Genomic DNA, 57,180 nt, shown 5'->3' with positions numbered 1-57,180 from the left:
GTCGCGCGTGCTGCCCGACGAAGCGCCGCCCGACGCGCCCGAATTCACGCTGCTGCCGCGCGGCGACGACGCGGTGCCGATGCTCGCGGTCGGCTCGGGCGGACAAAGCGTCGACTGGATCGCGCGGCACTCGATCGGCTGGATGACGTACCACCGCGATCCGGACACGCAGCGCGCCCGTTATTCGATGTGGCGCGCGGCGGTCGACCGGCTCGCATCGCCGGCCTTTCGCGCGTTCGGCGTGTCGATGCGGCTCGACCTCGCCGCGCATCCCGATGCGCCGGCCACCGCGCTGTCGCTCGGTTATGCCACCGGGCGCCGCGCATTGGTCGACATCCTGCGGGATATGCGCACGGCAGGCACGCATCACGTCACGCTGAATCCGGGATCGGACCGGCCCGTGCGCGAGGTCATCGAAGAACTCGCCGAGCATGTGTTGCCGGTTTTTCATGACGGGCAGGCGTGATTATTCAGGAATACGAAACCATCAAATACGACGTGCGTGTCGCGATGATCGTCGTTTGTTCACGATCGGGCGAACGCTCGCGTAACGACGCGCCATTCGCGTTCAAAAACCGTTCCCGGTTCACATCTGCACGCCGGGGCACCAACAAGCACGCGTTACAGGACGCTTACGATTCGATAAAAAGGACGTGTCCGCATATCGGACTGTCTACAGGCACGAACAAGCCGCAAACGCCCGCGCCGCCTCGCGTATGCCCGATTCGAATATTCGTCGATGGAACTATTCGGTTCCGATCGCGATCATGTTAACTTCCGTCCATCGTTCAGCTCCGCGGGCCGCGCGCCGATGCGCGCCCGCATGCCTACCCATGCGACATTTCCTCCTCGGCTGGCTACTCGCCGCCGTCGTCTCGGCCGCGCATGCGGCCGCTCCCGCACCGGCCGCCGCGTCGGCCGCTTCCGGCACCGCGCCCGCGCTGACGCCGCAACAGGCCCGGCAGGCACTCGACGTGCTCGAAAACCCGCGCGATCGCGCCCAGGTCGAAACGACGCTGCGTGCGATCGCGGCCGTCGGCGCATTGAGCGCGCCCGCGCCCGCGGTCACGGCAAGCGAAGCGGCTGCGGCCAGCGGCGCGTCGGCTGCCTCCGCGCCTGCCGCGCTCACGTCGAACGGGCTCGCGTCGATGCTCGTCCGCCAGGGCGCGCGCTGGACCACCGAAATCGGCAGCGCGCTGAAGGAATCGCTGCGCTCGCTGCTCGATGTCGGCTCGGTCGGAAGCTGGTGGCATGACAAGCTGGTGCGCGCCGACGAGCGCGCCGATCTCGCGCACGCGATCTGGCTCATCGTCGCCGTGCTCGTGCCCGCGTTCCTGTTCGAATGGTTCGCGAAGCGGTTGCTGCGGCGCGCGCTGGCCGCGCTGGCCGCATGGCGCGCCGACTCGGCGCGCAGCACCGCGCCCGATGCCGTCACATCCGACGACGACAACGCGCCGCCGCAGGAATCATCTGCTCCGCCCGACGCCGCCCACGCTCCCGACACCGCACCCACATCATCGCAAGGCCGCGGCGACGCGCAGCGCCACACCACGCTGCTGCACCGGATGCCGCGCGCGCTCGTCAGCCTCGCGCTGCGCGCGGTGCCGCTGCTCGTGTTCGTCGGCGTCGCGAGCCTGACGATGTCGATGATCGGCGACGCAGGCACGCCAATCGAATCCGCGCTCGAATCGCTGATCGACATCTACGCGATCGGCCGGCTCGTCACGATCGTCAGCCGGCTGTTCTTCCAGCCCGATGCGCGGCAATTGCGGCTGCTGCACATCAGCGATGCATGGGCCGACTTCGCGCAACGCTCGATCGCGCGGATCGTGATCGTGATCGGCGTGTGCACGGCCGCGGTCGAGATCGCCGCGAACATCGGCCTCAGCGAGGCCGGTCACGTCGCGCTGCTGAAAGCGGTCGCGCTCGTCGGGCACGTGATGATCGCGGCGCTGATCCTGCGGTGCCGCCGGCCGGTCGCTGCGCGGATCCGTGCAGCCGGCGCGGACCGGCCGACCTTCGCGGTAATCGGCAACGCGCTCGCGGACGCCTGGGCGCCCGTGTCGGTATTCATCGTGATGGCGCTGTGGTTCGTGTGGGCGCTCGATGTCCATAACGGCTACCGCGTGCTGATCACGCTCGGCGGCCGTTCGATCGCCGCGATGATCGGCATGCGGATCGTGTCGATCGTCGTGTTCGGCGCGCTCGCGCGGCTGTTCCAGCGCCGCGACGAAGACCGCACGCTCGTCCGTCTGCATGCGTACCGCTACTACCCGCTACTGCGCCGTATCGTATCGGGCGCGATCGGCATCGTGACCGTCGTGCTGTTGTTGCAGATCTGGGGCGTGCCGATCTTCAGCGCGTTCGAGACCGGCACGATCGGCCACCGGCTCGCGTCGGCGCTGGTGACGATCGCGATCGCGGCCATCGTCGCGCTCGTCGTATGGGAAGCCGCGAACATCGCGATCGAGCGCCGCCTGCAGCGCTGGACCCGCGAAGGCAATCTCGTGCGCGCGGCGCGGCTGCGCACGCTGCTGCCGATGCTGCGCTCGCTGCTGTTCGTGATGATCGCGCTGGTCGTCGTGCTGACGGGCCTCAGCGAACTCGGCGTAAACGTCGGCCCGCTGCTGGCCGGCGCCAGCATCTTCGGCGTCGCGCTCGGCTTCGGCTCGCAGAAGCTCGTACAGGATTTCATCACCGGGATCTTCCTGCTGATGGAAAACGCAATGCAGGTCGGCGACTGGGTCACGCTCGCCGGCGTGTCGGGCACGGTCGAATACCTGTCGATCCGCACCGTGCGGCTGCGTGCAGGCGACGGGTCGCTGTACACGATTCCGTTCAGTTCGGTGACGACCGTCAACAATACGAATCGCGGGCTCGGCAACGCGGCCGTCAAGGTCAGCATCGCGTACGGCGAGGACATCGATCGCGCGATCGCGACGCTCAAGGAGATCGGCACCGCATTGCGCGACGATCCGCAGTACCACGACGGCATCCTGTCCGACTTCAGCTACTGGGGCATCGACCAGGTCGACGGCGCGGCCGTTGCGCTCGCGGGGCAGATGCAGTGCACGGACTCGACGCGCTGGAGCGTGCAGCGTGAATTCAACCGGCGGATCGCGGAGACGTTCCGCGAACGCGGCATCCGGATCGCCAATCCGCAACGCAGCCTCGTCGCGTACGCGGATGGATCGCGGCCGGAAGGCAACGGCGAAAGCGAGGACGAAGGCGAAAGCGGCAGCAACACCCGCAACGGCAATGCCGCCGCAACGGCGGCCCGGCCGCCGTCGGCCGGCGAACCGGAGCGCAAGCCGGGCTGACCGGCTGCGGCTAACGGCGCGCCGCGCTCAACGCGCGGCGGGCTTCTTCACGCGCCGCGTGCTTGCCGCCGCGGGCGTCGACGCACCCGGCTTCGCCGTGCGTTTCGCCGCAGCACGCTGCCCCCGCTTCGTACCGGCTTCAGCAGCGGCACACGCGTCGCGCTGCGCATGCCATTGTTCGAGCAGCACGCGCGTCTGGTCGGCCATCGTCTCGATCAGCAGCACCGCGCGCTCGCCGTCGAACGCTTCCCATTCGAGCAGTTGAAGCGCCGACCGCTGCGCGATGTGGAATACCGTGATCTGCCCGAACAGGCTCAGCGCGCGCAACCGCGTGACGGGATCGTCGGCCGGCCGCCCCGAGATGCGGCCGATCAGTTCGGCGCTCACGTCGTTGAGCGGCTTGCGCATGCGCTTCATCAGGATTTCGCTCGCACTCGCCGGCTCCTGGCCGCCCTGCTCGCGTGCGAAGAACATCCGCTGGTTCATCGTCTTCGGCGCCGTGAACATCCGGTCCGACAGCGCGCGCAGCAGCGCGATGAACGCGTCGATCAGCACGTCGACGTCAGCGTGCGCATCGAGCATCGCCCACGCATGGCCGACCGCCGGCGCGAACACCGCCCAGCCGTGCTCGGCGATCGTCTCCACGCACGCGCGGTAAACGCCTTCCTTGTTCTCGAAATAGTACTGGAGCGCCGGCGCGTTCACGCCGGCCATCGCGGCGATCTCGCGCGTCGACGCACCCGCGAACCCGCGTTCGCCGAACAGCTCGATCGCCGCCTCGATGATCCGCTGGCGCGTCTCGTCGCCGCGCGCGTAGCCGCCCGCCGACGTGCGGCGCAGCTTCTTCGCTTCGTTCATGCCTTCCTCGTCACTCGATCGACCGACATTCTACTTGACACAATTTTAGCAACTGGAATAATTCTTCCACCTGGAATAAATTGGATGCCCGCATGTCGACGTTGCAAGATCCGCCACAGAAAGTAAATCGTCAGGAAGCCGGAACAACGCCGCGCAACGGAACCCACGGATCGAAGCGACGCATCCTGCTCGTCGTCGCCGTGCTCGCGGCCTTCGGAGCCGCCGTCTGGCTCGGCCGCTGGTGGACGGTCGGCCGCTTCATCGAAAGCACCAACGACGCGTATTTGCAGGCGGACAGCATGACTGCCGCGCCGAAGGTCGCCGGTTACGTCACCGACGTCTACGTGCGCGACAACCAGGCCGTGAAGGCCGGCGATCCGCTCGTGCGGCTCGACGTCCGCCAGTACCAGGTTGCGCTCGCGCAATCGCTCGCGACCGTCGACGCGCGCCGCGCCGATATCGCGCGCGCCGAAGCCGACATCAGCCAGCAGCACGCGAATCTCGAACAGGCCGACGCGCAGGCGAAGGTGTCGCAGATCAACGCGCGGCACGCGAGCGACGAATACGCGCGCTATGCGCCGCTCGCGGCGACCGGTGCCGAAACGCACGAACGCGTCGCCGACCTGAAGAGCACGCGCGACCAGGCAGCCGCGACGCTCGCCGCGAACAACGCGTCGAGCGCAGCCGCCCGCACGCAGATCGCGTCGTTCACCGCGCAGCTCCGGCAGGCGCGCGCGCAGCTCGAGGCCGCGCAGGCCAGTGCCGCGCAAGCGCAGCTCGACCTCGACAACACGATCGTGCGCAGCACGCTCGACGGCCGCGTCGGCGATCGCACGGTGCGCGTCGGCCAGTACGTGCAGCCCGGCACGCGCCTGCTGACCGTCGTGCCGGTCGACGCGATCTATCTCGTCGCGAACTTCAAGGAAACGCAGATCGGCCAGATGCGCATCGGCCAGCCCGTCGCACTGCACGTCGACGCGCTGCCGGACGGCGCGCTGTCCGGCGTCGTCGACAGCTTCGCGCCCGGCACCGGCGCGCAGTTCGCGCTGCTGCCGCCCGAGAACGCGACCGGCAACTTCACGAAGATCGTCCAGCGCGTGCCGGTGCGCATCCGCCTCGCCGCGGATGCCCGCGCGCAGCGCATGCTGCTGCCGGGGCTGTCGGTGACGGTCGACGTCGATACGCGTTCGGCCCGCGACGAGAAGCGCCATGGCTGACACGCCCGCGACGACACCCGCGCCGCCGCACGAAGGCCGCGCGAGCGTGACCGACTGGATCGCGGTCGCGGCCGGCGCGCTCGGCGCACTGATGGCGACGCTCGACATCTCGATCACGAACTCCGCGCTGCCGCAGATCCAGGGCGAAATCGGCGCGACCGGCACCGAAGGCACGTGGATCTCGACCGGCTACCTGATGTCGGAAATCGTGATGATCCCGCTTGCCGCGTGGCTCACGCGCGTGTTCGGGCTGCGCAATTTCCTGCTGACGAACTCCGCGCTCTTCATCGCGTTCTCGATGATGTGCGGCTGGTCGCATTCGCTGCCGATGATGATCGCGGGCCGGATCGGCCAGGGCTTCACGGGCGGCGCGCTGATCCCGACCGCGCAGACCATCATCCGCACGCGGCTGCCGCTGTCGCAGCTACCGGTCGGGATGACGTTGTTCGGCCTGATCGTGCTGCTCGGGCCGCTGTTCGGCCCCGTGCTCGGCGGCTGGCTCGCGGAGAACGTGAACTGGAGCTGGTGCTTCTTCCTGAACCTGCCCGTGTGCCTGCTGCTGATGGCGCTGCTGTGGTTCGGGCTGCCGTCGGACCGCCCGCAATGGACTACGTTCTTCAACGCGGACTGGCTCGGGATCGCCGGTCTCGCGATCGGGCTGAGCTCGCTCACCGTCGTGCTCGAGGAGGGCCAGCGCGAACGCTGGTTCGAATCGCAGATGATCGTCACGCTGAGCGCCGTGTCGCTCGCCGGAATGATCCTGATCGCGCTGTCGCAGCGCTTCGCGAAGCGGCCGATCATGCGGCTGTCGCTGATGCGCAACCCGCGCTACGCGAGCGTGATCGTGATCGTGTCCGCGGTCGGCGCCGGGCTGTACGGCGTGTCCTACCTGCTGCCGCAGTTCCTCGCGATCGTCGCCGGCTACAACGCGGAACAGGCCGGCGCGATCATGCTGCTGTCGGGCCTGCCGGCCTTTCTCGTGATGCCGATCCTGCCGCGCCTGCTCGGCAAGGTCGATTTCCGCATCCTCGTGATCTCGGGGCTGCTGCTGTTCTGCCTGAGCTGCATGCTCGACATCGGCCTGACCGCGCAGAGCGTCGGCCACGACTTCGTGTGGTCGCAACTGATCCGCGGCGTCGCGCAGATGCTTGCGATGATGCCGCTCAACCAGGCGTCGATGGCTGCCGTCGCGCGCGAGGACTCGGGCGACGCGGCCGGGCTCTACAACATGGCGCGCAATCTCGGCGGCTCGATCGGGCTCGCGATCATCGGCACCGTGATCGACCGGCGCACGACCTTCCATACGGCCGCGCTCCGCGAATCGGTGAGCGCGAACTCGCTGATCGGGCAGGACCGGTTGTCGGCCTACGCGGCCAACTGGTTCGCGCACACCGGCGATCTCGCGTATTCGAACATGCGTGCGCTCGGACAGCTTGCGCAGCAGATCCAGATCCAGGCGGTCGTGATGACCTATTCCGAAACCTTTTATCTGCTGGGCCTCGCGCTGCTCGCGTGCGTGCCGCTCGCGCTGCTGCTGAGAACGCCGCGCGGCCCGCAGCCGATGTCGTCCGGCCATTGAACCGTCTTACGCGATGAAATCCTTCTCCCCGCTCCGCCGCCCTGCACTCACGCTGTGCGCGGCCGCGTGCCTGCTCGCCGGCTGCACGGTCGGCCCCGACTACCACGGCGCGCCCGCCGCGCCGGATGCGCCGACCTTCGTGCGCGCGCCGGCATCCGGCGTCGACACCACCGCGCCCGCACCGAGCGCGTGGTGGCACGCGCTGAACGATCGCCAGCTCGACGACCTGATCACCGCCGCGCTCGTGCACAACCCCGATCTGCACGCTGCACAGGCACGCTTGCGCGCAGCGCGTGCGCAGCTCTCGCAACAGCGCGCGGCCCAATTGCCGAAATCGTCGGCCACCGTTGCGGCCATCCGCATGCGCGAACCGGACGTCAGCGCGCTCGGCTCGCTGCTGCCGTCGAACGGCTCGAACCAGTCAAGCGGCGCATCGCCGTCGCTTGGCGGCTCCGGGCCGCTGCAACTCTATTCGGCCGGCTTCGACGCGACCTGGGAAATCGACCTGTTCGGCGGCACACGCCGTGCGGTTGAAGCCGCGTCCGCGCAGGCCGAGGCCGTCGATGCGGATCTGTCGGACACACAGGTGTCGATCGCCGCCGAAGTCGCGACCGCCTACGTCGACCTGCGCGACCAGCAGCAGCGGCTGGCGCTGTCGCAGCGCACGGCCGAACTGCAGCAGAAGATGCTCGAACTCACGCAGCAGCGCCGCGCACGCGGCGTCGCGGCCGATGTGGACATCGAACGCCTGACGACGCTGGTCGAGAACACGCGTGCATCGCTGATCCCGCTCGACGCGCAGGTGACGGAATCGCTCGACCGGCTCGCGATCCTGACGGGCCGCGCGCCGGGCGCGCTCGACGCCGCGCTATCGACACCGGACACCCCGCTGCCGACGCTGCCCGGCAGCGTCGCAATCGGCGATCCGGCCGCACTGCTGAAGCAGCGCCCCGACATTCGCGCGGCCGAGCGCCGGCTCGCGTCGAGCCATGCGCAGATCGGCGAGCATGTCGCCGACTATTTCCCGAAGGTGACGCTGCTCGGCGATCTCGGCTTCAGTGCGACGGACCCCGGCCATCTGTTGCGCAAGCAGAACTTCACGTGGGTCGGTGCGCCGTACCTGCAATGGAACATTCTCGACTTCGGACGCACACGCGGCGCGGTGCTCGCGGCCGAAGCGTCGCGCGACGAAGCGGAAGCGAATTACCGGAAGGCGGTGCTCGGCGCGTTGCAGGATGCGAACACCGCACTGCAGCGCTATGGGCACCAGCGCGAACACGTCGTTGCGCTCACCAAGGTGCAAACGTCGGCCGTGCATTCCCGATCGCTGATGGACGAACGCTATCGCGCGGGCGTCGCGTCGATGATCGACCTGCTCGACACGCAACGCGAAGCGCTGTCCGCGCAGCAGAACGTGATTGCCGGGCAAGCCGAGCTGATCAAGGATTACGTGTCGCTGCAGAAGAGCCTCGGGCTCGGATGGCAGGCGGGCGCGGGTTGACGGCGCCTGCGGGATACATGCACGACTGCGGCATCATTCGAAACGCAATGACTCATTGCACGCGCAACAATATTCGTTCCCTCCTTCCGCATCGACCGGGCCCGCCCCGGACCGACGCCGCGGCTATCGGAAACATATCCAATATCAATTAGCCATTCGTCTGACGATATCTTCTAATTCAGTCGGCTTCCCCACCACCGATCGGATTCAAGGAGTTCCATCGTCATGCCCTCATCCTCCCATCGCGTGCTGAGGCACGCAGTCGCCGCGATCTGCGTTGCACTCTCCGCCTCTCCCCATGCCGCCGAACTCACCCGGGACACCGGCGCGCCTGTCGGCGACAACCAGAATTCGCAGACGGCAGGCCCTGCCGGCCCCGTGCTCCTGCAGGACTCCGCGCTCATCGAGAAACTGCAGCGCTTCGATCGCGAGCGCATTCCCGAACGTGTCGTGCATGCGCGCGGCACCGGCGCATTCGGCGAGTTCGTGCCGAGCGCCGACATCTCGGACCTGACAAAAGCGAAGGTCTTCATGCCGGGCACCCGCACGCCGGTGTTCGTGCGGTTCTCCACCGTGATGGGCTACCGCGGCTCGCCTGAACAGGCGCGCGATCCGCGCGGCTTCGCGGTGAAGTTCTATACGCAACAGGGCAACTGGGACATGGTCGGCATCAACTGGCCCGTGTTCTTCATTCGCGACGGCATCAAGTTCCCCGACTTCGTGCACGCGAACAAGCCGAGCGCCGTGACCGGCGTGCAGGACCCGAACCTCGCATTCGACTTCTTCGCGAACACGCCCGAAGCGACGAACATGCTGACGATGCTGTACACGAATGCCGGCATGCCCGATTCGTATCGCCACATGGACGGCTTTGCCGTGCATGCATTCAAGTTCGTCAATGCGCACGGCGACGTGCACTACGTGAAGTTCCACTGGAAAAGCCAGCAAGGCGTGCACGGCCTGCGTCCGCAGGACATCGCCGCGTCGATTGGGCGCGACTGGAACATGATGACGAACGACCTGTACGGTGCGCTGAAGCAAGGCGACTACCCGAAGTGGGATCTGTACGTGCAGGTGCTCACGCCGAAGGACCTGAACCGTTTCGACTTCGATGCGCTGGACGACACGAAGGTCTGGACCGGTGTCCCTGAACGCAAGATCGGCACGATGACGTTGAATCGCGTGCCCGACAACTACTTCCAGTCGACCGAGGAATCGGCGTTCGCGCCATCGCGGCTCGTGCCGGGCATCGAACCGTCCGAAGACCGGATGCTGCAGGATCGCCTGTTCGCGTATGCCGACACGCAGTTGTACCGGCTCGGCTCGAACTACATGGACCTGCCGATCAACCGGCCCGTCGTGCCGGTGGTCAACAACAACCAGGACGGCAAGATGAACGCCGGCGACCGCAAGGGCGAGGTGAACTACGAGCCGTCGACACTGCACGAGCTTGCGCAGGATCCGCAGTACAAGTCCGTCCGCACGACGCTCGCCGGAACGACGCAACAGGAAGCGATCCGCAAGAAGCTGCTGTTCCGTCAGGCGGGCGAGTACTACCGCGGTCTGTCGCAGCAGGACAGGGATGACCTGATCACCGCGCTGTCCGGCGATCTCGGCAAGGTGACAAATGCGCACAACCAGTACGCGATGCTGTCGTACTTCTACAAGGCCGACGCCGACTACGGCACGCGTCTCGCGCAAGCCGTCCACGCGAACGTTCAGCAGGTGCAGTCGCTCGCCGCGAAGCTGAGCGAGAACTGATCCCGCGACTCCGGTCGCCGTCGACGTGCGGGGTTGCGCCGCGCACGTCGACCTTATCTCTTCATCAGGACATCCTCATGCGATCAGAACGCCTGACACGCACGATCCGTGCGACCGCAACGGCCCTGGCGCTGGCCGCGATCGCCGGCTGCGCCAATCTTCCCGATCAACCGGCGTATTCCAAAGCCGATCCCGCCGCCCTGCGCCGCTATGACGGCGACTGGTTCGACGCTGCCCGCGTCGGACGCGTCGACATCCTGCGTGCATTGCACAATGCCGGCTACCCCGTCGACGCCACCGACAGCCACAGTTATACGGCCGTGATACTTGCGTCCTACGACGGCCAGCCCGCCGCACTCGACTACCTGCTGTCGGCCGGCGCAAACGCGTGTGCCGTCGATCGCCACGGCAACACGGCGCTGATGGGCGCCCTCTTCAAGAACGAACCCGACATCGCGCGGCGCCTGATCGACACGCGTTGCCCGATCGACCAGACGAACGGCGCAGGCGAAACCGCGCTGGGGTTCGCGACGCTGTTCAATCGCTTCGACCTGATCCCGCTGCTCGTCGCGCATGGCGCGAATCCTAACCATGTCGATCGGCGCGGCCAGTCGCTGCTGCGGCTCGCGCTGACGCACGACAACACGGAAGCCGCGGATGCGCTGCGGCGCGCCGGTGCCGGACAGTAGCGCGGCCCCGATCGAACCGTCCGAACAATGCCTGCGCACCGTGCTGTCGTGCCGCCGGTTTCATCGCACGGGGACAGGAAAATGCTGAATCGTTTCGCCTATGTATGGCGAGAGCGCGACTGACGCGGAGAATTCATAGCGAACGCGATAATCCGCACCAAAACAGCAGGACCACTACGAAATCACGGTGGAGCGCGAGACAGGGAAGCAATCTCGCGTACCGTCCGTGAACACCTGCGGCTTCAGAAAAACTCGTCGAGCAGCCGATGGAAGGCGATCCGCCCCGGATCGGGTGCTCGACCCCGTACCGCGCGATGCCGCAAAAGAATGGCTGGGACGTGCTCGCCGAGCGTCGGCAGCGCAGCCGTACGCCCGTCGTCGTCGTCACCGCGTTCGACCGCGACCTCGACGGGCTGCAGGCATCGCGCTCCGGCGCGGACGACTGCGTGCATGGCCGATGCGAGTGCGATGGAACGCACGGTCGACAGCCACATCAGCAGGCTGCGCAAGAAGCTCGAACCGGCCGGCGCGCCGGGCATGCCCGAAGTGATGCGCGGTGTCGGCTAGCGGCTGCGTGGCGCGCAGTGACCGTGCCGGCGAAGATGTCGAGCACTTCCTCGATAACGCTCGACCCATTACAGAACGAATCGGAAATGATTGTCGAATCGCCTCTGGCATTACCTGCGAAGGCGATCTCGAAAATTACAAAATACTGCCGATCTTTTCAAAATCATTGCGCGTTATTCGATTTAATTTTGTTTCATATAATCAAAAAAAGTTTGACACTCCGCTTTCGTTCTTGATACCGTCCGATTCAAGCAATCGGACGAATTGTTCACCACGCAATCGATTCCGCTCTACGTTTTTTCGCTTCCGCCGCACCGAAGTGCCCGCCGCCGGCCGTGTCGTTCGCGCACCGGCGCATGCAATATCCCGATGCATCTCATTGGACGACTGCCATCCGGCAGCGGGCCGAAGGATCGAATGAAATGAGCAGGACACCGAAGCTGTTGCTCTAGCAATCCTGCCCGCGTCATGTCCGCGCGGCTGCCCCGCATCGCGGTGCAGCCCTTCCGCTACCGCGTTTTCCGTATTTCGCCCCCGGAAAGAAACCACCTTTCCGGATCGGGCGAAAGGCCCTGCCGCGTCCGCGCCAACCGTGCGAGCGCGACAGAAAGCGGCGGTGCACGACCCGCACCGCCGTCGACCGTTGTTGTTCGTGCCGTTCGATGTTCAACCGGAGGGGTAATTCAAATGAATCAGGTTGCAGACAAGAAACAAAAGCACATTCGCATCGTCAAGCTCGCATGCGCCGCCGCGGCCGCTTCGTTCGGCATGGCGACCGCCCACGCCGCGCCGGCAGCCGGCTGGACGGAAACGCGCACCAAAGGGTTCCTGCCGCTCGTGCAGCAGAGCGAAGCCGGCGTGGCCGGCGCGCCTGCCGCGAGCACGGCCGCCGCAGCAGCCGCGGCCATCGACATGGCGCCCGGCGAATCGGTGGACATCGTGCTCGGGCTGAACCTGCGCAACGAGGCGCAACTCGACAAGTACCTGCGCGACCTGCATACGCCCGGCTCGCCGCACTACCGGCAGTTCCTCACGCCCGCGCAGTTCGCCGCGCAATATGCGCCGACCGACCAGCAGGTCGCGTCCGTCGTCGCGCACCTGCGCAAGGAAGGTTTCGTGAACATCGTGGTCGCGCCGAACCGGCTGCTGGTGTCCGCGTCCGGCACCGCGGCGACCATCAAGTCCGCGTTCCGCACGACGCTCAAGCGCTTCACGCGCAACGGGCGCAGCGTCTACGCGAATACCGACGCAGCGCAAGTGCCGAACGCGATCGGCAGCATCGTGGGCGCCGTGCTCGGCCTGCAGAACGTCGAGCTGATGCATACCGGCGCGGGCAGCAAGCCGCAAGGCAACACCAGCAACCTGACGATCCCGGCCGGCGCGTCGGCGGTGCCGCACAACCCGACCGAATTCTCGTCGCTCTACGGCGGCGACGGCACGCCAACGGCCTCGCAAACCACGGTCGGCATCATCTCCGAAGGCGACCTATCACAGACGGTGAGCGACCTCAATACGTTCGCCGCGAACAACGGCCTCGGCACGATCAGCAGCAGCATCGTGCAGACGGGCCCGGCCGGCAGTTCGTATACCGATACGTCCGGCACCGTCGAGTGGAACCTCGACAGCCAGTCGATCGTCGGCGCCGCCGGCGGCAGCGTGAAGCAGGTCGTGTTCTACGCGGCGCCGTCGATGACGCTCACGGCGATCACGGCCGCGTACAACAAGGTGGTGACGGACAACGTCGCGAAGGTGATCAACGTGTCGCTCGGCGTGTGCGAATCGTCCGCATACAGCACCGGCTCGCAGGCGACCGACGACACCATCTTTAAGCAGGCGGTTGCGCAGGGGCAAACCTTCTCCGTGTCAGCCGGTGACCATGGCGCGTACGAATGCGCGAGCGGCTCGCCGTCGCGCTCGACCTACACGGTGAGCGAACCGGCGACGTCGCCGTACGTGATCGCCGTGGGCGGCACGACGCTGTTCACCAATACGTCGACCAACGCGTACAACAGCGAGATCGTCTGGAACGATCCGAGCTGGCAGCCGGGCACCGTGTGGTCGACGGGCGGCGGATACAGCAAGTACGAGGCCGCGCCGTCGTGGCAATCGTCGAGCCTCACCGGGTCGACCAAGCGCGCGCTGCCGGACGTCGGTTTCGACGCCGACCTGCGCACCGGCGCGATTCTGGTGGTGAACGGCCAGACGTCCGACACGCTGTGGGGCTCGGGCTACCTGAACAACGAAGGCGGCACGAGCCTCGCCGCGCCGATCTTCACGGGCATCTGGGCGCGGCTGCAGTCGGCGAACAACAATGCGCTCGGGTTCCCCGCGTCGAGCATCTACAAGTACTTCCCGACCAACGCGGCGCTGCTGCACGACGTCACGTCCGGCAACAACGGCAGCGGCACCTACGGCTACAAGGCGAAGGCCGGCTGGGACGCGACGACGGGCTTCGGCAGCGTGAACATCTCGAAGCTGAACGCGTTCATCCAGAGCACGTCGGATTTCGCGCGCTGATGGATCGATGACCGACGCGGTTCCGGGTGCGCCGTATCGCGCGCCCGGAACCGCATGCAACTGCGTAAAAAACCCGCGAAGCCTCGCGGGTTTTCTGCGAAACATCCCGATCTTGCCGCGATACTCAATCGGCCCAGTTCCGGACGTAGTCCGGCACGGGCGCGCTGCCGCTCCCGTCGGCATGAACCGGCGTACCACGCATCGTCTTCAGGGGCAAAATTCCCGCCCACACGGCGAGCGCGAGATCTTCCTCCTTGTCGGACGGCAACGAATCGCTGACCTTCACGGCCGCTTCCGCAAGGGAAATCCGCAGCACGCTGGTTGCGTTGAGTTCCTTCGAATTGCCCGGTCGCGCTTCATGCTTGCGGCCCGCGGCGATCTTGTCCATGAAGGCATCCAGCGCCGCGAGTTTTTCCGCACTACCCTCCACCGTGTCGAACTGCCCGTAGATCACCGCCGATCGATAATTCATCGAATGACTGAAGGCCGACTTGGCCAGCACGAGCCCATCCAGCAGCGTAATCGCCACGGACGCCTGCGCGCCCGCAGACAACGCCTTGATCATCCGGCTCCCGTTGGATCCATGAATATAGAGGTCATCGCCCCTTCTCCAGTGCGCGGTCGGGATGCAGTGCGTGTCGTGTCCGTCGCCGAATGCAATGTGACAGACGTACGCATCGTCCACGATGCGGTGGAGCATCGTTCGATCGTGATTCGCCAGTTCGGGCAGGCGGCGAATGGTGGTACGGGATGCGGGAGAGATGAGGGTATGGTCTTTCATGTCTGGTTTTCCTGTTCGTGCGCCATCTGGCGCGCATCGAGCGGTCCGCGTTTCGGCAACACGCGGAATTCGATCGAAAACATCTATGCACTGCGAAATGAATCGAATCGGAATCGTGCGGCATCCACGCCCGAACGACGGGTCGATCGACTTATCGACAGTCGCGCGCCGAATCGATCAAAATACGCGGTTGCAACGATCGTCCGACGTACCGGCAATCCGCTGCGAATCGCCCGGCACGGGACTGCGCCGCGAGAACGCGAACAATACGATGTGCGTTGATTCTTAAAAAGAACCAGCCCAAGGAAAAATTCTGGAACCAGCCTATGGATCTCGCGCTGCTCATCTCGTCGCTTTCCAGACAGGACGGCACGACAAGACACAGCCAGCAGGAAGCCCTGTACCGGAGCCTGCGCAACATGCTGCTGGACGGGCAGATTCCGCCCCGCACGCGGCTCGTGTCGACGCGCGTGCTCGCGGCGGAGCTGGGCATCGCGCGCAACTCCGCGGTCTATGCGTACGAGCGTCTTGCCGAGGACGGCTTCGTGGCGGCCACGCGCAACGGCACGATCACGCTGTGGGACGGATGCGGCCGTTTGAGCGCCGGGAATGACGACAGCCCGGCCCTGGTTCACCTGGCCGAGCGTGTGCACGGCCTGGAGAACGCCCGTCCCGAGCCCGAGCGCATGCTGCCGTTCGTCCCCGGCCTTCCTTCGCTCGACGAATTCCCGGTCGCCCAGTGGCGCCGTTGCATCGAGCGCGCATGGAAAGCCGTCAAGCCCGCCCAGCTCGCGTACGGCCCGGTCGAAGGGCTGCCCGAATTACGGCGCGCCGTAGCCGCCTACATCCGGGTTTCGCGAGGCGTGCGCTGCGAAGCTGGCCAGGTATTCATCACCGACGGCACGCAGGGCAGCCTCGAGCTGTGCGCGCGCATGCTCGCGAATCCCGGCGAATTCGGCTGGCTCGAAAACCCCTGCTATAACGGCGCCAGGACGGCATTCCGCTCGACCGGCCTGAATATCGTGCCGATCGAGGTCGACCACGAAGGCATGGCGCCGACCGACGAACAGTGGCGCGCCCAACCGCCCCGGCTGATCTATACGACGCCGTCGCACCAATACCCGCTCGGCGCGCTGATGAGCCCACGGCGACGCGCGGCGCTCGTCGAGCATGCGCGTGCATGCGGTGCGTGGATCATCGAGGACGACTACGACAGCGAGTTCCGCCATGGCGGCCAGCCGCTCCCCGCGATCCAGGGCCTCGATGCCGACGCGCCGGTCTGCTATCTCGGCACGTTCAGCAAGACGATGTTTCCCGCGCTCCGGCTCGGCTTCATGGTGGTGCCGCCGGTGCTGGTCGACCGCTTCACCAGGACGCTGCGCGAACTCGTCCATCGCGGCCATTCGGCCGATCAACTGGCGATGGCCGAATTCATCGACACCGGCCTCTTTGCGCGGCACCTGCGCCGCATGCGGGCGCTGTACGCCGCGCGGCGCAGCAGCCTCGAAGCGGCACTCGCCCGCCACCTCGGCACCGCGTTGAGCGTTCGTGAAAGCCCGGGCGGCATGCATCTGTCAGCGGATCTCGCGCTGCCGCTGCACGACACCGAAGTCGCGCACGCGGCGGCCGCGCATGGCCTGTTGCTTCAGCCGCTGAGCAGCTACGGCGTCGGCGACGGCCGCCGGTACAACGGCTTCGTGCTTGGATATTCCGGGCTGACCGACGCGACGATCGAGACAGCGACGCTGCAGCTCGCGGACGTCATCGAAAAACTCAGCTGCTCGCTGTGCTGAGCGCAGCACGACGCATCGTCGCTCACAGTTGCGACTCGATCGGAAACAGCCCGAGAAACCAGACTTCCATCCGACGCGCGGCCGACACTTCCGGTTCGTGATCGAGCTCGACGACCTTCCCGTCCGAATCGGTCTGAACCCACTTGAGCTGCCCTTTCCCCGCCGGATCGGTCCTCGGCTCGACGCGCCACGCGATCCGGTCGAGTCGCGATTCCAGGTCGTTTGCAACCTGCGACGCAATCGCCGGGCTCTCGCAGTAAACGCCGATCTCCGTATTGAGGTTCAGCGAGCGCGGATCGAGATTCATCGACCCGATGAAAATGCTCTTGTGGTCGAACACGTAGGTCTTCGCATGCAGCGACGCTCGCGACGACCCGATGATGACCTGCTTCGAAATGCTCTTGTCGCCCGACGGCCGCCGCTCGTAAAGCCGCACGCCGGCCGCCACGAGATCGCTTCGGTAGCGCCGGTAGCCGGCATGCACGGCCGCCACGTCGGTCGACGCGAGCGAATTGGTCAGCACCGTCACGCGCACGCCGCGCGCCGAGAGCGCGCGCAGCCGATCGACGACGGCCTTGCCCGGCACGAAATACGGCGACACGATCAGCAGGTCATGTTCGGGCTGCAATGCGAGCGCGCGCAACTGCGGCATCAGATGCCCGTCGCTGTCCTTCGGCGAATGCGCGATCTTCGACGGATCGTCGTACAGCACCGTCGCGCGCCCCCACGACAGTTCCGTGCCCTGCCCATGAACGATCCGGTCGAGCCGTTGCCTCGCTTCGAGCACGTACGGATTGTCCTCCATCGCCCTCAGGTAGTCGCGCAACCGTTCGCGCTCGCGGTCCAGCCCGCCCGGCGCCGCGTCGTGCCCGACCAGCGCGTCGATCGGATACGCATACGGGGAATTCCAGAACGTATCGAATTCCGTCGAGATGTCCTTCACGACCGGACCATGGACGACGACATCGAGATCGCCGAACTCCAGCATCGACGATGCGCCGAAGTATTCGTCGCCGATATTGCGGCCGCCGACGATCGCCGCCTGGTTGTCCGCGATCATCGCCTTGTTGTGCATGCGCCGGTTGACGCGCGAGAACTCGAACACCGTGCCGATCTTCTTGAACGTACGCGTGGCAACCGGGTTGAACAGCCGGATCTCGATGTTCGGGTGCGAGCTGATCTCGAGCAGCTTGCGGTCGTCCGCGTTCGTGCCGAGATCGTCGAGCAGCGCGCGAACGCGTACGCCACGATCGGCCGCTCGAATGATCGCGTCGGCCAGTTCGTGCCCGGTCAGGTCGTCGTGCCAGATGTAGTACTGGAGGTCCAGCGACCGGTCCGCGCGGTCCGCAAGCAGCACGCGCGCATCCAGCGCATCGACCGGATCCGTCAGCAGATGAAACGCGTCCTGCCCCGGATGCATGCCGGCCTGCTGGCGGAACGCAACGCCCAGCCGCGTGTTTTCCGTATCGGCGAACGCATGCGTCGGCGCGCGGTCGGCCTGCGGCGGCAGGCTGGCGCACGCGACGAGCGCCAGCAACGAAAGAATCGCACCCCACGAACGCAGCATGATCATGATTACCGTCGCCACTCCCGAGCGAAGCATGTTTATTCCGGCCGCCGGATGGATCGCGGGGCTCGACGGCTGCCCGGGCGCCCGACAGGCATCGCGCGCGGACCGTGCCGCGCCACAGCATACTTCGATTGCCATCGGGACGGCACACTCCCATGTTTTCCCGGTGGTGGTGTTCTGAAGATGCGCGACATGCCGCCGACGCAGTGTTCGCGATAACGCCACGCCCGCAGGCAGCGCGCTGCTCAAGTTGCCGAAGCCGGCACGTACGACGCCCCGGACGGCGCGTAATCGGATGAAGACCAAGCGTCCGGCACCGAACAGACATGCGGCGCGAATAGCCGCATTGGTGAGAAGCGAGCCGGCCCTGTCAGTCAGACCAACACTGCCGCCACACGTCTACTCCCCGCCGAATCCTCCAGGAGATCCCTCATGAAAACATCCGCGTCCTTAATGCTCGCGTTCCTTCTAAGTGCCACGTTAGTCGGAATCGCCCCGGTCGCAGCCGACGACAACCTTCCTCCGATACGGCACACCGATCAGGTTACCTATATGTCGGGCGGCATCGGACTCGATCAATCGGTCGCCATCAAGGGTGCCATGCGCGACTACGCACTCGTGCTCACCTTCGTCCGCCGGGCCCGAAGCGAGAACGAATACTTGTCCGACGTACTTGTGACTATCACGGACATGAAAGGCAATACGGTCCTGGAAACGCCGTCGGACGGCCCGTTCATGCTGGCCAATCTGAAGAATGGACGTTATGCGATCAACGCGAGCTACAACGGCCAATCGGAGCGATACATCGTGGAAGTTTCGGCATCCCGGCACGCGCGTCATACGTTCATTTGGTTCATGTAGCCATGAGCCCCCGCCCCTCTGCGCACAGGCGGCTTTCGGCGCAACGACCTCTCGATCCGGCAGGACGCCGTCAGTCCGCCCGGTACGGCGTCCGGCTGCAGTACCGGTAAAGCGACAATCCCCACTGCGATTGCGGCATCAGCAGCCAATGCGCGTTGTCGAAGCCTGCATCGTCGGCTTCACATCACGTCACGCCCCCCGGGGATGTTCCAGTCGATTCGTTATCCTGATCCGCGTCGATCCGACAGACCCATGTCCGATCCGGCGCACACTTTGTACGCTTTCGTACCGCGTCGGCAGTCCGTTGCCAGTATCGTGAAAGCATGCCGGAATCCGTCACGACGAAACATCAGACTGTGGCACCACGAGCATGAACGGGATCGGTACGAATCGCTCGGCATCCACGGGCGAGCGACTGGACGCCACCGCACGGCACGCGGTTCAGCCGGATCATCGACATGCCGCGCATCGATCTGACGAGAACATCATGCTACGAAGCATCAAGGAATTGCACGGAAGCGCGGTCCGCGCGAAGGACGGCGACATCGGACATATCATTCAAGCCTACTTCGACGACGACAACTGGTGCATCCGTTACCTCGTCGTCGAGACGGGCGACTGGCTGCACGAGAGGCGGGTGCTCATCTCGCCCTACTCCGTCAAGCACACCGACTCCCGATCCAGCACGCTGCATATCGACCTGACGCGCCATCAAGTAGGAGACAGCCCGAATCTGGACACACGCAAGCCACTATCCCGTCAACACGAGGTCGAATACCTGCGGTACTACCATTACCCGCCCTACTGGGGTGGCCCGAACCTGTGGGGCATGAACGCATACCCTGCGTTCCATTCTGCCGCCCTGTCGCAAGATTTCGAGGCTGGAAGTCCGCTGCCCACTCGCGCAACGCCGGCCGACGCGGGGGCCGACGCGCCCGCAGACACACCGACGGATACGCATCTGCGCGGCACCGGCCGGGTCAAGGGTTATCGGCTCGAAACCACGGCCGGACGCATCGGCCGCGTGTCCGACTTCATCTACGACGATGAAGCCTGGGTGATCCGCTACCTCGCAATCAGTACGCGGAACTGGTGGTTGACCAACAAGGAAGTCCTGATCGCGACGCACTGGCTCGACCGGGTGGACTGGGCCACGGAAACGGCATCAACCGCGCTCAACCGCGAATCGATTCGCCATAGCCCCGAATACGACGATTCGCAGCCCGTCTATCGAAGCGACGAGATTGTGCTGCATCAGTTCTACGGCAAGCACGGCTACTGGTTGAATGCCGAATCGTCCACGGCCCGCGGTACGCTTTGATGCCGCGGCCTCTGGCTGCGTGAAACCCTGCGACGCTCAAGCTTGTCCGTCCTGAACGCTTTATCGGTTCGTACCAGAGAAGATCCATGTCTGCTTTCATGCCCGTGATCTCGGCCACGCAATTCATCGAACTGGTCAATCAGCGTCTGCCCTCGCATCACGTATTCAAGGCCGGAATGCACGTGTTTCTCGTGAGGCCGGCATCCGCCGACGCCGATGCGACCGAGTTCGACTATTCACCGAGGACGCGCCGGGCGAGCGGCGTGGTCATCTATGTCGTCGATCATGTGAAATCCCAATTCCTGGTCGAGCCGGACCTGAGGCTGGCAGGGCCCGGATAGCGCCGTTCGATGCGGCCGCCGGTCGAAGCCGACCCAGATTCCATCTCGTCCGTCGACCTGCCTCCGAGCGCTTCCATCAACTTCACCGCGTCGACCATCCTCTCCGCCTGCCCGCTCAATACCGACAGCGGAACCGCCGGCGCCGCTTGCGTCAGTACGGCCACAATCTGAAGCCGGAACAGACAGTGCAGTTGAAGGAGTCGCTGGCCGCCAATCAGTCGCTGTTATACGTCTACGTGCTATGCGACGAGTTCAAACGGCTCTGGTTCCACCGAAAGCCGGCCTGGGCGGGCAAGGCTTGGGGGCAATGGTTCGAACAGGCTCAGCAAAGCGGGATCGCCGCCTTGCAAAAGTTCGCCGAGCGCTTGCAGGGCTACTGGCACGGAATCGTGACCCGCTGCCGCCATCCGCTCAATACCAGCGTTGTCGAAGGCATCAACAACACCATCAAAGTCATTAAGCGTAGGGCCTACGGGTACCGCGACGAGGAGTACTTCTTCCTAAAGATCCGCGCCGCCGTCCCCGGAATTTCGCGTTGAACCAACAAAAAAACCCGCGAAGCCTTGCGGCTATCGCGGGTTTGCGGCATTCCATGGAACACCGTGGAAGCGAATCTGGTGGGCCCGGCGGGGTTCGAACCCGCGACCAATCGATTATGAGTCGACTGCTCTAACCGCTGAGCTACAAGCCCTGATGAGATTTGACGCGTGCTACACGCAGCCCCGGCAAGGAAGCCGGGCCGGCATTGTAACAACAAAGGAGACAAACGCTACCGGCATCACGCAGATGCCGGCGGCGTTCGCAGGAGAAACGCTGGAAATCAGTTCCCTTCGAGGAACGACTTCAGCTTGTCGGAACGGCTCGGGTGACGCAGCTTGCGCAGCGCCTTGGCCTCGATCTGACGGATCCGCTCGCGCGTGACGTCGAACTGCTTGCCGACTTCCTCGAGCGTGTGGTCCGTGCTCATCTCGATGCCGAAGCGCATCCGCAGCACCTTCGCCTCGCGCGGCGTCAGCGAATCGAGCACGTCCTTCACGACGTCGCGCATGCTTGCATGCAGCGCGGCATCCGCCGGCGCGACCGTGTTGGTGTCCTCGATGAAGTCGCCGAGATGGGAATCGTCGTCGTCACCGATCGGCGTTTCCATCGAGATCGGCTCCTTCGCGATCTTCATGATCTTGCGGATCTTGTCTTCCGGCATTTCCATCTTCTCGGCGAGCGTTGCCGGATCCGGCTCGAGACCGGTTTCCTGCAGGATCTGCCGCGAGATGCGGTTCATCTTGTTGATCGTCTCGATCATGTGAACCGGAATACGGATCGTGCGCGCCTGGTCCGCGATCGAACGCGTGATGGCCTGACGGATCCACCACGTCGCATAGGTCGAGAACTTGTAGCCGCGACGGTATTCGAACTTGTCCACCGCCTTCATCAGGCCGATGTTGCCTTCCTGGATCAGGTCGAGGAACTGCAGGCCGCGGTTCGTGTACTTCTTCGCGATCGAGATCACGAGACGCAGGTTGGCCTCGGTCATTTCGCGCTTCGCCTGGCGTGCCTTCAGTTCGCCGGCCGCCATCTGGCGGTTGGTTTCCTTCAGGTCCTTCAGCGGCAGCACGACGCGCGCCTGCAGGTCGAGCAGGCGCTGCTGCTGTTCGCGAATCGCCGGGATGTTGCGCGACAGGACCGCGCTGTACGAATGGCCTTCGGCCGTGATCTTCTCGGCCCAGTCGAGATCCGTCTCGCTGCCCGGGAAGCGCGCGATGAATTCCGAACGCGGCATGCCGCACTTGTCGACGACGATGTGCAGGATCTGGCGCTCGACCTGACGCACTTCGTCCACTTGCGCACGCAGCGTGTCGCACAGGCGCTCGACGGTACGCGCGGTGAAGCGGATCGTCATCAGCTCGGTCTGGATCGTTTCCTGCGCCTTCAGGTAGGACTTCGACTTGTAGCCTTCCTTCTCGAACGCGCGGCGCATCTTGTCGAACCACTCGCTGATCTGCGAGAACTTGTCGAGCGATGCGCGCTTGAGGGCTTCGAGCTGGGCGGCGTTGGCCGTCGCCTGCGCGGCGCCGTCATCGTCCTCCTCTTCCTCTTCTTCCTCTTCCTCTTCGGCTTCCTCGTCCTCGTTCTCGATGGCTTCCGCTTCCTTCGCGGAGAAGCCGTCGGTATCGGCGGAGTCCGAAGCATTCGGATCGAGCAGGCCGTCGACGAGCTCGTCGACGCGGATCTCTTCGTTCGCGACGCGCTCGGCCATCGCGAGGATGTCGGCGATCGTCGTCGGGCACGCGGAAATCGCCATCACCATGTGGCGCAGGCCGTCCTCGATCCGCTTCGCGATCTCGATTTCGCCTTCGCGCGTGAGCAGCTCGACCGTGCCCATTTCGCGCATGTACATCCGGACCGGATCGGTCGTGCGGCCGAACTCCGAATCGACGGTGGACAGCGCGACTTCCGCTTCCTCTTCGACTTCATCGTCCGACGACGCGGCCGGCGCGTTGTCGTTCAGGAGCAGCGTTTCCGCGTCCGGCGCCTGCTCGTAGACCGCCACGCCCATGTCGTTGAACGTGCCGATGATGCCTTCGAGGGCTTCGGTCTCGGTGAAGTTGTCCGGCAGGTGATCGTTGATTTCGGCGTACGTAAGGAAGCCGCGCTCCTTGCCGAGCTTGATCAGCGCGCGCAGCTTCACGCGGCGCTCTTCGAGCTCCTCGGCCGTGCCCGGCGTGCTCGTCGCGAACGCTTCCTTCAGCAGCGCCTTTTCCTTGGCGCGACGATCGCGCACCTTGGATTTGCCCGGTGCAGCCGCGGCTGCGGGCTGCTCGTCGCTCTGATTTGCGTCGTCGTCGACGGATACTTCGTTCAGCTTTTTGGTCATGGAGTTCGCCGTACCGGCTATATCGACTCGCGGCTGCTGGACGACAGCCGGTTGAACCGTGGGTGCATGAGTAGTACGTACTGCCGTTTCGTCCGCGGCGGCAGTCGTGTCCCTTGCGCTTTTCGCACTTGCCCGCTTCGCCGCCGGCTTGGCCGGCCCGGAGTCGGGTCTGGCGGCAGCCCGTGTTCTGGCTGCCGGCGCCGGCGCAGCCTGAGCAGTGCCGGCCGCGGTTTTCTTTCCCGCAGGGGCTGACGATGCTGAAGACGTTGTCCTGGTGGAAGAAGCAGACTTGGCCGCTGTGACCTTCTTGGTCGGCTCCGTCGAGCCCTTGCCTGTTGCTTTCTTTCCGCCTGTCGTCTTTGCCATCGCGATTCTCGCCTCTGCTTGGAAAACAAACCGCTGGAAACCTTATATTATAGCACGCTGGGGAACCCTCTCTAAGCGCCCCGGCCGCCTACAGCCCGAGCCGACGCTTCATGTCGGTTCGCTGCTGGTTCAATTCCGTCAATTCGGCCAATTCCCCGGGTGTGAAGGTGGATTGCCGCGCCAGCCGATCGAGCCGGTCGCAGCAGGCGTCATAGCGCATCTTGAGCACCGCCGCCTGCAGCTCCTCCCCCGCGATCCGTTCCTGTTCACGCTGCCGCTCGGGCACCGTCTCGTCTTCCGGATTCTGTAACAGCAAATCGCGGACGTTTTCATCATAGTCCAGAATTTCGCGGAAGATTTCCTCGTAAGTCGCCCCGTTCGAGGACGTCCTCAGGACATCCGACAGCAGCCGGAACTCCGCGCCGTCGCCCAGCGCACGCGCATGGTCGACGACTTCGGCGAACAGCTCGCCGATGCGCGGCAACGCGCGCAGGGTCGCAATCTGTTCGTCGTCGAGCTGCGACGCGATACGCGGATGCATCACCAGCGTGCGCAACGCACGCTTTTCGCTGTCCGTCACGCGGCGCCGCTCGCTGCGCGCGGGCGCCTGGCGCGGCGGCGCCGCGATCCGCGCGTCGACGTCGGACAACCCCGCGACCTCTTCGAACGGGATATCGAGGCGGTCCGCGAACATGTGCATGATCTGCGCGCGCAACGCGTTCGCAGGCAGCGCCTGCAGCAGCGGCTTCGCATCGAACAGCGCCTTCGCGCGGCCTTCCGGCTGATCGAGCGCCTTGCCGGCAATTGCTTCGTTGAGCAGAAATTGCGACAGCGGCATCGCGCGCTCGACCTGCTCGGAAAACGCATCCGCGCCGAACTCGCGCACATAGCTGTCCGGATCGTGCTCGGCCGGCAGAAAAAGGAACCGGATCGTGCGGTTGTCCGCCGCATGCGGCAGGCACGCCTCGAGCGCGCGCCGGGCCGCACGCCGCCCGGCCGAGTCGCCGTCGAAACTGAAAATGACCGTGTCGGTCTGGCGCAGCAGCTTCTGCACGTGAATCGGCGTGCACGCGGTGCCGAGCGTCGCGACCGCGTTCGGGAAACCGAGCTGCGCGAGCGCGACGACGTCCATGTAGCCTTCGACGACCAGCACGTACTTGCGCTCGCGAATCGCGAGCCGCGCCTCGAACAGCCCGTACAGCTCGCTGCCCTTGTTGAACAGCGGCGTTTCGGGCGAGTTCAGGTATTTCGGCTCGCCGCTGCCGAGCACGCGGCCGCCGAAGCCGATCACCTGCCCCTTCACGTTGCGGATCGGGAACATGATCCGCTCACGGAACCGGTCGTAGCGGCGCGCGACGCCCTGCGCATCGGTTTTCTCGCTGACGATCACGAGCCCCGACTCGACGAGCGACTCGTCGCGATAGTCGGGGAACGCGGTTTCGAGGTTCTGCCAGCCGTCCGGCGCATAACCGAGACCGAAGCGCGCGGCGATCTCGCCGGTCAGGCCCCGGTTCTTCAGGTACTGGATCGCGACAGTCGCGCCGCGCAACTGCTTGCGGTAGTAATCGCACGCGGCAGTCATCGCATCGGACAGCGCGGTCGCGACGGATTTCGACACCGGCGCCGGATAATCGCCGCCACTGCCCGTGCCTCCACCGCCGCCGCGCATCGACGGCTCGTGCGGCACGGTCAGCCCGACGGACTGCGCGAGCTCCTGCACGGCTTCCGGGAACGTGAGCCCCGCATGCTCCATCAGGAAGCCGATCGCCGTGCCGTGCGCGCCGCAGCCGAAGCAGTGATAGAACTGCTTGGTCGGGCTGACGGTAAACGACGGGCTCTTCTCGTTATGGAACGGGCACAGCCCCATGAAGTTGGCGCCGCCCTTCTTGAGCTGCACGTACCGACCCACCACGTCGACGATATCGACGCGGTTCAGCAAGTCCTGCAGGAACGAATGCGGAATCACCGTGGGATCGAGCGAAAAAAGACCATACGACGCCCGGCGCACGCAACGCCGCGCGCGCCGGGAACGGGTTTTACTTCGTGAGCGCGGCCTTGACCTGCGCGGAAACGGCCGTCATGTCGGCACGGCCGGCGAGCTTGCCCTTCAGCACACCCATTACCTTGCCCATGTCCTGCGGGCCGGCTGCGCCGGTTTGCGCGACCGCCGCCTGGACTTCGGCCGCCACTTCGGCATCCGACAGTTGCGCGGGCATGTAGCCGCCCAGCACGGTCAGCTCGGCCTGCTCCTTCGCGACGAGGTCGTCGCGGCCGGCGGCCTGGAACTGGCTGATCGAATCCTTGCGCTGCTTGATCATCTTGTCGATCACGGCCGTGATGCCCGCGTCGTCGAGCGCGACCCGATCATCGACCTCGCGCTGCTTGATCGCGGCCATCAGCAGGCGAATCGTCGCCAGGCGCTCGCTTTCCTTCGCGCGCATCGCAGCCTTCATGTCTTCGCTGATCTGCTCTTTCAAACTCATCTTTCACCCGGGATGGAAACGTGAATCCGACGCCCGCGAACGGGCGTCAACACAAAAACCCGCTTGGGACAGTGTCTCAAGCGGGTTGCTCGAATCCGGCATCGGCGACTCGCCGCCTGATCGGCTGCGCGATCACCCGATCGCACGGAGTCGCCGGTGCGCCGCTCAGCGAACCGCGCGGCGCCCAATCGTTCAGTACAGCTTCTTCGGCAACGTCTGGCTGCGGATACGCTTGTAATGACGCTTCACCGCAGCAGCCTTCTTGCGCTTGCGCTCCGCGGTCGGCTTCTCGTAAAACTCGCGCGCACGAAGTTCGGTCAACAGACCATTCTTCTCGATCGTGCGCTTGAAGCGACGCATTGCAACTTCGAACGGCTCGTTCTCTTTAACGCGAATGATCGTCATGATCCGACACGAATAAAGGTTTGCAGGGAAAGACTACCGAGTATAGCAGAGCGATTGTTCAAAGGCACGGGGCCTGGTCCCGCTAAAACGGGGCTTGCCCGGCCCGTCAGGCGCCGCGCGCATACTCCGCCGCGGCCTGCCCGGCCGCCGTGCCGGACGCCCACGCCCACTGGAAGTTGTAGCCGCCGAGCCAGCCCGTCACGTCCACGGCCTCGCCGACGAAGAACAGCCCCGGCACGCGCGCGCTCATCATCGTCGCCGACGACAGCTCCCGCGTATCGATCCCGCCCTTCGTCACCTCGGCCTTCTTGTAGCCTTCGGTGCCGTTCGGCGTCAGCGTCCAGCCGGCGAGCGCGTCGCCGATCTGGCGCAGCGTCTTGTCGGGCAGGTCCGCAAGCCGTGCGTCGGCCGCGACACTGTGTGTGTCGAGCCATGCGTGCGCGAGGCGCGACGGCACCCAGTCCGCGAGCAGCGAACCGATCTGGCGCTTCGACGTGCGCTTCGCGTCGAGCAGGTCGGCCACCGTGTCGCGCTGCGGCAGCAGGTCGACGCGGATCGGGTCGCCGGGCTGCCAGTAGCTCGAGATCTGCAGGATGCCGGGCCCCGACAGGCCGCGATGGGTCAGCAGCAGGTCCTCGACGAATTCGCCACCGCGCTTCTTGTCGCCGGTCGATACGCGCACTTCGAGCGACACGCCGGAGAGCGCCGCGAACGGCTCCCAGTCGTGCTGCGCGAACGTGAGCGGCACGAGCGCGGGCCGCGTATCGATGAGCTTGTGGCCGAACTGCTTCGCGAGCCGGTAGCCGAAATCGGTCGCGCCGATCTTCGGGATCGACAGGCCGCCCGTCGCGACAATCAGTGCGCGCGCACCGATCGATCCGGCCTGCTGCGTGTCGAGCGTGAAGCCGTCGGCCGGTGCGTGGCGCACCGCGTCGACGACGACGGGCCGGCGCCACGCGATGCCGCCCGCGTCGCATTCGTGCTTCAGCACGTCGATGATCGTGTCGCTGCCGTGGTCGCAAAAGAGCTGGCCCTTGTGCTTTTCGTGCCAGGTCACATGATGGCGCCTGAGCAGCCCGAGGAAGTCGCGCGGCGTATAGCGCGCCAGCGCCGAACGCGCGAAATGCGAATTCGCCGACAGGTAGTTGTCGGGGCCTGCGTACAGGTTCGTGAAGTTGCAGCGGCCGCCGCCCGAGATGCGGATTTTCTCGGCGAGCCGCGGTGCGTGATCGATCAGCACGACGCGGCGGCCAAGCTGCCCGGCGACCGCGGCGCTCATCATCCCGGCGGCGCCCGCGCCGATCACGGCGATGTCAAAAGTTTCCATGGCGCGGATTGTACCTGCCCGGCATCGGGCCCGGGCCGCCGCCAGCGGCGTCCGGCCCTCGCCTGCTATACTTTCGGGTTACGTTTACCTTCCTTCGGCGCGCCCCGCCCGCACCCATGCTCGTTCTCGGCATCGAAAGCTCCTGTGACGAAACCGGCCTCGCGCTCTACGACACGCAGCGCGGCCTGCTCGCGCACGCGCTCCATTCGCAGATCGCGATGCACCGCGAATACGGCGGCGTCGTGCCCGAGCTCGCGTCGCGCGACCACATCCGCCGCGCGCTGCCGCTGCTCGAGGAAGTGATGGCGCAAAGCGGCACGCGCCGCGACGACATCGACGCGATCGCGTTCACGCAAGGCCCCGGCCTCGCCGGCGCGCTGCTGGTCGGCGCGAGCATCGCGAATGCGCTCGCACTCGCATGGAACAAGCCGACCGTCGGCATCCATCACCTCGAAGGCCACCTGCTGTCGCCGCTGCTCGTCGCCGAGCCGCCGCCGTTCCCGTTCGTCGCGCTGCTGGTTTCCGGCGGCCACACGCAACTGATGCGCGTGACCGACGTCGGCGTGTACGAGACGCTCGGCGAAACGCTCGACGACGCGGCCGGCGAAGCGTTCGACAAGACCGCGAAGCTGATCGGCCTCGGCTACCCGGGCGGCCCGGAAGTGTCGAAGCTCGCCGAAACGGGCACGCCGGGCGCGGTCGTGCTGCCGCGTCCGATGCTGCATTCCGGCGACCTCGACTTCAGCTTCAGCGGCCTGAAGACGGCCGTGCTCACACAGATGAAGAAGTTCGAGGCGGCGAAGCTGACGGGCGACGCGCTCGAACGCGCGAAAGCCGACCTCGCGCGCGGTTTCGTCGACGCGGCCGTCGACGTGCTCGTCGCGAAGTCGCTCGCCGCGCTGAAGAAGACGAAGCTCAAGCGCCTGGTGGTCGCGGGCGGCGTCGGCGCGAACCGCCAGTTGCGCGAGGCGCTGTCGGCCGCCGCGGCCAAGCGCGGCTTCGACGTGCACTACCCCGATCTCGCGCTCTGCACCGATAACGGCGCGATGATCGCACTCGCGGGCGCGCTGCGGCTCGGCCGCTGGCCCGAGCAGGCGAACGCCGACTATGCATTCACGGTGAAGCCGCGCTGGGATCTCGCGTCGCTCGCACGCTGAACCACGACGTCCCAGACAAGAAAACCAAAAGGCCGCTCAAAACGAGCGGCCTTTTTCATCGGCGCGGCAAAACGACGCAGCGTTATGCCGCTTGCCGCTTGTCGCGCTCGATCAGCGCATACGCGCTGTGATTGTGGATCGACTCGAAGTTCTCGGCTTCGAGCACATACGCGACCACGCGCTCGTCCGCATCGAGACGCTGCGCGACGTCGCGCACGAGATCCTCGACGAACTTCGGGTTCTCGTACGCACGCTCGGTGACGAACTTCTCGTCCGGGCGCTTCAGCAGGCCCCACAATTCGCACGACGCCTCTTCCTCCGCGATGCGGATCAACGCCTCGACCGGCAGGTCGGCCGCGAGCTCCGCATCGATCGTCACGTGCGAGCGCTGGTTGTGCGCGCCGTACTGCGAGATCTTCTTCGAGCACGGGCACAGGCTCGTCACGGGCACGAGCACTTTCAGGAACAGGCGCGTGTCGCCGTTGCGGCTTTCGCCTGCAAGCGTCACTTCGTAGTCGAGCAGGCTCTGCACGCCGGACACCGGCGCCGTCTTGTTCACGAAGTACGGGAACGTGACCTCGATGCGGCCGGCCTCGGCTTCGAGCTTCTCGAGCATCGACGCGAGCATCGCGCGGAAACGCTCGACCGTCAGCGGCGCGCGGTTCTCTTCGAGCAGCGCGACGAAGCGCGACATATGCGTGCCCTTCTGGTCGGCCGGCAGGTGCACGTCGAGATTCCAGACACCGACGCTCGGCTGCACGTCGCCGCTTTCGGTACGCACCGTCAACGGATGCCGGACCGCCTTCACGCCCACGCGCTGAATCGGGATCTGACGGGTATCCACCGTGCTCTGCACGTCGGGCATCACGAAGGCGGGATTCATCTGGTTCATCTTGTTCAATCCTTGTAAGCCGCGCGTTCGACGACGCGCACGCCGCGTCATGCGGCAGCCGGAAAAGCAACATGGGCCCGCAGGCCCATGTTTTCCGCATCAATGAAGACCGGTTGCGCCAGTCGCACCAGCGCCGCCCGCGGGCGGCGCCAGCTTATGCGACGCGCTTCGCCTGACCGGCGACATCGGCCGCCGGGTTCAGGAAGCGTTCGCGAATCGATTTCGCGATGCCCGCGCCGTCGAGGCCGCATTGCGACAGCAGCTTTGCGTGGTCGCCGTGATCGACGAACTGGTCAGGGAGGCCCAATTGTAGTACGGGTCGGATAACCCCACTCTCCATCAGGGCTTCCACGCAGGCCGAGCCCGCGCCGCCCATCACGCAGCCTTCCTCGATCGTGACGAGGTAGTCGTGCGTCTCGGCGAGTTCGCGCACGAGCGCGGCGTCGACCGGCTTCACGAAGCGCATGTTCGCGACGGTTGCGTCGAGCTCCTCGGCCGCGGCGAGCGACGGTGCGACCATCGTGCCGAATGCGAGGATCGCGACACGCTTGCCTTCCGGCTGCGCCGTGTGGCGACGCACTTCACCCTTGCCGAGCGGGATCTCGGTGAATTCCTTCACCGTCGGCACGCCCGTGCCCGCGCCGCGCGGATAGCGCACTGCGGTCGGGTTCGGCTGCTGCAGCGCGGTGTGCAGCATCTGGCGGCATTCGTTCTCGTCGGATGCGGCCATGATCGTCATGTTCGGGATGCAGCGCATGAACGCGAGATCGTATGCACCCGCGTGCGTCGCGCCGTCCGCGCCGACGAGGCCCGCGCGGTCGATCGCGAACACGACCGGCAGGTTCTGCAGCGCGACGTCGTGGATCAGCTGATCGTAAGCACGCTGCAGGAACGTCGAGTAGATCGCGACGACCGGCTTGAGCCCTTCGGTCGCGAGACCGCCCGCGAACGTCACCGCGTGCTGCTCGGCGATGCCGACGTCGTAGTAGCGATCCTTGAAACGCTTCTCGAACTCGACCATGCCCGAGCCTTCGCGCATCGCGGGCGTGATGCCGACGACGCGCGTATCGCGCTCGGCTTCATCGCACAGCCACTCGCCGAACACCTGCGTGTACGTCTTCTTCGCGGGCGTGGTCGACGGCTTGATGCCTTCGGCCGGATTGAACTTGCCGGGGCCGTGATAGAGCACGGGATCGGCTTCGGCGAGCTTGTAGCCCTGGCCTTTCTTCGTCACCACGTGCAGGAACTGCGGGCCGCGCAGTTCGCGGATGTTCTGCAGCGTCGGGATCAGCGAGTCGAGATCGTGACCGTCGATCGGGCCGATGTAGTTGAAGCCGAACTCCTCGAACAGCGTGGCCGGCACGACCATGCCCTTCGCGTGCTCCTCGAGCTTGCGTGCGAGTTCGAGCACCGGCGGCGCAACGCTCAGCACGCGCTCGACGCCCGCGCGCGCAGCCGCGTAGAAGCGGCCCGACATCAGGCGGGCGAGATGGCGATTCAGCGCGCCGACCGGCGGCGAGATCGACATGTCGTTGTCGTTCAGGATCACGAGCAGCTTCGCATCTTCCGACACGCCCGCGTTGTTCATCGCCTCGAACGCCATGCCGGCCGTCATCGCGCCGTCGCCGATCACGGCGATCGAGAAGCGGTCGTCGCCGTTCAGCTGGCTGCCGATCGCCATGCCGAGCGCGGCCGAGATCGACGTGCTCGAGTGCGCGGTGCCGAACGTGTCGTATTCGGATTCGCTGCGGCGCGGGAAGCCCGAGATGCCGTCGTACTGGCGCAGCGAATGCATCTGGTCGCGGCGGCCCGTGAGGATCTTGTGCGGGTAGGTCTGGTGGCCCACGTCCCAGACGATGCGATCGTTCGGCGTGTTGAACACGTAGTGCAACGCGATCGTCAGCTCCACCGTCCCGAGGTTGGACGACAAATGGCCGCCCGTCTTCGACACGCTGTCGAGCACGAACGCGCGCAGTTCATCCGCGAGCGGTTGCAGTTGGCGACGATCGAGGCGGCGCAGATCCGCCGGGTCGTCGATGGTTTTCAGCAAGTCGTACATCGTCGTTCCATTGTAGGAAATCAAACGCGCCCGCATTCTATTGCACGCATCGTAGCGTGTGCGCGGCGGCGGGCTTTCGCGTCAGCTGACCCGGTTCACTACCAGGTCGGCAAGTTCGGCGAGACGCTGTGCGCGCGCGCCGAACGGTTTCAGCGCGTCGTGCGCTTCGGCGCGCAGTTGCGCTGCGAGCTCGCGCGACGCCTCGAGGCCGAGGATCGAAACGTAGGTCGGCTTGTCGTTCGCCGCGTCCTTGCCGGCCGTCTTGCCGAGCGTCGCCGAATCGGTCGTGACGTCGAGAATATCGTCGACGACCTGGAAGGCCAGGCCCACGGCCGCCGCGTAGACATCGAGCGCGGCCATCGTTTCCGCAGACGGCGTCTCGCCGGCCAGCGCGCCCATCCGCACTGCCGCGCGCAACAGCGCGCCCGTCTTCATCCGGTGCATCGTCTCGAGCTGCTCGCGCGTCAGCTTGAGGCCGACGCTCGCCAGGTCGATCGCCTGCCCGCCGGCCATACCGAGCGAGCCGCTCGCAAGCGCAAGCTCGCGCACGAGCGCGGCCTGCTGCACCGGCGACAGCGCAGCGGCGTCGGTCAGCGCGACGAACGCCTGCGACTGCAGCGCATCGCCGACGAGCAGTGCCGTCGGCTCGTCGTACTGCACGTGCACGGTCGGCTTGCCGCGTCGCAGCGCGTCGTCGTCCATGCACGGCATGTCGTCGTGCACGAGCGAGTAGACGTGGATCATCTCCAGCGCCGCCGCCGCCGCATTGCGCGCCGCTTCCGTCGCGCCGGTCAGCTCGCCTGCTGCATGGCACAGCAGCGGGCGAACGCGCTTGCCGCCGCCGAGGACCGCATAGCGCATCGCCTCGTGGAGTTGCGCGGGCATCGCGGTTTCAGCGGGCAGATAGTGACCGAGTGCGTCCTCGACACGGTCAAGCACGGACCGCATCCATTGTTCGAATGTCATAGATCGTCGTCTTCGCCGTCCGTGGCGGCCGTTCCGGACGAAAGCGGCTTCAGCGTCGCGCCGTCGAGCACGCGAACCTGCTGCTCCACTTTCTCGAGCTGCTGTTGGCAAAATGCAACGAGGGTCGCACCGCGGCGGTACGCCGCCAGTGAATCCTCGAGGCTCAACGCGCCGCCTTCCATCCGGGCAACCAGCGTCTCGAGTTCCGCGAGCGCCATCTCATAATTGTCCGGCAACGGTTCGGTGCCATTGCCGGGCGGCGTGGCGCCTGGGGATGCGGTTTTCGCCATGGACGAGGGTGTCAAATTTCAAAACAAGTCGGACATTCTACGGCAAAAGAGAATTCTCCGATCTGCCGACTTGGGCACCTGGCACATATTCCGGCCCCATCTCCGGCACACAGTGTGCGCCTGGCGATTGTCTCCCGACAAAAAATTGACACAAATCAGGCACTTAATCCTGGCCTTGCGAGGCGAACCGGGTATAATTCCCCGTTTCCCTAAATCGATTTTTCGATGGTTGGGTTGTTCACTGCTTTCACGCTAACACCGGGAGTGGGAATGTCCAATCTGAGCGATGCGCTTCAGTTGAAGTCGGCTCACAGCCAGCTTCCAGTCACTGCATATTTCGATGAGGCGCTACTCGAGCGCGAGATCGAAACCCTCTTCAAGAAAGGACCTCGTTACGTCGGGCACGAGTTGATGGTGCCCGAGGCGGGGGATTATTTTGCGCTGCCGTCCGAGAAGGAAGGCCGCGTGCTGGTCCGCAACCAGACGAACCGGATCGAACTGCTGTCGAACGTCTGCCGCCACCGGCAGGCGATCATGCTCAACGGGCGCGGCCACGCGCAGAACATCGTGTGCCCGCTGCACCGCTGGACGTACGACCTGGAAGGCGAGCTGCTCGGCGCGCCGCACTTCCCCGACAAGCCGTGCCTGAACCTCGGCAAGAGCCCGCTGCAGAACTGGCAGGGGCTGCTGTTCGAGGCCGAAGGCCGGAATGTCGCGCGCGATCTCGCCAACCTCGGCACGAAACATCACTTCGACTTCTCCGAGTACCACTTCGATCATGTCGAAGTGCACGAGTGCGATTACAACTGGAAGACCTTCATCGAGGTCTACCTCGAGGATTACCACGTCGTCCCGTTCCACCCGGGCCTCGGCAGCTTCGTGTCGTGCGACGACCTCAAGTGGGAATTCGGCGACTGGTACAGCGTGCAGACGGTCGGCGTGCACAACGCACTCGCGAAACCGGGCAGCGCGACTTACCAGAAATGGCACGAGCAGGTGCTGAAGTTCCGCAACGGCGTGCCGCCGGAGTTCGGCGCGATCTGGATGGTCTACTACCCGGGCCTGATGATCGAGTGGTATCCGCACGTGCTCGTCGTGTCGTGGCTGATCCCGCGCGGCCCGCAGAAGACGACCAACATCGTCGAGTTCTATTACCCCGAGGAAATCGCGCTGTTCGAACGCGAATTCGTCGAGGCCGAGCGCGCCGCCTATATGGAAACGGCCGTCGAGGACGACGAAATCGCGATGCGGATGGACGCAGGCCGCCATGCGCTGATGGCACGCGGCGAGTCGCAGGTCGGCCCGTACCAGAGCCCGATGGAAGACGGCATGCAGCACTTCCACGAGTTCCTGCGCCGCCACCTCGGCGACATCTGATGGCCGGTGCGGCGCTTTGACGCCGTACCGCATCCGGCAGACGAAAAGACGGGCTTCGGCCCGTCTTTTTTTGTTTAGACTTGGAATATCAGGCCATTCGCACTCCAGGGAGCCGTCATGCCGCACACTCATTACACCACGCTCATCTCCGCCGCCAATCTCGCCGAGCGCCTGGCCGCGGCGCCCGGCAGCGTCGTGCTGTTCGACTGCCGCTTCGACCTCGCCGATCCGGGCGCGGGCGAAGCCGCGTATGCAGCCGGCCACATCCCCGGCGCGCAGTATCTTCATCTCGACCGCGACCTGTCGGGCCGCAAGACGGGCACCAACGGCCGCCATCCGCTGCCGACCCGCGATGCATTCGCCACGCTGCTCGCGAGCCGCGGTCTCAAGCAGGGCCAGCAGGTCGTCGCATACGACGCGCAAGGCGGCGCCTATGCGGCGCGCCTGTGGTGGCTGCTGCGCTGGCTCGGCCACGATTCGGTCGCCGTGCTCGACGGCGGCCTGCAGGCATGGGAAGCGGCCGGCCAGCCGCTGACGGCCGACGTGCCGCAACCGGCCGCCGGCGATTTCCGCGCGGGAGCGCCTCTTGAATCGACGGTCGACGCAGCAGCCGTGCTTGCGAACGTGACGTCGCACACGCGCGTCGTGATCGACGCACGCGCACCGGACCGCTATCGCGGCGAAAACGAAACGATCGATCGTGTGGGCGGCCACATCCCCGGCGCGCGCAACCGGTTCTTCAAGGACAACCTCAACGCCGACGGCCGCTTCAAGACTGGTCACGAACTGCGCGAGACGTTTGCCACGCTGCTGGCGGGCACCGAACCGAATCTCGCGATCCTGCAGTGCGGCTCCGGCGTCACCGCCTGCCACAACGCGCTTGCGCTGGAGATCGCAGGGCTGCACGGCGCATCGCTGTATCCGGGCTCGTGGAGCGAATGGAGCGCCGATCCGTCGCGGCCGATCGCGACCGGCCCGAACCCGTAATCCGGCGCGCGGCGCACCGGTGAAGCGAAGCGGCGGCCATTCGGCCGCCGCGTTCCGTTTACATCACGCCGTACTTGTGGAACCACGCGATCGCGCGCTTCCAGCCGTCCTCGGCATCACCCTTTACATAGCTCGGCCGGTAGTCAGCGAAGAACGCGTGGCCGGCATCCGGATACACGACGATCTCCGATTCGCGCGCGAGCTTCGAGTCGCTCGTCTGGATCGCCTTGCGCATGTCCGCGAGCGAGGCCTGCGTGATGTTCGCATCCTTCTCGCCATACAGCCCGAGCACGGGCACCTTCAGCGACGCCGCATGATCGACCGGATTGAACGGCGTCATCTCGTCGGTCTTGCCTTCGACGAACCCGTACCACGCAACGGCCGCACGCACGTGCGGATTATGTTCGGCATACAGCCACGCCTGGCGGCCGCCCCAGCAGAACCCCGTCACGCCGAGACGCGCCAGGTCGCCACCGTTCTTGCCGGCCCATGCGACCGTCGCATCGAGATCCTCGGTGACCTGCCGGTCCGGCACCTTGCTGACGATGTTGTCGACGAGCGCCTGGATCGTCGGATACTTCGCCGCGTTGCCCTGCCGCGCGAACAGGTCGGGCGCAATCGCGAGGTAGCCGAGCTTCGCGAAGCGGCGGCAGACGTCGGCGATATGCGCGTGCACACCGAAGATCTCGTGGATCACGATGATGACCGGCAGGTTCGTCTTGCCGGCCGGCTGCGCGCGATAGGCCGGCACGCTCGCGTCGCCGGAGCGGATCTCGACGGTGTCGACGTCCAGCCCGGCGCTGTCGGTCGTGACCGTCTGCGCCGAAACGGGCAGCACGGCCGCAGCGAAGGTGCCGCCCAGCGCGGCCTGCATGAACTTGCGGCGCGAGAACGGGACGTGGGGGACCAGGCTGTCTACTTCGGGTTTCAACATGAATGCACTCCTCGATAGAGCGCCGCCGTCACGATCGTGGATACGGCATGACGGGGCATCGCGCCGGCGCACGGCGCGGATGTCGCGGCGGTTGGCACCCCGCCGCAAACGGAAACCCGGACAAGATGCCCAATAATCCGTTGTCGCGTCAACTGTCAGATGTGTAAGACTCGATTACGACTCATCGATTCGAGCGCATCGGTCGTGGCGTCGAAGCCCGCTGACGCCCCCGCCGAATCGCGGCGCTGCTCGCATCTATCGATCGCCGTTGCACGACCGGATGCTTGCGGATTGAAAAAACGCGTGTGCGACATCGCCCGGCCAGAACACGCGCAGCCGCCTCGCTGCCCGCAAACACAACGGGCGGAGAACACGTGCGACGCACGCACTCCCCGCCCGCTCCCCGCTCGAGCGCGAGGTGTCAGTGCAGCTTGACGCGCGGCAACGTCGTGCGCCGCAGCCAGTGCGCGACCGTGTCGAGCATCATCCGCGGATAGCCGTGCAGCGCCGCGATGTGCAGCCGGTACAGCGACATGTACATGAAGCGCGCAAACAGCCCTTCGATCAGCATGTTGCCGCCGATCAGCCCGCCCATCAGGTTGCCGACCGCACTGAAATGGCCGAGCGACACGAGCGAACCGAAATCGCGATATGTGAACTCGGGCAGCGGACGCCCTTCGAGCCGGCAGCCGATCGCCTTCAGCAGGAAGCTCGCCTGCTGGTGCGCGGCCTGCGCGCGCGGCGGCACGTTGCGTTCGTTGCCGGGCCACGCGCATGCCGCACAATCGCCGAGTGCGAACACGTTGTCGTCGGTGAAGGTCTGCAGCGTGCGACGCACGTCGAGCTGGCCGAGCTTGTTGACCTGGAGGCCGTCGAGATGCGAGAGCACGGACGGCGCCTTGATGCCGGCCGCCCAGACCGTCAGGTCCGCGCGCACCGTCTTCCCGCTCGCGGTATGCACGAGCCCCGGCGCGACCTCGGTCACGCGCTCGCTGAGCATCAGCCGCACGCCGAGCTTTTCGAGCAGTTCGGCCGTCGCCGTCGACACACGCTCCTGCAGCGCCGGCAGAATCCGCGGCCCCGATTCGATCAGCACGATGCCGACGTCGTGGCGCGGGTCGAGCTTGTGCAGCCCATACGCGGACAGCACCTGCGCCGTGTTGCGCAGCTCCGCGGACAACTCGACGCCCGTCGCGCCGCCGCCGACGATCACGACCTGGATACGCGGTTCGGCCGCATCGCCGGGCGCGGTCGGCGCCGGCGCCTGGTGCTCGGCACGCATGCACGCGGCGATCAGCCGCTTGCGGAAGCGCTCGGCCTCGCCAACCGTATCGAGCGCGATCGCGTTTTCCGGCGCGCCCTGCACGCCGAAGAAGTGGGTCGTGCTGCCGATCGCGATCACGAGCGTGTCGTATTCCAGCTCGCGCTCCGGCAGCAGTTCCGCGCCGTCGCTGTCGTTGATGGGTGACAGCGTGATGCGCTTCGCCGCGCGGTCGAGGCCGGTTAGCCCGCCCTGCTGGAACTCGAAGCCGTGCCAGCGCGCCTGCGCCGCATATTCGAGCTCCTGCGTGAACGGGTCCATGCTGCCGGCCGCGACCTCGTGCAGCAGCGGTTTCCAGATGTGCGTCGGATTGCGGTCGACGAGCGTGACGAGCGCACGCGCGGGACGATTGCCGCGCGCGCCGTAACGGTCGCCGAGCCGCGTCGCCAGTTCCAGGCCGCCCGCGCCTCCGCCTACGATGATGATCCGATGCATCCGATTCCCCCTTTGCGATTCGAAACTGCTGCCGCCGGACGAAGCGAACGCGATGCATTCGCGCCGCCGGTGGATTAACCGGTTCGGACATCATCGATGTGCAGTTCGAAGCACTTCGATGCGCCCGGTTCCGGAACGCGGGGCGCGCCGCCCCGGGTCAATGACATGACTGACATGCATTGTCCGGGAGCTTGCGCGTTGACCACAAGCAAACCATCTCGATATTCGGCATCCCTGCAACAATATGCCGCAGGAATCGGGAACCGCGCAGCGGTGCGTCAGTGTGCCTCTTCCCAGTTCGCGCCGGCGCCTACTTCGGCGACGAGCGGCACCTTCAGCTTCGCGACGCCGCACATCATTTCCGGCAGTTTCTCGCGCACGAGCGACAACTCGCCGTCGGGCACCTCGAGCACCAGTTCATCGTGCACCTGCATGATCATCCGCGATGCAAGCCTGTCGCGCGTGAGCCAATCGTCCACCGCGATCATCGACAGCTTGATCAGATCGGCCGCGGTGCCCTGCATCGGCGCATTGATGGCCGCGCGCTCGGCCGCCTGGCGGCGCGGGCCGTTGCCGCCGTTGATCTCCGGCAGCCACAGGCGGCGGCCGAAAACGGTTTCGACGTAGCCCTTCTCCTTCGCGGTCGCGCGCGTGTCTTCCATGTACTGCGCGACGCCCGGATAGCGGGCGAAATAGCGGTCGATATAGAGCTTCGCCGCGTCGCGCGTGATGCCGAGGTTCGATGCGAGCCCGAACGCGCTCATCCCGTAGATCAGCCCGAAGTTGATTACCTTCGCGATCCGGCGCTGGTCGGAATTGACCTCCAGCGGCGTCACGCCGAACACCTCGGCGGCCGTCGCGCGGTGGATGTCCTCGCCCTGCGAGAACGCACGCAGCAGCGACGCGTCGCCCGAGATGTGCGCCATGATCCGCAGTTCGATCTGCGAATAGTCGGCCGACACGATCCGGTGGCCCGGCGACGCGATGAACGCCTCGCGGATCCGCCGGCCTTCGGCCGTGCGCACCGGAATGTTCTGAAGATTCGGGTCGTTCGACGCGAGGCGGCCCGTCACCGCGACGGCCTGCGCATAGTTCGTGTGCACGCGGCCCGTGGCGGGGTTCACCATGCGCGGCAGCTTGTCGGTATAGGTCGACTTCAGCTTCGACAGCCCGCGATGCTCGAGCAGCAGCTTCGGCAGCGGGTAATCCTCGGCCAGCTTCTGCAGCACCTCTTCGTCGGTCGACGGCGCACCGCTCGGCGTCTTCTTCACGACCGGCAACTGCAGCTTCTCGAAGAAGATCTGCCCGATCTGCTTAGGTGAGCCAAGATTGAATTCGCCGCCCGCCAGTTCATACGCCTGCGCTTCGAGCTCGATCAGACGCGTTGCGATTTCGGTGCTCTGCGCGTGCAGGAGCGCGTCGTCGATCAGCACGCCCGTGCGTTCCATCTTGCGCAGCACGAGCGACACGGGCATCTCGATCTCGCGGTACACGCGCTCGAGGCCCGGTTCGCGCGCGACCTGCGGATACAGCGCGTGATGAAGCTGCAGCGTGATGTCGGCATCCTCGGCCGCGTATTCGGCGGCCTGCGCGAGCGCCACTTCGTCGAAGCCGATCTGCTTCGCGCCCTTGCCGGCCACGTCTTCGTACTTGATCGTCTTGACGCCCAGATGACGCAGCGCGAGGCTGTCCATGTCGTGCGTGCGGTGCGATTCGACCACGTACGATTCGAGCAGCGTGTCGTGCTCGATGCCGTTCAGCGCGATGTCGTAGTTCGCGAGCACCTGCGCGTCGTACTTCAGGTGCTGGCCGACCTTCTTGCGATCGGCCGATTCGAGCCACGGCTTCAGGCGTGCGAGCACTTCGTCGAGCGGAAGCTGCTCGGGCATGTCGGGGCCGCGGTGCGCGACCGGCAGGTACGCGGCCTTGCCGGGCTCGACCGAGAACGACAGGCCGACGAGCCGCGCGAGCATCGGGTCGAGTGCGGTCGTCTCGGTGTCGAACGCGGTCAGCGCGGCCGTGTCGATCTTCGCGAACCACGCGTCGAACTGCTCCCAGGTCTGGATCGTGTCGTATTCGCGAACGATGTCGGCCGCCACCACCGGCGCCGGGTCGCCGTCCGGCGCATCGGCGTCGCCGCCTTCCGCCGGTGCGCTGTCGACTTCGCGCAGCCACGTCTTGAAGCCGTAGCGCGCGAAGATGTCGCGCAGCAGATCGCGCGCCTCGCCGTCGGTCTTCAGCGACGCTTCGATCGATTCGAGATGCGGCGCGAGATCGCAAGCCGTGTCGACCGTCACGAGCGTGCGGCCGAGCGGCAGGAAGTCGAGCGCGCGGCGCAGGTTGTCGCCGACCACGCCCTTGATGTCGTCCGCATGCGCGATGACGCCGTCGAGGCTGTCGTATTGCGACAGCCATTTCACGGCCGTCTTCGGCCCGCACTTCTCGACGCCCGGCACGTTGTCGACGGTATCGCCGATCAGTGCCAGGTAGTCGATGATCCGCTCGGGCGGCACGCCGAACTTCGCGATCACGCCGTCGCGGTCGAGCGTCTCGTTGGTCATCGTGTTGACGAGCGTCACGTGGTCGGTCACGAGCTGCGCGAGATCCTTGTCGCCCGTCGACACGATCACGTTCATCCCGTGCCGTTCGGCTTCGCGCGCGAGCGTGCCGATCACGTCGTCGGCCTCGACGCCTTCGACCATCAGCAGCGGCCAGCCGAGCGCACGCACCGCGCCGTGGATCGGTTCGACCTGCAATGCGAGGTCGGGCGGCATCGACGGGCGGTTTGCCTTATAGTCGGCATAAAGGTCGTCGCGGAACGTCTTGCCCTTTGCATCGAACACGCAAGCGCTATACTCTGCACTGACTTCCTTGCGCATACGGCGCAGCATGTTGATGATTCCGTAGAGCGCTCCGGTCGGCTCCCCGCCAGGGCCACGCAAATCAGGCATCGCATGGTAAGCCCGATACAGATAGCTCGAACCGTCAACCAATAGCAGGGTCTTACCTTCCAGATTTCGTTCTTCAGGCATTATGAACAAGAGAAAAGTGATTCCGAGTCTGCGTTCGCTCGCAGATCAAGAACGCGCGACGGCCAAGAAGGCCCGCGCATCGTGGCAGATGTTCACGATTATGGCAGAGTTTATCGAGGCGACCGAGTACCTGTCGGAGATCCGCCCGGCTGTCAGCATCTACGGTTCTGCCCGCCTCAAACCCGACACGCCGCACTACAAGCTGGCCGCGCAGATCGCGCGCAAGCTGTCCGACGCCGGCTTCGCCGTGATCTCCGGCGGCGGCCCCGGCATCATGGAAGCCGCGAACAAGGGCGCGCACGCCGGCAAGGCGCCGTCGGTCGGCCTGAACATCGAGCTGCCGCACGAGCAGGCCGGCAACCACTACCAGGACATCTCGCTGCGCTTCCGCCACTTCTTCACGCGCAAGGTCACGTTCGTGAAGAATTCGGATGCGGTGATCGTGATGCCGGGCGGTTTCGGCACGCTCGACGAACTGTCCGAAGTGCTCACGCTGATCCAGACGAAGAAGTCGCGCCTCGTGCCGATCATCCTCGTCGGCAGCACGTTCTGGCAGGGCTTGCTGCAGTGGTTCCGCGACCAGCTGATTCCGATGGGCCTCATCAATCCGGAAGACATGGATCTGATGCAGGTGATCGACGATCCCGACCAGGTGCTCGACGCAGTGCTCGCGTTCTACGAGGACAGCGGCGAGGAAGAAGGCGAAGGTTCGGATGGGCAACCGCCGCGGCCCGAAGAAGACCGCATGTTCTATCTGTAACCCGTCCGTGACGACCGCCGGCCCGACGGCCGGCGTACCGTTTCCCGCGCGGCAGGCATGGCGATCAGGCCACCTGCCGCGTGCTACTTTGTAACGCGCCGTTAATCCCGCTTCACGGCCGCGCGCCGTCGAATGTCAAATTCGCGCGGTCGGCGCTGCGCGATGCGGCGTGATCGCCCGCACCCGCGGCCCGCCATTGTCAAATGTGCGGCCCAATGCCCGCATCCCGCGCCTGCGAGCCGCCAACCCGCGGTAACAAACAGGCCTCGCCTTTTCCGTCGCGTGCCAGCACACTGCATTGTGTCGGCGCGGCGTTCCCCCGGTGGAACGATCCCCCCTCGCTTCCATCGCGTCGCGCCGGCCACCTCACAACGACATCACGGAAAAGAACATGAAGCGCTCTCTGATCGCCCTCGCCTTCGCCGGCCTCGGCCTTTCGCTGTCCGGCCTCGCTCATGCCGTCAACGTCGACGTCAACATCGGCACGCCCGCACCGGTCGTCGTCGCGCCCGCGCCCGTCGTGGTCGCTCCGGCGCCCGCGGTCATCATCGGCTGGCACGGCGACCGCTACTGGGACGGCCGCCGTTACTGGGAACGCCGCGAGTGGGAACGTCATCATGGTTACGACGATCGTCGCGGCTACCACTGCCCGCCGGGACACGCGAAGAAGGGTGAGTGCTGAGCGACACCGCACGGCCGCTCGACACGCAAGGCCGCCCGCGCGCTTCTGCGCCGGGCGGCCTTGTCGTTTTCGGCGGCGCATTCCACGCGACCGCTGTCTTCCAACGGCAACGCGAACGGCAGCCCCGACCGTCGCGCATTCCGCCTGCCGGTAGATTCGCCGGTGCATCGGACGCTTGCGACAAAGGCAGATGTGCCCCGTCAGAAGGCGCGTCGCGCATGGTGATGCGCACCGCCGCCGGGGCCGGTGTTCACATCACTGAAACGCCACTTCCGCAAAGCTTCTCAGCTTGCGGCTATGCAGCTTGTCGAGCCCGTTCGTGCGCAGGATCTCCATCGCCTTCACGCCGATCTGCAAATGCTGATCGACCTGCCCGCGATAGAACGTGTCGGCCATGCCCGGCAACTTCAGCTCGCCGTGCAGCGGCTTGTCCGATACGCACAGCAGCGTGCCGTACGGCACGCGGAAGCGGAAGCCGTTCGCGGCGATCGTCGCGCTTTCCATGTCGAGCGCGATCGCGCGGCTCTGCGACAGCCGCTGCACGGGCTCGCGATGGTCGCGCAGCTCCCAGTTGCGGTTGTCGACGCTCGCGACGGTGCCCGTGCGCATCACGCGCTTCAGTTCGACGCCCTCGAGCCGCGTGACGTCGGCCACCGCGCGCTCGAGCGCGAGCTGCACTTCGGCGAGCGCCGGGATCGGCACCCACAGCGGCAGGTCGGCGTCGAGCACGTGATCCTCGCGCACGTAACCGTGCGCGAGCACGTAGTCGCCGAGGCGCTGCGTGTTGCGCAGCCCCGCGCAGTGACCGAGCATCACCCACGCGTGCGGACGCAGCACCGCGATGTGATCGGTGATCGTCTTCGCGTTCGACGGACCGACGCCGATGTTGACCATCGTGATCCCGCTGCCGTCCGCGCGCTTCAGGTGATACGCTGGCATCTGCGGCAGGCGCGGCGGCGCGGCGCCCTCGGCCGGCTCGCTGCCGAGGTTCGCGTTGTACGTGACGACATCGCCCGGCTCGACGAACGAGCCGTACTGGCTGCGGTACGCGCGCACCTCGGGATCGTCGCTCTCCGTCATCAGTTCGCGGCCGAGCTTCACGAACTCGTCGATATAGAACTGGTAGTTCGTGTAGAGCACGTAGTTCTGGAAATGCGTGGGCGACGTCGCCGTGTAGTGACGCAGCCGGTGCAGCGAGAAGTCGACACGCGCGGCCGTGAACAGCGCGAGCGGATGCGGTTCGCCCGGCGCCGGCTCGAACGTGCCGTTGACGATGCGGTCGTCGAGATACGACAGGTCGGGCGTGTCGAAGATGTCGCGCATCGCGAGCAGGCGGTCGCGGTCGAGCTCGCCTTCGAGATGGATGCCTTCCGGAAACGCGAAATGGACCGGAATCGGCTGCGACGACACGCCGATCTCGATCTTGACATGGTGGTTCTTCGACAGCAGGCGCAGTTGCTCGCGATAGTAGTTCGCGAAGAGATCGGGGCGCGTGACCGTCGTCTCGAACACGCCGGGGCCGGCGACGAAACCGTACGAGCGGCGCGAATCGACGTGCGTGTTGACGTCGGTGCGGATCCGCACGAACGGGTAGCACGCGCGCACGTGCTCGGTAATCGGTTCGTGGCGGCGATAGCGCGCGAATGCGTCGCGCAGGAAGCCCGTATTCGTGTCGTAAATGGCGGACAGCCGCGCGACGGCGGCGATCGAATCGTCGAAAGCCTCGACCGGCGGGCTTTCGGGCGTCAGCACACGGTGCCGGCGGCTCAGGTCGTTCTTCATTTGTATCACCTCGTCTGATCCGACGACATTACCACGGAACCCGGTCACCCTCGTGGCCGCCCATACGCACGCCAGGGCCGGATGACGCGCAGTATTTGCTAAAATCAGTGAGTTCACTGGAGACTCATCATGAAGCCGCTCATTCTCGTCGCCGCTGCCGCCGCGTTTGCCGCCGCCAGCGTCGCTTACGCCGCCGGCGCCACGCCTGACGCCGACGCGCAGGCGCGGGCCGAGGCCAACGAAGCCGCCGGCCTGCCCGATCTCCGCAAGATCAACCGGCCTGGCGCCGAAGTCACGTCGAAAGTCGACTTCGCCGACATTCGACGCACGCCGAGCTTCCATGAAAAGAGCAAGAACGGCACCGAGGTCACCGAGTACCGCGACCGCGGCAAACCGGTCGAGATCGACGTGAAGTCGAACTTCGGCACGCGCTACCAGATGAGCTCGACGCCCGACACGTCGCCGAAGCCGCACGACGCGGGCATCCCGATCACGCGCCTGCCGTCGCTGAACCTGCGCTACTGATTCCGACGCGCCGCGTCGATCGCGGCGCGCCGCCTCCCTTCACCTGCTGTCGCGACGCATGCCGCCCGCGTGCCGACACCCTGACCTGACGCATCCCGCATGGCCGTTTTCACTGCTGTTTCCGACTCCGATCTCGCGCAATGGATGCGCCACTACGAACTGGGCGACGTGCTTGCGTTTCGCGGCATTCCGTCCGGTATCGAAAACAGCAATTTCTTCCTGACGACGACGCGCGGCGAATACGTCCTCACGATCTTCGAAAAGCTGACCGCACAACAGCTGCCGTTCTACCTCGACCTGATGCGCCACCTGGCCGGCCACGGCGTGCCGGTGCCGGATCCGATTCCGCGCGACGACGGCGCGCTGTTCGGCGAGCTGCACGGCAAGCCGGCCGCGATCGTCACGAAGCTCGACGGCGCGGCCGAACTCGCGCCGGGGGTCGAACACTGCATCGAGGTCGGGCAGATGCTCGCGCGCCTGCACCTCGCGGGGCGCGACTATCCGCGCAACCAGCCGAACCTGCGCAGCCTGCCGTGGTGGCAGGAGAACGTACCGGCGATCGTGCCGTTCATCACGGACGCGCAACGCACGCTGCTCGAAGGCGAGCTCGCGCACCAGGCCGCGTTCTTCGCGTCGGACGACTACGCGGCGCTGCCGGCCGGGCCGTGCCATTGCGACCTGTTCCGCGACAACGTGCTGTTCGCGCACGCGGCGCCCGGCACCGGCCACGACGTGCGGCTCGGCGGCTTCTTCGACTTCTATTTCGCCGGCTGCGACAAGTGGCTGTTCGACGTCGCGGTGACCGTCAACGACTGGTGCGTCGACCTCGCGACCGGCGTGCTCGACGTCGCGCGCGCCGATGCGCTGCTGCGCGCGTACCAGACCGTGCGACCGTTCACGGCCGAGGAACGCCGCCACTGGAGCGACATGCTGCGCGCGGGCGCGTACCGCTTCTGGGTGTCGCGCCTGTACGACTTCTACCTGCCGCGCGCGGCCGAGATGCTCAAGCCGCACGACCCCGGTCATTTCGAACGCATCCTGCGTGAGCGTATCGCGCATACGCCCGCGCTTCCCGAGATCCAAACCGCATGCAACTGATCGAAGTGCCCGCGAAAACGGGCTATGTCTGGTTCCGTCAAGGCGTCTGGCTGTTCCGCCGGAACCCGCTCGCGTTCATCACGCTGTTCTTCACGTACCTGCTGGCGATCACGCTGGTGTCGATGGTGCCCGTGATCGGCTCGGCGCTGCCGCTGGTGCTCATTCCCGGCATCGCGGTCGGCTTCATGGCCGCGTGCCGCGACACGGTGGCCGGCAAGCCGGTGATGCCGACGATCCTGATCGATGGCTTCCGCTCGTACGGCACCGTTACGACCCAGCGGCTGCTCGTGCTCGGCGTGATCTACGTCGCGTCGATGGTGCTCGTGTTCGCCGCTTCGTCGTTCGTGGACGGCGGCGCGCTGTTCCACGTGATGATGGGCGCGGCCGACGAAGCGAGCACGACGCCGGAAACGCTCGCCGCGCAAGGCACGTTCGGCGCGCTGATGTTCGCGACGCTGCTGTATCTGCCGATCGCGATGCTGTTCTGGTTCGCGCCGGTGCTCGTCGCATGGCATGACGTCCCGCCCGCGAAGGCGCTGTTCTTCAGCATCGTCAGCTGCTGGCGCAATCGCGGCGCGTTCGTCGTGTACGGCGTGCTGTGGTTCGGCGTCGCGCTCGGCACGTCGCTCGCGCTGTCGCTGCTGCTGCAGGCGCTCGGCGCCGGCGCCTATGCGCTGACGATCATGATGCCGGTGACGATCATCATCGTCACGATGCTGTACTGCTCGTTCTACGCAACCTATCGCGGCTGCTTCGGCGTGCAGGAGCCGGGCGCGCCGACGACCACGTCGGGCCGCTGAAGCCCCCCGGCCGGCGCGCGTCGCCGGCCGTCACGCTGTTCTCCGCGCCGGGTTGCGTCCCGGCGCCCCCTCCCTGTCTTGCGCCCCTCCGCGCATCCGTCGCCCGCCGCCCCTAGCCGGACGCCCCTAGCCGGGCGCCCCTGTTCAACCCGATCTTTTGCGCGCAAAATAATTTGCGTACAAATTGTTCGCGCGTCCACCGCGCCTCCCGAATCATGGACCGCCCACCCCCGCTGCCCCAGACGCTCGACGAGCAACTATGCTTTGCGCTCTACTCGACTTCGCACGCGATGACGAAGGCGTACAAACCGCTGCTCGACAAGCTGTCGCTGACCTATCCCCAATATCTCGCGATGCTCGTGCTGTGGGAGCGCGACGAGATCGCGGTGAAGGACATCGCCGCGCGGCTCGACCTCGACCCGGCCACGGTCACACCGCTGCTCAAGCGGCTGGAAGCGCTCGGCTACGTCGAGCGCGCGCGCAGCGCGGCCGACGAACGCGTCGTGAACGTGCGCGTGACGCCGGAAGGCCGGGCGCTGAAGAACCGCGCGCGCTCCGTGCCCGCCGATCTCTTCTGCGCGATGCAGCAAACGCCCGAGTTCCTGATCAGGCTGCGCGCCGATCTCCAGCAGTTGCGCGACGCGCTGTCGGCCGCCAACGAACGCTGACGAACCGAGCGTCGGCCGACCGGCCCGGCACCGCCGGGTTTTTCTTCAAAATTTCATTTGCACACTAATGATTTGTGTTCTATATTTTCTCCGTGGCCGGCGACGTTCCATTCGACCGGGCCGCCTTTCTCCCCTTTTCCCGACAGGAGCTGCACGATGAACATTCTGTACAAGACGAGCGCCACGAGCACGGGCGGCCGCGACGGCCGCGCGGTATCCGCCGACAACAAGCTGGAAGTGAAGCTGGCCGCGCCGCGCGAACTCGGCGGCACGGGCGCGGAAGGCACGAATCCGGAGCAGCTGTTTGCCGCAGGTTACTCGGCGTGCTTCCTGAGCGCGATGAAATTCGTCGCCGGCCAGAACAAGCAGGCGCTGCCGGCCGATACGCAGGTCACTGCAGAAGTGGGCATCGGCCCGAACGACGCAGGCGGCTTCGGGCTCGACATCGAGCTGCGCGTGTCGCTGCCGGGGCTCGACAAGGCCGACGCGCAGGCGCTGGTCGACAAGGCGCACCACGTGTGCCCGTATTCGAACGCAACGCGCAACAACGTGCCGGTGCGCCTGACGGTCGTCTGACGCGACGCAGGACGACGAATGCAAAAGGGCCCGTGCGCAAACACCCCCCACGCGCCCTTTTGAGTGACTCGCCGGAACGGCGGGCCGGCTGGCCCGGGCTGCGCTGCTTAGCGCGCGCCGAACGAATACGGGCGGTTCATCGACGCTTCCCGATCGATCTTGCGCATACGGAATTCGAGATCGTAGATGTCGGTTGCTTCGGACAGGTACGCCTCGGCGCGCTCTTTACGGGCCGTTTCAGCGTTCTTGGTCAGCATCAGGAAGAGGTGGCTCAGCAGGTACATGTTCGATCTCGCAATCCAAAGGGTCTTTGACTAGGGTTTTCCCGAATTATAGGGAAAACCCTAGGCTTTGGCCAGCGTCGATCATACGATGCGTCGTTCGGTCGCCACAGTGCGCCGATATGCTTCGAAAAAGGCCCAGATCATCGCGCTCGCATCGGGGCCGACGGCCGCATGAAACGGCACGGCTTCGTCGCCGCCAGCCCACGCGTGATCGAGCCCTTTCACATGGCAGAGCCGCACGACCGGTTCGCCGTCGCGGCAGACATCGGTGATCTGTGCGCCCGCGCCGCGCGTCTCGACACGTTCGCCGCCGCGCAGCGCGCCGCGGCTGTCGGCGAGCCCGTTCAGCCGCATGAACTGCACCGTCAGCTGGTCGGCGTTCTTCGGCGCGACGACGTGGTCGCCGTCGCCCTGGACGATCAGCGCCGGCATGCCTGGATACCCGCTGGCGTCGACCAGCGCATCGACGGCTGCGGCCGGGTTCTGCCGCACGCCGCGCCGCATCACGTCCATCGCGGTGATGCCGGAGTTCGCCTCGCCGAGCGCGGGGCCCGAGTGCAGCGCGACCGCAGCGAAACGGTCCGGATGGTGCAGCGCAAGAAGCGACGCGAGGCCCGCACCGGCCGACAGCCCCGCGACATAGACGCGCGACGCGTCGAAACCCCGTTCGTCGACGAGCGCGTCGACCAGCGACGCAACCGCGTTCGCCTCGCCGCGTCCCGCGCGGTCGGTGTCTTCATACCAGTGCCAGCAGCCGTGCGCGTGCGCGCGCAGCGACTGTTCCGGATACAACACCGCGAAACCGTGCTTGTCGGCCAGCAGGTTCATCCGCGTGCCCTGCACGAATTCGTCGACGGACTGCTGGCAGCCGTGCAGCATCACGACGAGCGGCATCGCGCCGCGCCGGCGGCCGGGCGGCACGTAGAGGCCGTACGCGAGATTCTGGACGAGACGCCCGAGCGCGGGCGCCATCGGATGTTCGCCGCGCGTCCACTCGCCCGCCGCCCACGCGGCCGCGCGCGGCCGCACGCGCGATTCGCGCGGCGGGGACAGATCGGATACGGCGGGGGAGGCGGCGGCCTCGAGTGCGTCGCGTGTGATGCGTTGCGCATCGCGCGCCGCGCGTTTGGCGGCCGGAGACAGCATGCGTTTCATGCCGCCCAGCCACACCTTGGTCAGACTTTTGGTCATCGATCGGGCTCGCAGTCAGGAAAAATAGGGGCGCAACGAGGGCGCCGCAACGGATGCATCGTTCGACTTTGTGCAATGCACCATAACATTGTTTCCGGGATTTTTCCTGCGCGGTGAGTTCCCGACGGCGCAAAAAACGGGGCTCGTGCGCACGCGGCGCTATACTGGGGATTCGCCGCTTGTATCCGTTGTAGTCGTTCTTCCCGGCTCGCGCGTTGATTTAAGCATCCTCCCCGCCTTCGTTCGTCCCCTTCCCGATGTTCGACCTGCCGTCTCACCTGTGGATCATGATCACCGCGTTCGGCGGCGCCGGCCTGACCTTGCCGCTCGCGATCACGATCGCCGTCTGGCTCGCGCTCGGCTACTCGTGGCAGCGTGCGGCCGCGTGGCTCGGCGTGCTCGCAGCCGCGATCGGCGTGGTCGCGCTCACGAAGATCGCGTTCCTCGGCTGGGGCATCGGCATCCGTGCGTGGGATTTCACGGGCTTCAGCGGCCACGCGATGCTGTCGACGTCGGTCTATCCGGTCGCGATCTTCCTGATGTTGATTCGCATGCGCACGCCGGCGCGGATCGCCGGCATCGCGCTCGGGCTCGCGGCCGGCATCGCGGTTGGCGTGTCGCGCGTCGCGCTCGACGCGCATTCGCCGTCGGAATCGATCACCGGCTGCATCGTCGGCGCGATCGCTGCGCTCGCGTTCATCTCCGGCTCATGGCGTGCGGTGCCGCACCGCTGGTCGGCGCCCGCGGTCATCGTGAGCCTCGCACTCGTCACCGTCGCGCTGCACGGCATCACGGTGCCGTCGCATCGCTGGGTCACGAAGGTCGCGCTGCAACTGTCGGGCCACGAGCGCCCGTTCGTCCGCGCGCGCTGGAAGGCCAACCCGAACTACCGCCCTGCGTCGCAGCCGTCGTCGCTGCAGCGCACCGAATCGTCGACGCACACGCTGCACGCGTGACGGGGCGTCCTGCCGTCACGCCCGCCGTTCTTCAGGTCTGACCATTTCATGCGCACCGTCGCATGAGCGGTATGCCAAGCGTTATAACCCACCCTATATTACGATTACGGTTTCCACCCATTCCAACGAATCCGCCATGCGCTCAATCGTCCGTCCGCTTCGCCGCACCCTGCTCCGCCTGCTGCCGATCGCCGCGCTTGCCGCCGCCGGTGTCGCGTTCAGCGCGCCCGCTTCCGCCGACGAACTGGTCGTGTCGGCGGCCGCCAGCCTGACGAACGCGTTCAAGGCCGTCGGCGACGCGTACCAGAAACAGCATCCCGATACCAAGGTGCTGTTCAACTTCGGCGCGTCGGACGTGCTGATGCAGCAGATCGCCAAGGGCGCGCCGGCCGACGTGTTCGCGTCGGCCGACCAGAAGGCGATGGATCGAGCGGCCGACGAAAAGGTGATCGTGCCCGGCACGCGCCGCGATTTCGCGGCGAACTCGCTCGTGCTGATCGTTCCGGCGGACAGCCACGCGGCCGCGCCGACGTCGCTGAACGACCTGACGGCGCCCGGCGTGAAGCGCATCGCGTACGGCGACCCGGCATCGGTGCCGGTCGGCCGCTACACCGAAGGCGCGCTGCGTGCGGCCGGCGTGTGGGATGCCGTCAGCGCGAAGGGCGTGCTGGCCGCCAACGTGCGCCAGAGCCTCGACTACGTCGCGCGCGGCGAGGTCGACGCGGGCTTCGTGTTCGGCACCGACGCCGCGATCATGCCCGGCCGCGTGAAGGTAGCGCTGACGGTGCCGACGAAGACGGCCATCACCTATCCGATCGCCGTGGTCAAGGACAGCCGCCACGCCGCGCAGGCGCAGTCGTTCGTCGACTTCGTCTCGTCGCCGCAGGGCCAGGCCGTGCTGTCGACGTTCGGCTTCAAGCCCGCGGGCAAGTGAGCGTATCGCGATGCAAGACGCCTGGGTACCGCTGCTGCTGTCGCTGAAGGTCGCCGGCTGGGCGACCGCGCTCGACATCGTGCTCGGCGTCGCGGCCGCGTTCGTGCTCGCGCGCTGGCGCTCGCCGCTGCGCGACGTCGTCGATTCGCTGCTGACGCTGCCGCTCGTGCTGCCGCCGACGGTGCTCGGCTATTACCTGCTCGTGCTGCTCGGCCGGCGCGGCGTGTTCGGCGCATGGCTCGACAAGCTCGGCATCGAGCTCGTCTTCACGTGGCAAGGCGCGGTGATCGCATCGATGGTCGTCGCGTTTCCGCTGATCCTGAAGTCGGCGCGTGCCGCGTTCGAGGGCGTCGATCCGCATCTCGAGCGCGCCGCGCGCACGCTCGGGCTCGGCGAAGCCGCGGTGTTCTTCCGCGTGACGCTGCCGCTCGCCACGCGCGGGATCCTCGCAGGTGCGCTGCTCGCGTTCGCGCGTGCGCTCGGCGAGTTCGGCGCGACGCTGATGATCGCGGGCAACCTGCCCGGCCGTACGCAGACGCTGTCGGTTGCGATCTATGCGGCCGTGCAGGCCGGCGACGACAACACGGCCAACTTCCTCGTGCTGGTGACGTCGATCACCTGCGTGCTCGTGCTGCTCGCGACCGGCTGGCTCGTGCCGTCGCGCGCCCGGCGGAGCCAGTTGACATGAAGCGCCTGCCTCGTCCGTATCGCCTGTCTCGTGCGGCGGCCGGCTTGCTTCGGCGGAGGCCCGCATGAGCCTCGTCGTCGATATCCGCAAGACCTACGCGAACGCCGAGCGCCGTTTCACGCTCGACGTGTCGTTCACGGCGGCGACGCAGCGCGTCGTGCTGTTCGGGCCGTCCGGCGCGGGCAAGAGCATGACGCTGCAGGCAATCGCCGGCCTGCTGTCGCCCGACGCAGGCACGATCACGCTGAACGGCGAGCCGCTGTTCGACGCCGCGCGCCGCATCGACGTGCCGACCCGGGAACGGCGCGTCGCGTACCTGTTCCAGGACTACGCGCTGTTTCCGCATCTGAACGTGCGCCAGAACATCGCGTTCGGGCTGACGTCGGGCCTGCGCAACCCGCGCGCGAAGACGGTGCCGCCCGAAGTCGCGTATTGGCTGCACGCGTTCGACCTCGAAGCGCTCGCGGGGCAGTATCCGTCGCAACTGTCGGGCGGGCAGAAGCAGCGCGTCGCGCTTGCGCGCGCACTGGTCGCGCAACCGCGGATCCTGCTGCTCGACGAACCGTTCGCGGCACTGGACGCCGCGATGCGCCAGCGCATGCGCCACGAGCTCGCCGAACTGCAGGCGCGGCTCGACATCCCGATGGTGCTGATCTCGCACGACCCCGACGACGTCGCCGCGTTCGGAGACCAGGTCGTGCAATTGAGCGAAGGACGCGTGCAGGCGGCACCGCCGCACGCCGAGTGGCCGACGCGCGTCGCGTGAGCGCGCGAGGCCGGGGCCGTGGCGCTGGCAGCCACGCTGGAGCCTGAGAGAAGCCGCACGCGGCGGCATAAGCTGAAAACGGAAACGAAGCCGGCGCCATGCAGACGACGTCCGGCGCCGGCTTCGCCCCCGTCCGTCACACGATCGCCGCAGCACGCACGCGCTACCGTGCCTGCACCGTTAGCCCGTCACCGCGAGAATCACGCTCGATGCCTTGAACAGCGCGATCGCCGGCCGGCCGGCGTCGAGCTGCAGCGCATCGACGCTTTCGTTGGTGACGACGGCCGTCAGCGTCCCGCCGCCGTCGAGCGCCAGCGTCACTTCGCTGTTCACCGCGCCCGCCGCGACGGATTCGACGCTGCCGCGCAGCCGGTTCCGCGCGGACACCTTCAGCTCGGGCCCGCCATCGTCGACCGCCAGCACGACCCACGACGCCTTCACCAGCGCGCAGGCGTCCGCACCTTCCCGCAGGCCGAGCGCATCGACGCTTTCGTGCGTCAGCACGGCGACGATCGGCTGCCCGCCTGGCAGCGTGAGCGTCACTTCGTCGTTGACCGTGCCGCGCACGATCGATGCGACCTTGCCGAACAACTGGTTGCGCGCGCTGGTCTTCATGCCGATCCGGCCGATCAGCGCCCAGTCGACGTCGAACCCGGCAACGGCCGCGCTCGCGGCGTCGATGAAACGGCGATGCTCGCGCTCGATCGTGCGGAACGCTGCGATCAGCGACGTCGCGCGCGGCGTCAGCGTCGTGCCGCCGCCGCCCTTGCCGCCCGTCGAACGCGCGACGAGCGGTTCGCCGGCGAGATTGTTCATCGTGTCGACCGCATCCCATGCGGCCTTGTAGCTGAGGCCGACGGCCTTCGCCGCGCGCGTGATCGAACCGGTGTCGCCGATCGCCGCGAGCAGCGCGATGCGCGTGGCGCCGCCGAGCGTCTGCTCGCCCGCGCGCAGCCACAGCTCGCCGCCCAGTTCGAGCGGCTCGGAAGACGGGGAAGAATGCGGTGCGTCGGTCATCGGTATGAATGCGGGAAACGGGCGGCCATTATATTCAGCGCGCGCCGCTCAGCCCGGCTTGCCGTCGAGCTTCGGCGGGCGCAGGCTGGCCAGCAGCGTCTCGGCGTCGCGCGCCGCGCGCTGTTCGAGCGCCGCGCCGTAGCCGCGCACGAAACCGAGCTGGTACGGCGGCGCCGTCAGTTGCTCGAGATGTTGCAGCGCGACCATCGTGTCGTTCGATTCGCCGAGCACGCTCTGCACGCGCGCGAGCGTCTTGACCGTCTCGTTGCGCGTGCGGCGCGATGCCAGCGACGCGAAGAATTCGAGCGCATAGCGCAGCCGCTTCGCGTCGATCCGCACCCGGTGGCGCGCAGCCGTATCGAGCGACGTGAGCGACGGCGATGCGTAAAGATGGCCGAACAGCCGCCGCACGCGCTTCGTCGCGTGACGCCGCAGCGACGGCGCGTCGCCGCCTTCGGCAGGCGGCAGCGCGAGCGTGCTCAGCCATTCGAGCCAGCCGAGCGTCAGCCGCGCATAGCGGGCCGAATGCAGCGCCTGCCGCAGTTCGACGCGCGCGGCCATGGACTGCGCACGCGCGGCGTCAAGCGTGCCGTTCCAGTCGGTGCCGCCGCCGTCGGCCGCGATCAGCGCGGGCAGGGTTTCGGTCGAGAACACGTCCCAATCGCGCACCGTGCCGAGCAGTGCGGCGAGCCAACGCAGGTCGACGCCGAACGCGTCCTTCCATTGGCGGTCGGCAAAGAGCGGAAAGAAGCGCATCAGCGTGCGCAGGCGGCGCAGCGCGACGCGCATCTGATGCACGAATTCGGGATCGTCGCGATCGAGCACGCCGCCCTCGTTGCCAAGCCATTGTGCGGCGATGTCGCCGGACAGCGCGAACAGCGCAGCACGCTGCGTGCGGATGCCGGTCAGGTCGACGAGCCGCGCCTTGACCGGCCCGGCGGCGGCCGGCTCGCCCGCACAGGCGCGGTCGATCACGCTCGTCAGTTGCACGAATGCGGGCCACGCGCCGCTCAGTTCGCGCGCCGCGGCAAACAGCGCGTGCAGCGCGGCCGCGCGCGCGGCGAAGGTTTCCCAGTCGGGCGCGGCGAGACGCAGTTCGACGTAGCGGCGCGGCGGCTCGCCACCGCCGTGCAGCGTGACGTCATCGAGCGTCATCTCGACCACGACGCCGCTGTCGTCGGCCCACCGCCCGCGCCGCCGGTCGCTGACGAGGCGCAGCGCCGGCGATTCGGGCGGCGCGCCGGCGGCCGGGCGCTCGGTTGCGTCCGGCGCGACGCCGTCGACTTCGTCGACGTCGCCCGTCGGCGCATCGGCATCAACCGCGGCGCCTGTTGCGGGCACGGGCAGCGGCATCGCGACGACGATGCCCGCATGCTCCGCGTCGAACAGTTCGCGCTGCGTGACGCCGGGCGCGAACGCTTTCGTGCGGGACGCGACGACTCGCCTGCCATGCACGTTCGACTCGACCCAGGTCCACCAGCTCGCGCCGGGGCTCGGCTCGGCCTCCTCGACCTGGCACGGCTCGATCGTCACGCGCTCATGGCCGCGCCGCATCCGGACCTGCGGGCAGATCCGCCATGCGCGCACGAGCTCGGCGCCGAAATCGCGCTGCGTGCCGCGGGCGCGACTCCCAGCCTTGACCGGCCAGCCTTCCAGCGACAACGACAACACGATTTCCAGCACACGCGACATGGAAGCTCCTGCACATGAAGATCGCCGGCGCATCGTCCGCGCCGGCGTCGTCCGTGAAGCAACTTCCATAGTACACGCCGTCAAAACGCGCAGGCGACGATCCGGCCCTGTCGCGCTGTCGCGCATCAAACGGCGTATTGCGCGATGCCGTTGCCGAACGACCAGTCCTCCTTCAGCACCTCGACAAGACTGATGAATACGTCCTGCTGCCGCACGCCGGGCTGCTGCGCGAGGTTCTCCGCGATCGTCCGGTACAGCGCCCGCTTCTGCTCGAGCGTGCGCGTGTTGTTCGCGGTGATCTGGATCATCACGAGATCGTCGCTGCGTTCGATGTCGAGGTAATGGCGGCCGAACACGAAATTCTCGGCCGCATGCTCGGTGACGACCATGAAGATGTCGTCCTCGGGCACGTTGAACGTGTGCATCAGCGCGAGATGCACGCCGTCGACGAGCGCCGCGCGGTATGCGGCCGGTTTGCCTTCGCGCACTGCGATACGGGTGAATGGCATGGTCCTGCTCCTGTCGGTGACGTTGAAGAACGGAAACACGGCATCAGGTTAGCCCCGCCGAACTATAATGAACACTCATCAATGAATATTTCATTCATTTTCATTTGAAATGAAAGTACTCGACCTCGATGCCGTGCGCGCGTTCGTGCTGGTCGCCGATCTCGCCAGCTTCACGCGCGCCGCCGATGCGCTCGGCACCACGCAATCGGCCGTCAGCCTGAAGCTGAAGCGGCTGGAGGCACACCTCGGCAAGCCGCTGCTCGCGCGCACGCCGCGCGTGGTCAAGCTGGCTGCCGACGGCGAAAACTTCCTGCCGGCCGCCCGTGCGCTGCTCGACGCGCACGACCACGCGCTCGGTGCGATCTCGGCCGGCACGCACCGCCTGTCGCTCGGCGTCAGCGAGCACGTCGCGGTACCCGACCTGCCGGCCGTGCTCACGAGCCTGCATCGGCAGGATCCGGGGCTGTCGCTGGAAATGCATCTCGGGATGTCGGCGGGCCTGCTCGCGCAATACGACGAACGCCGGCTCGACGCGGCGATCGTGCGGCACGAGCCCGGCGAAGACCCGCCGCGCGACGACGGCACGCTGCTGTTTGCCGAACCGCTGGCCTGGCTCGCCGCGCCGGAGTGGGCGCCGCGGGCGGGCGAGCCGCTGCCGCTCGCGGTGCTGGCC

At 66.4% G+C, this 57,180-nt stretch carries 49 protein-coding genes, 1 tRNA gene and 2 pseudogenes (1 of these 52 only partly in view); 30 read left to right on the top strand and 22 right to left on the bottom strand.

Translation table 11 applies throughout. The features are described from left to right. Together ACPUER_RS19640 and ACPUER_RS19635 are read left to right on the top strand one after the other, a co-directional pair. Positions 1-466, top strand: partial view of an LLM class oxidoreductase gene (locus tag ACPUER_RS19640; RefSeq protein ID WP_425131909.1) — the 3' portion only. It extends 494 nt beyond the left edge of the window; 466 of the gene's 960 nt are visible here — the last part of the coding sequence; its start codon lies beyond the left edge, outside the window; the stop codon is at positions 464-466. 367 nt (positions 467-833) lie between these two features. Further along, positions 834-3,320 (top strand): mechanosensitive ion channel family protein, encoded by a 2,487-nt coding sequence (locus ACPUER_RS19635; RefSeq protein ID WP_425131908.1) that lies wholly within the window; start codon positions 834-836, stop codon positions 3,318-3,320. A gap of 27 nt (positions 3,321-3,347) precedes the next feature. Here the strand turns inward: ACPUER_RS19635 and ACPUER_RS19630 are convergent, their stop codons facing one another. Beyond that, positions 3,348-4,178, bottom strand: a complete 831-nt coding sequence (locus tag ACPUER_RS19630; protein ID WP_425131907.1) for a CerR family C-terminal domain-containing protein — start codon at positions 4,176-4,178, stop codon at positions 3,348-3,350. Between the two features lie 92 nt (positions 4,179-4,270). Here ACPUER_RS19630 and ACPUER_RS19625 point away from each other — a divergent pair, with 92 nt between their 5' ends. The 7 genes and pseudogenes from ACPUER_RS19625 to ACPUER_RS19595 all read left to right on the top strand — a co-directional run bounded on the left by ACPUER_RS19625 (position 4,271) and on the right by ACPUER_RS19595 (position 14,009). Beyond that, entirely contained in the window at positions 4,271-5,395 is a 1,125-nt protein-coding gene (locus ACPUER_RS19625; RefSeq protein WP_425131906.1) for an HlyD family secretion protein, read from the top strand. Beyond that, positions 5,388-6,974: an MDR family MFS transporter gene (locus tag ACPUER_RS19620; protein ID WP_175958687.1), complete on the top strand. Its 1,587-nt coding sequence runs from the start codon at positions 5,388-5,390 to the stop codon at positions 6,972-6,974. Before ACPUER_RS19625 ends, ACPUER_RS19620 begins: the two co-directional genes overlap by 8 nt. Positions 6,975-6,987: 13 nt before the next feature. Continuing rightward, positions 6,988-8,475 carry an efflux transporter outer membrane subunit gene (locus ACPUER_RS19615; protein ID WP_425131905.1) on the top strand — a complete coding sequence of 496 codons (1,488 nt, stop codon included), beginning with the start codon at positions 6,988-6,990 and terminating at the stop codon, positions 8,473-8,475. Between the two features lie 225 nt (positions 8,476-8,700). Beyond that, positions 8,701-10,236 (top strand): catalase, encoded by a 1,536-nt coding sequence (locus ACPUER_RS19610; protein ID WP_425131904.1) that lies wholly within the window; start codon positions 8,701-8,703, stop codon positions 10,234-10,236. 77 nt (positions 10,237-10,313) lie between these two features. Beyond that, the gene (locus tag ACPUER_RS19605; protein WP_425131903.1) at positions 10,314-10,925 is read left to right on the top strand and encodes an ankyrin repeat domain-containing protein; all 612 of its coding nucleotides are present in this window, start codon (positions 10,314-10,316) and stop codon (positions 10,923-10,925) included. A 314-nt stretch (positions 10,926-11,239) separates the two neighbouring features. After that, a pseudogene (locus tag ACPUER_RS19600) lies at positions 11,240-11,492 on the top strand (hypothetical protein); the annotation flags it as partial. 687 nt (positions 11,493-12,179) lie between these two features. Then, positions 12,180-14,009, top strand: coding sequence for a S53 family peptidase (locus tag ACPUER_RS19595; protein ID WP_425131902.1), 1,830 nt, complete (start codon positions 12,180-12,182; stop codon positions 14,007-14,009). 124 nt (positions 14,010-14,133) lie between these two features. Here ACPUER_RS19595 and ACPUER_RS19590 read toward each other — a convergent pair whose 3' ends face one another. Further along, positions 14,134-14,790 (bottom strand): pyridoxamine 5'-phosphate oxidase family protein, encoded by a 657-nt coding sequence (locus ACPUER_RS19590; RefSeq protein WP_175958682.1) that lies wholly within the window; start codon positions 14,788-14,790, stop codon positions 14,134-14,136. 326 nt (positions 14,791-15,116) lie between these two features. Between ACPUER_RS19590 and ACPUER_RS19585 the strand changes: the two genes are divergently transcribed. Beyond that, entirely contained in the window at positions 15,117-16,583 is a 1,467-nt protein-coding gene (locus ACPUER_RS19585) for a PLP-dependent aminotransferase family protein (protein ID WP_425131901.1), read from the top strand. Between the two features lie 22 nt (positions 16,584-16,605). Here ACPUER_RS19585 and ACPUER_RS19580 read toward each other — a convergent pair whose 3' ends face one another. Next, complete coding sequence (locus ACPUER_RS19580) at positions 16,606-18,156, bottom strand: phospholipase D family protein (RefSeq protein WP_425131900.1); 1,551 nt, start codon at positions 18,154-18,156, stop codon at positions 16,606-16,608. On the opposite strand from ACPUER_RS19580, the gene ACPUER_RS19575 reads away from it, so the two are divergent. The 5 genes and pseudogenes from ACPUER_RS19575 to ACPUER_RS19555 form a co-directional block, all read left to right on the top strand. Next, the gene (locus tag ACPUER_RS19575; RefSeq protein WP_175958679.1) at positions 18,149-18,334 is read left to right on the top strand and encodes a hypothetical protein; all 186 of its coding nucleotides are present in this window, start codon (positions 18,149-18,151) and stop codon (positions 18,332-18,334) included. The two genes, ACPUER_RS19580 and ACPUER_RS19575, sit on opposite strands and share 8 nt — an antisense overlap. Positions 18,335-18,585: 251 nt before the next feature. After that, a complete protein-coding gene (locus ACPUER_RS19570) occupies positions 18,586-19,014 on the top strand; it encodes a carboxypeptidase-like regulatory domain-containing protein (protein WP_425131899.1) in 429 nt (142 codons plus the stop codon). A 487-nt stretch (positions 19,015-19,501) separates the two neighbouring features. After that, on the top strand, positions 19,502-20,335 hold the full coding sequence (locus ACPUER_RS19565) for a PRC-barrel domain-containing protein (RefSeq protein WP_425131915.1): 834 nt from the start codon (positions 19,502-19,504) through the stop codon (positions 20,333-20,335). Between the two features lie 86 nt (positions 20,336-20,421). Then, positions 20,422-20,676 carry a hypothetical protein gene (locus tag ACPUER_RS19560; protein ID WP_175958678.1) on the top strand — a complete coding sequence of 85 codons (255 nt, stop codon included), beginning with the start codon at positions 20,422-20,424 and terminating at the stop codon, positions 20,674-20,676. A 38-nt stretch (positions 20,677-20,714) separates the two neighbouring features. Continuing rightward, positions 20,715-21,215 (top strand): annotated as a pseudogene (locus ACPUER_RS19555) (ISL3 family transposase); the annotation flags it as partial. A gap of 76 nt (positions 21,216-21,291) precedes the next feature. Here ACPUER_RS19555 and ACPUER_RS19550 read toward each other — a convergent pair. From ACPUER_RS19550 to ACPUER_RS19525, 6 genes are all read right to left on the bottom strand, one after another. Further along, positions 21,292-21,367, bottom strand: a tRNA-Ile gene (locus ACPUER_RS19550). A 129-nt stretch (positions 21,368-21,496) separates the two neighbouring features. Then, entirely contained in the window at positions 21,497-23,914 is a 2,418-nt protein-coding gene (rpoD, locus tag ACPUER_RS19545) for an RNA polymerase sigma factor RpoD (RefSeq protein WP_111019855.1), read from the bottom strand. 88 nt (positions 23,915-24,002) lie between these two features. Continuing rightward, positions 24,003-25,880 (bottom strand): DNA primase, encoded by a 1,878-nt coding sequence (dnaG, locus tag ACPUER_RS19540; RefSeq protein ID WP_425131898.1) that lies wholly within the window; start codon positions 25,878-25,880, stop codon positions 24,003-24,005. Positions 25,881-25,950: 70 nt separating this feature from the next. Beyond that, the gene (locus ACPUER_RS19535) at positions 25,951-26,397 is read right to left on the bottom strand and encodes a GatB/YqeY domain-containing protein (RefSeq protein WP_425131897.1); all 447 of its coding nucleotides are present in this window, start codon (positions 26,395-26,397) and stop codon (positions 25,951-25,953) included. A gap of 192 nt (positions 26,398-26,589) precedes the next feature. Beyond that, the gene (rpsU, locus tag ACPUER_RS19530; protein WP_006479415.1) at positions 26,590-26,802 is read right to left on the bottom strand and encodes a 30S ribosomal protein S21; all 213 of its coding nucleotides are present in this window, start codon (positions 26,800-26,802) and stop codon (positions 26,590-26,592) included. Positions 26,803-26,908: 106 nt separating this feature from the next. Further along, a complete protein-coding gene (locus tag ACPUER_RS19525; RefSeq protein WP_425131896.1) occupies positions 26,909-28,129 on the bottom strand; it encodes an NAD(P)/FAD-dependent oxidoreductase in 1,221 nt (406 codons plus the stop codon). Positions 28,130-28,245: 116 nt separating this feature from the next. On the opposite strand from ACPUER_RS19525, the gene tsaD reads away from it, so the two are divergent. Next, positions 28,246-29,286 (top strand): tRNA (adenosine(37)-N6)-threonylcarbamoyltransferase complex transferase subunit TsaD, encoded by a 1,041-nt coding sequence (gene tsaD, locus ACPUER_RS19520; RefSeq protein ID WP_072439421.1) that lies wholly within the window; start codon positions 28,246-28,248, stop codon positions 29,284-29,286. An 82-nt stretch (positions 29,287-29,368) separates the two neighbouring features. Here the strand turns inward: tsaD and folE2 are convergent, their stop codons facing one another. The 4 genes from folE2 to ACPUER_RS19500 all read right to left on the bottom strand — a co-directional run bounded on the left by folE2 (position 29,369) and on the right by ACPUER_RS19500 (position 33,493). Beyond that, complete coding sequence (folE2, locus tag ACPUER_RS19515) at positions 29,369-30,178, bottom strand: GTP cyclohydrolase FolE2 (protein ID WP_175958674.1); 810 nt, start codon at positions 30,176-30,178, stop codon at positions 29,369-29,371. A gap of 154 nt (positions 30,179-30,332) precedes the next feature. After that, positions 30,333-32,237 carry a 1-deoxy-D-xylulose-5-phosphate synthase gene (gene dxs, locus ACPUER_RS19510; RefSeq protein WP_175958673.1) on the bottom strand — a complete coding sequence of 635 codons (1,905 nt, stop codon included), beginning with the start codon at positions 32,235-32,237 and terminating at the stop codon, positions 30,333-30,335. Positions 32,238-32,318: 81 nt separating this feature from the next. Further along, the gene (locus tag ACPUER_RS19505; RefSeq protein ID WP_175958672.1) at positions 32,319-33,203 is read right to left on the bottom strand and encodes a polyprenyl synthetase family protein; all 885 of its coding nucleotides are present in this window, start codon (positions 33,201-33,203) and stop codon (positions 32,319-32,321) included. Next, the gene (locus ACPUER_RS19500) at positions 33,200-33,493 is read right to left on the bottom strand and encodes an exodeoxyribonuclease VII small subunit (RefSeq protein ID WP_006479428.1); all 294 of its coding nucleotides are present in this window, start codon (positions 33,491-33,493) and stop codon (positions 33,200-33,202) included. The genes ACPUER_RS19505 and ACPUER_RS19500 overlap by 4 nt, the downstream gene beginning before the upstream one ends. Before the next feature lie 270 nt (positions 33,494-33,763). Here ACPUER_RS19500 and ACPUER_RS19495 point away from each other — a divergent pair, with 270 nt between their 5' ends. After that, on the top strand, positions 33,764-34,870 hold the full coding sequence (locus ACPUER_RS19495; protein ID WP_072439419.1) for an aromatic ring-hydroxylating oxygenase subunit alpha: 1,107 nt from the start codon (positions 33,764-33,766) through the stop codon (positions 34,868-34,870). A 117-nt stretch (positions 34,871-34,987) separates the two neighbouring features. Continuing rightward, on the top strand, positions 34,988-35,857 hold the full coding sequence (locus ACPUER_RS19490; RefSeq protein ID WP_175958671.1) for a sulfurtransferase: 870 nt from the start codon (positions 34,988-34,990) through the stop codon (positions 35,855-35,857). A gap of 58 nt (positions 35,858-35,915) precedes the next feature. Here the strand turns inward: ACPUER_RS19490 and ACPUER_RS19485 are convergent, their stop codons facing one another. From ACPUER_RS19485 to polA, 3 genes are all read right to left on the bottom strand, one after another. Then, complete coding sequence (locus ACPUER_RS19485; RefSeq protein WP_425131895.1) at positions 35,916-36,791, bottom strand: dienelactone hydrolase family protein; 876 nt, start codon at positions 36,789-36,791, stop codon at positions 35,916-35,918. Between the two features lie 421 nt (positions 36,792-37,212). Beyond that, entirely contained in the window at positions 37,213-38,547 is a 1,335-nt protein-coding gene (locus ACPUER_RS19480; protein ID WP_111019845.1) for an NAD(P)/FAD-dependent oxidoreductase, read from the bottom strand. Positions 38,548-38,825: 278 nt separating this feature from the next. Then, positions 38,826-41,579: a DNA polymerase I gene (polA, locus tag ACPUER_RS19475; RefSeq protein ID WP_425131894.1), complete on the bottom strand. Its 2,754-nt coding sequence runs from the start codon at positions 41,577-41,579 to the stop codon at positions 38,826-38,828. 1 nt (position 41,580) lies between these two features. Here polA and ACPUER_RS19470 point away from each other — a divergent pair, with 1 nt between their 5' ends. Beyond that, a complete protein-coding gene (locus ACPUER_RS19470) occupies positions 41,581-42,339 on the top strand; it encodes a TIGR00730 family Rossman fold protein (RefSeq protein ID WP_175958667.1) in 759 nt (252 codons plus the stop codon). Positions 42,340-42,730: 391 nt separating this feature from the next. Then, positions 42,731-43,021, top strand: a complete 291-nt coding sequence (locus ACPUER_RS19465) for a hypothetical protein (protein ID WP_175958666.1) — start codon at positions 42,731-42,733, stop codon at positions 43,019-43,021. A gap of 255 nt (positions 43,022-43,276) precedes the next feature. Here ACPUER_RS19465 and ACPUER_RS19460 read toward each other — a convergent pair whose 3' ends face one another. Further along, positions 43,277-44,803: an AMP nucleosidase gene (locus ACPUER_RS19460; RefSeq protein ID WP_175958665.1), complete on the bottom strand. Its 1,527-nt coding sequence runs from the start codon at positions 44,801-44,803 to the stop codon at positions 43,277-43,279. A gap of 129 nt (positions 44,804-44,932) precedes the next feature. Between ACPUER_RS19460 and ACPUER_RS19455 the strand changes: the two genes are divergently transcribed. The 5 genes from ACPUER_RS19455 (at position 44,933) to ACPUER_RS19435 (ending at position 48,470) form a co-directional block, all read left to right on the top strand. After that, positions 44,933-45,328: a hypothetical protein gene (locus ACPUER_RS19455; RefSeq protein WP_034185188.1), complete on the top strand. Its 396-nt coding sequence runs from the start codon at positions 44,933-44,935 to the stop codon at positions 45,326-45,328. Between the two features lie 99 nt (positions 45,329-45,427). Next, positions 45,428-46,426 (top strand): homoserine kinase, encoded by a 999-nt coding sequence (locus ACPUER_RS19450; protein ID WP_034185187.1) that lies wholly within the window; start codon positions 45,428-45,430, stop codon positions 46,424-46,426. Beyond that, entirely contained in the window at positions 46,417-47,226 is an 810-nt protein-coding gene (locus ACPUER_RS19445; RefSeq protein ID WP_175958662.1) for a BPSS1780 family membrane protein, read from the top strand. The genes ACPUER_RS19450 and ACPUER_RS19445 overlap by 10 nt, the downstream gene beginning before the upstream one ends. Positions 47,227-47,441: 215 nt before the next feature. Further along, positions 47,442-47,894: a MarR family winged helix-turn-helix transcriptional regulator gene (locus tag ACPUER_RS19440; RefSeq protein ID WP_425131893.1), complete on the top strand. Its 453-nt coding sequence runs from the start codon at positions 47,442-47,444 to the stop codon at positions 47,892-47,894. A 156-nt stretch (positions 47,895-48,050) separates the two neighbouring features. Next, entirely contained in the window at positions 48,051-48,470 is a 420-nt protein-coding gene (locus ACPUER_RS19435) for an organic hydroperoxide resistance protein (RefSeq protein ID WP_031399791.1), read from the top strand. 107 nt (positions 48,471-48,577) lie between these two features. Here ACPUER_RS19435 and ACPUER_RS19430 read toward each other — a convergent pair whose 3' ends face one another. Together ACPUER_RS19430 and ACPUER_RS19425 are read right to left on the bottom strand one after the other, a co-directional pair. After that, positions 48,578-48,754, bottom strand: coding sequence for a DUF3563 family protein (locus ACPUER_RS19430; RefSeq protein WP_065502568.1), 177 nt, complete (start codon positions 48,752-48,754; stop codon positions 48,578-48,580). Positions 48,755-48,835: 81 nt separating this feature from the next. Then, a complete protein-coding gene (locus ACPUER_RS19425; RefSeq protein ID WP_072439400.1) occupies positions 48,836-49,945 on the bottom strand; it encodes an extracellular catalytic domain type 1 short-chain-length polyhydroxyalkanoate depolymerase in 1,110 nt (369 codons plus the stop codon). A gap of 257 nt (positions 49,946-50,202) precedes the next feature. On the opposite strand from ACPUER_RS19425, the gene ACPUER_RS19420 reads away from it, so the two are divergent. The 4 genes from ACPUER_RS19420 (at position 50,203) to ACPUER_RS19405 (ending at position 53,289) form a co-directional block, all read left to right on the top strand. Further along, entirely contained in the window at positions 50,203-50,901 is a 699-nt protein-coding gene (locus ACPUER_RS19420; protein WP_425131892.1) for a phosphatase PAP2 family protein, read from the top strand. A 136-nt stretch (positions 50,902-51,037) separates the two neighbouring features. Further along, positions 51,038-51,835 carry a molybdate ABC transporter substrate-binding protein gene (gene modA, locus ACPUER_RS19415; RefSeq protein ID WP_175958657.1) on the top strand — a complete coding sequence of 266 codons (798 nt, stop codon included), beginning with the start codon at positions 51,038-51,040 and terminating at the stop codon, positions 51,833-51,835. A 10-nt stretch (positions 51,836-51,845) separates the two neighbouring features. Next, positions 51,846-52,523: a molybdate ABC transporter permease subunit gene (gene modB / locus ACPUER_RS19410; RefSeq protein ID WP_072439394.1), complete on the top strand. Its 678-nt coding sequence runs from the start codon at positions 51,846-51,848 to the stop codon at positions 52,521-52,523. Positions 52,524-52,587: 64 nt separating this feature from the next. Then, positions 52,588-53,289 (top strand): sulfate/molybdate ABC transporter ATP-binding protein, encoded by a 702-nt coding sequence (locus ACPUER_RS19405; RefSeq protein WP_034185179.1) that lies wholly within the window; start codon positions 52,588-52,590, stop codon positions 53,287-53,289. A gap of 180 nt (positions 53,290-53,469) precedes the next feature. On the opposite strand, the gene ACPUER_RS19400 is transcribed toward ACPUER_RS19405, so the two are convergent. The 3 genes from ACPUER_RS19400 to ACPUER_RS19390 all read right to left on the bottom strand — a co-directional run bounded on the left by ACPUER_RS19400 (position 53,470) and on the right by ACPUER_RS19390 (position 56,507). Next, positions 53,470-54,306: a TOBE domain-containing protein gene (locus tag ACPUER_RS19400; RefSeq protein WP_034185212.1), complete on the bottom strand. Its 837-nt coding sequence runs from the start codon at positions 54,304-54,306 to the stop codon at positions 53,470-53,472. Between the two features lie 48 nt (positions 54,307-54,354). Next, complete coding sequence (locus tag ACPUER_RS19395; RefSeq protein ID WP_425131891.1) at positions 54,355-55,998, bottom strand: CHAD domain-containing protein; 1,644 nt, start codon at positions 55,996-55,998, stop codon at positions 54,355-54,357. A gap of 125 nt (positions 55,999-56,123) precedes the next feature. Further along, complete coding sequence (locus ACPUER_RS19390) at positions 56,124-56,507, bottom strand: tautomerase family protein (RefSeq protein WP_425131890.1); 384 nt, start codon at positions 56,505-56,507, stop codon at positions 56,124-56,126. Positions 56,508-56,616: 109 nt separating this feature from the next. On the opposite strand from ACPUER_RS19390, the gene ACPUER_RS19385 reads away from it, so the two are divergent. Further along, positions 56,617-57,180 (top strand): LysR family transcriptional regulator (locus tag ACPUER_RS19385; RefSeq protein WP_425131889.1); only part of this gene is annotated, 564 nt, incomplete at its 3' end.

It is taken from the genome of Burkholderia sp. DN3021, assembly GCF_049805555.1.
Taxonomy (GTDB): Bacteria; Pseudomonadota; Gammaproteobacteria; order Burkholderiales; family Burkholderiaceae; genus Burkholderia; species Burkholderia pyrrocinia_C.
This window is presented reverse-complemented; position numbering and strand designations above follow the sequence as displayed.

Coding starts and splice junctions, on each gene's coding strand:
- polA (WP_425131894.1), bottom strand. CDS start 41,579: ATGCCTGAAGAACGAAATCTGGAAGGTAAGACCCTGCTATTGGTTGAC.
- ACPUER_RS19445 (WP_175958662.1), top strand. CDS start 46,417: ATGCAACTGATCGAAGTGCCCGCGAAAACGGGCTATGTCTGGTTCCGT.
- ACPUER_RS19430 (WP_065502568.1), bottom strand. CDS start 48,754: ATGTACCTGCTGAGCCACCTCTTCCTGATGCTGACCAAGAACGCTGAA.
- ACPUER_RS19575 (WP_175958679.1), top strand. CDS start 18,149: ATGATCATGATTACCGTCGCCACTCCCGAGCGAAGCATGTTTATTCCG.
- tsaD (WP_072439421.1), top strand. CDS start 28,246: ATGCTCGTTCTCGGCATCGAAAGCTCCTGTGACGAAACCGGCCTCGCG.
- ACPUER_RS19620 (WP_175958687.1), top strand. CDS start 5,388: ATGGCTGACACGCCCGCGACGACACCCGCGCCGCCGCACGAAGGCCGC.
- ACPUER_RS19605 (WP_425131903.1), top strand. CDS start 10,314: ATGCGATCAGAACGCCTGACACGCACGATCCGTGCGACCGCAACGGCC.
- ACPUER_RS19585 (WP_425131901.1), top strand. CDS start 15,117: ATGGATCTCGCGCTGCTCATCTCGTCGCTTTCCAGACAGGACGGCACG.
- ACPUER_RS19420 (WP_425131892.1), top strand. CDS start 50,203: ATGTTCGACCTGCCGTCTCACCTGTGGATCATGATCACCGCGTTCGGC.
- rpsU (WP_006479415.1), bottom strand. CDS start 26,802: ATGACGATCATTCGCGTTAAAGAGAACGAGCCGTTCGAAGTTGCAATG.
- ACPUER_RS19490 (WP_175958671.1), top strand. CDS start 34,988: ATGCCGCACACTCATTACACCACGCTCATCTCCGCCGCCAATCTCGCC.
- modB (WP_072439394.1), top strand. CDS start 51,846: ATGCAAGACGCCTGGGTACCGCTGCTGCTGTCGCTGAAGGTCGCCGGC.
- ACPUER_RS19535 (WP_425131897.1), bottom strand. CDS start 26,397: ATGAGTTTGAAAGAGCAGATCAGCGAAGACATGAAGGCTGCGATGCGC.
- ACPUER_RS19390 (WP_425131890.1), bottom strand. CDS start 56,507: ATGCCATTCACCCGTATCGCAGTGCGCGAAGGCAAACCGGCCGCATAC.
- ACPUER_RS19615 (WP_425131905.1), top strand. CDS start 6,988: ATGAAATCCTTCTCCCCGCTCCGCCGCCCTGCACTCACGCTGTGCGCG.
- ACPUER_RS19595 (WP_425131902.1), top strand. CDS start 12,180: ATGAATCAGGTTGCAGACAAGAAACAAAAGCACATTCGCATCGTCAAG.
- ACPUER_RS19460 (WP_175958665.1), bottom strand. CDS start 44,803: ATGAAGAACGACCTGAGCCGCCGGCACCGTGTGCTGACGCCCGAAAGC.
- folE2 (WP_175958674.1), bottom strand. CDS start 30,178: ATGAACCAGATGAATCCCGCCTTCGTGATGCCCGACGTGCAGAGCACG.
- ACPUER_RS19480 (WP_111019845.1), bottom strand. CDS start 38,547: ATGCATCGGATCATCATCGTAGGCGGAGGCGCGGGCGGCCTGGAACTG.
- ACPUER_RS19450 (WP_034185187.1), top strand. CDS start 45,428: ATGGCCGTTTTCACTGCTGTTTCCGACTCCGATCTCGCGCAATGGATG.
- rpoD (WP_111019855.1), bottom strand. CDS start 23,914: ATGGCAAAGACGACAGGCGGAAAGAAAGCAACAGGCAAGGGCTCGACG.
- ACPUER_RS19425 (WP_072439400.1), bottom strand. CDS start 49,945: ATGACCAAAAGTCTGACCAAGGTGTGGCTGGGCGGCATGAAACGCATG.
- ACPUER_RS19525 (WP_425131896.1), bottom strand. CDS start 28,129: ATGGAAACTTTTGACATCGCCGTGATCGGCGCGGGCGCCGCCGGGATG.
- ACPUER_RS19400 (WP_034185212.1), bottom strand. CDS start 54,306: ATGACCGACGCACCGCATTCTTCCCCGTCTTCCGAGCCGCTCGAACTG.
- ACPUER_RS19625 (WP_425131906.1), top strand. CDS start 4,271: ATGTCGACGTTGCAAGATCCGCCACAGAAAGTAAATCGTCAGGAAGCC.
- dxs (WP_175958673.1), bottom strand. CDS start 32,237: ATGTACGACTTGCTGAAAACCATCGACGACCCGGCGGATCTGCGCCGC.
- ACPUER_RS19580 (WP_425131900.1), bottom strand. CDS start 18,156: ATGATCATGCTGCGTTCGTGGGGTGCGATTCTTTCGTTGCTGGCGCTC.
- ACPUER_RS19500 (WP_006479428.1), bottom strand. CDS start 33,493: ATGGCGAAAACCGCATCCCCAGGCGCCACGCCGCCCGGCAATGGCACC.
- ACPUER_RS19455 (WP_034185188.1), top strand. CDS start 44,933: ATGAAGCCGCTCATTCTCGTCGCCGCTGCCGCCGCGTTTGCCGCCGCC.
- ACPUER_RS19395 (WP_425131891.1), bottom strand. CDS start 55,998: ATGTCGCGTGTGCTGGAAATCGTGTTGTCGTTGTCGCTGGAAGGCTGG.
- ACPUER_RS19505 (WP_175958672.1), bottom strand. CDS start 33,203: ATGACATTCGAACAATGGATGCGGTCCGTGCTTGACCGTGTCGAGGAC.
- ACPUER_RS19630 (WP_425131907.1), bottom strand. CDS start 4,178: ATGAACGAAGCGAAGAAGCTGCGCCGCACGTCGGCGGGCGGCTACGCG.
- ACPUER_RS19485 (WP_425131895.1), bottom strand. CDS start 36,791: ATGTTGAAACCCGAAGTAGACAGCCTGGTCCCCCACGTCCCGTTCTCG.
- ACPUER_RS19590 (WP_175958682.1), bottom strand. CDS start 14,790: ATGAAAGACCATACCCTCATCTCTCCCGCATCCCGTACCACCATTCGC.
- ACPUER_RS19440 (WP_425131893.1), top strand. CDS start 47,442: ATGGACCGCCCACCCCCGCTGCCCCAGACGCTCGACGAGCAACTATGC.
- ACPUER_RS19465 (WP_175958666.1), top strand. CDS start 42,731: ATGAAGCGCTCTCTGATCGCCCTCGCCTTCGCCGGCCTCGGCCTTTCG.
- ACPUER_RS19470 (WP_175958667.1), top strand. CDS start 41,581: ATGAACAAGAGAAAAGTGATTCCGAGTCTGCGTTCGCTCGCAGATCAA.
- ACPUER_RS19570 (WP_425131899.1), top strand. CDS start 18,586: ATGAAAACATCCGCGTCCTTAATGCTCGCGTTCCTTCTAAGTGCCACG.
- ACPUER_RS19610 (WP_425131904.1), top strand. CDS start 8,701: ATGCCCTCATCCTCCCATCGCGTGCTGAGGCACGCAGTCGCCGCGATC.
- ACPUER_RS19565 (WP_425131915.1), top strand. CDS start 19,502: ATGCTACGAAGCATCAAGGAATTGCACGGAAGCGCGGTCCGCGCGAAG.
- modA (WP_175958657.1), top strand. CDS start 51,038: ATGCGCTCAATCGTCCGTCCGCTTCGCCGCACCCTGCTCCGCCTGCTG.
- ACPUER_RS19560 (WP_175958678.1), top strand. CDS start 20,422: ATGTCTGCTTTCATGCCCGTGATCTCGGCCACGCAATTCATCGAACTG.
- ACPUER_RS19495 (WP_072439419.1), top strand. CDS start 33,764: ATGTCCAATCTGAGCGATGCGCTTCAGTTGAAGTCGGCTCACAGCCAG.
- ACPUER_RS19635 (WP_425131908.1), top strand. CDS start 834: ATGCGACATTTCCTCCTCGGCTGGCTACTCGCCGCCGTCGTCTCGGCC.
- ACPUER_RS19435 (WP_031399791.1), top strand. CDS start 48,051: ATGAACATTCTGTACAAGACGAGCGCCACGAGCACGGGCGGCCGCGAC.
- ACPUER_RS19405 (WP_034185179.1), top strand. CDS start 52,588: ATGAGCCTCGTCGTCGATATCCGCAAGACCTACGCGAACGCCGAGCGC.